The 57,671-nt window shown below is 46.5% G+C and carries 48 protein-coding genes, 1 tRNA gene and 1 pseudogene (1 of these 50 running past the window's edge); 30 read left to right on the top strand and 20 right to left on the bottom strand.

The window, feature by feature from the left end; genetic code table 11:
- From QUA90_RS21815 to QUA90_RS30505, 3 genes are all read left to right on the top strand, one after another.
- Positions 1–760 carry part of the coding region annotated (locus tag QUA90_RS21815) for a HEAT repeat domain-containing protein (protein WP_333447694.1) on the top strand (this coding region is incomplete at its 5' end). Its footprint begins 343 nt before the window's first position, so 760 of the 1,103 annotated nt are shown.
- A gap of 184 nt (positions 761–944) precedes the next feature.
- Positions 945–1,079, top strand: coding sequence for a HEAT repeat domain-containing protein (locus QUA90_RS21810; protein WP_333331401.1), 135 nt, complete (start codon positions 945–947; stop codon positions 1,077–1,079).
- On the top strand, positions 1,040–1,162 hold the full coding sequence (locus QUA90_RS30505) for a HEAT repeat domain-containing protein (protein WP_445300132.1): 123 nt from the start codon (positions 1,040–1,042) through the stop codon (positions 1,160–1,162). The genes QUA90_RS21810 and QUA90_RS30505 overlap by 40 nt, the downstream gene beginning before the upstream one ends.
- A gap of 78 nt (positions 1,163–1,240) precedes the next feature.
- Here the strand turns inward: QUA90_RS30505 and ccmS are convergent, their stop codons facing one another.
- From ccmS to QUA90_RS21785, 5 genes and pseudogenes are all read right to left on the bottom strand, one after another.
- A complete protein-coding gene (gene ccmS / locus QUA90_RS21805; protein ID WP_333331404.1) occupies positions 1,241–1,672 on the bottom strand; it encodes a beta-carboxysome assembly chaperone CcmS in 432 nt (143 codons plus the stop codon).
- 162 nt (positions 1,673–1,834) lie between these two features.
- Entirely contained in the window at positions 1,835–3,631 is a 1,797-nt protein-coding gene (locus QUA90_RS21800; RefSeq protein WP_333331407.1) for an ABC transporter ATP-binding protein, read from the bottom strand.
- Between the two features lie 102 nt (positions 3,632–3,733).
- Positions 3,734–4,041 (bottom strand): annotated as a pseudogene (locus tag QUA90_RS21795) (RtcB family protein).
- A 168-nt stretch (positions 4,042–4,209) separates the two neighbouring features.
- Positions 4,210–6,045, bottom strand: coding sequence for an APC family permease (locus QUA90_RS21790; RefSeq protein WP_333447691.1), 1,836 nt, complete (start codon positions 6,043–6,045; stop codon positions 4,210–4,212).
- A gap of 67 nt (positions 6,046–6,112) precedes the next feature.
- Positions 6,113–6,952 carry a prephenate/arogenate dehydrogenase gene (locus QUA90_RS21785; protein ID WP_333447689.1) on the bottom strand — a complete coding sequence of 280 codons (840 nt, stop codon included), beginning with the start codon at positions 6,950–6,952 and terminating at the stop codon, positions 6,113–6,115.
- 38 nt (positions 6,953–6,990) lie between these two features.
- On the opposite strand from QUA90_RS21785, the gene QUA90_RS21780 reads away from it, so the two are divergent.
- From QUA90_RS21780 to QUA90_RS21735, 10 genes are all read left to right on the top strand, one after another.
- On the top strand, positions 6,991–8,553 hold the full coding sequence (locus tag QUA90_RS21780; protein ID WP_333332466.1) for a pentapeptide repeat-containing protein: 1,563 nt from the start codon (positions 6,991–6,993) through the stop codon (positions 8,551–8,553).
- Positions 8,554–8,649: 96 nt separating this feature from the next.
- A complete protein-coding gene (locus tag QUA90_RS21775; protein WP_333081318.1) occupies positions 8,650–10,212 on the top strand; it encodes a pentapeptide repeat-containing protein in 1,563 nt (520 codons plus the stop codon).
- Between the two features lie 79 nt (positions 10,213–10,291).
- The gene (locus QUA90_RS21770; protein WP_333447687.1) at positions 10,292–11,821 is read left to right on the top strand and encodes a pentapeptide repeat-containing protein; all 1,530 of its coding nucleotides are present in this window, start codon (positions 10,292–10,294) and stop codon (positions 11,819–11,821) included.
- A 22-nt stretch (positions 11,822–11,843) separates the two neighbouring features.
- Positions 11,844–13,352, top strand: a complete 1,509-nt coding sequence (locus QUA90_RS21765; RefSeq protein WP_333389135.1) for a helicase C-terminal domain-containing protein — start codon at positions 11,844–11,846, stop codon at positions 13,350–13,352.
- A 65-nt stretch (positions 13,353–13,417) separates the two neighbouring features.
- Positions 13,418–13,630 (top strand): DUF2839 domain-containing protein, encoded by a 213-nt coding sequence (locus tag QUA90_RS21760; RefSeq protein ID WP_333063857.1) that lies wholly within the window; start codon positions 13,418–13,420, stop codon positions 13,628–13,630.
- 125 nt (positions 13,631–13,755) lie between these two features.
- A tRNA-Val gene (locus QUA90_RS21755) sits at positions 13,756–13,827 on the top strand.
- Positions 13,821–14,246 carry a hypothetical protein gene (locus tag QUA90_RS21750; protein ID WP_333447685.1) on the top strand — a complete coding sequence of 142 codons (426 nt, stop codon included), beginning with the start codon at positions 13,821–13,823 and terminating at the stop codon, positions 14,244–14,246. The genes QUA90_RS21755 and QUA90_RS21750 overlap by 7 nt, the downstream gene beginning before the upstream one ends.
- Entirely contained in the window at positions 14,243–14,647 is a 405-nt protein-coding gene (locus tag QUA90_RS21745; protein ID WP_333447684.1) for a putative toxin-antitoxin system toxin component, PIN family, read from the top strand. The genes QUA90_RS21750 and QUA90_RS21745 overlap by 4 nt, the downstream gene beginning before the upstream one ends.
- A 126-nt stretch (positions 14,648–14,773) precedes the next feature.
- Positions 14,774–15,715, top strand: coding sequence for a DNA polymerase beta superfamily protein (locus QUA90_RS21740; protein ID WP_333389137.1), 942 nt, complete (start codon positions 14,774–14,776; stop codon positions 15,713–15,715).
- 118 nt (positions 15,716–15,833) lie between these two features.
- Complete coding sequence (locus tag QUA90_RS21735) at positions 15,834–16,595, top strand: nucleotidyltransferase domain-containing protein (protein ID WP_333324894.1); 762 nt, start codon at positions 15,834–15,836, stop codon at positions 16,593–16,595.
- 184 nt (positions 16,596–16,779) lie between these two features.
- On the opposite strand, the gene QUA90_RS21730 is transcribed toward QUA90_RS21735, so the two are convergent.
- Complete coding sequence (locus QUA90_RS21730; RefSeq protein ID WP_333324896.1) at positions 16,780–17,565, bottom strand: hypothetical protein; 786 nt, start codon at positions 17,563–17,565, stop codon at positions 16,780–16,782.
- Positions 17,566–18,081: 516 nt separating this feature from the next.
- Positions 18,082–19,857: a precorrin-3B C(17)-methyltransferase gene (cobJ, locus tag QUA90_RS21725; protein ID WP_333389138.1), complete on the bottom strand. Its 1,776-nt coding sequence runs from the start codon at positions 19,855–19,857 to the stop codon at positions 18,082–18,084.
- Between the two features lie 237 nt (positions 19,858–20,094).
- Between cobJ and QUA90_RS21720 the strand changes: the two genes are divergently transcribed.
- Positions 20,095–24,003 (top strand): cobaltochelatase subunit CobN, encoded by a 3,909-nt coding sequence (locus tag QUA90_RS21720; RefSeq protein WP_333447682.1) that lies wholly within the window; start codon positions 20,095–20,097, stop codon positions 24,001–24,003.
- An 89-nt stretch (positions 24,004–24,092) separates the two neighbouring features.
- On the opposite strand, the gene QUA90_RS21715 is transcribed toward QUA90_RS21720, so the two are convergent.
- The gene (locus tag QUA90_RS21715; protein ID WP_333389140.1) at positions 24,093–24,749 is read right to left on the bottom strand and encodes a COP23 domain-containing protein; all 657 of its coding nucleotides are present in this window, start codon (positions 24,747–24,749) and stop codon (positions 24,093–24,095) included.
- A 320-nt stretch (positions 24,750–25,069) separates the two neighbouring features.
- Here QUA90_RS21715 and QUA90_RS21710 point away from each other — a divergent pair, with 320 nt between their 5' ends.
- The 3 genes from QUA90_RS21710 (at position 25,070) to QUA90_RS21700 (ending at position 29,295) form a co-directional block, all read left to right on the top strand.
- The gene (locus QUA90_RS21710; RefSeq protein WP_333447680.1) at positions 25,070–26,755 is read left to right on the top strand and encodes an NAD-binding protein; all 1,686 of its coding nucleotides are present in this window, start codon (positions 25,070–25,072) and stop codon (positions 26,753–26,755) included.
- 169 nt (positions 26,756–26,924) lie between these two features.
- Positions 26,925–28,718 (top strand): N-acetylmuramoyl-L-alanine amidase, encoded by a 1,794-nt coding sequence (locus QUA90_RS21705; protein WP_333447678.1) that lies wholly within the window; start codon positions 26,925–26,927, stop codon positions 28,716–28,718.
- A 181-nt stretch (positions 28,719–28,899) separates the two neighbouring features.
- Positions 28,900–29,295 (top strand): SH3 domain-containing protein, encoded by a 396-nt coding sequence (locus tag QUA90_RS21700; protein ID WP_333447676.1) that lies wholly within the window; start codon positions 28,900–28,902, stop codon positions 29,293–29,295.
- A gap of 239 nt (positions 29,296–29,534) precedes the next feature.
- Here the strand turns inward: QUA90_RS21700 and QUA90_RS21695 are convergent, their stop codons facing one another.
- Both QUA90_RS21695 and QUA90_RS21690 read right to left on the bottom strand, forming a co-directional pair.
- Entirely contained in the window at positions 29,535–29,969 is a 435-nt protein-coding gene (locus QUA90_RS21695; protein ID WP_333447674.1) for a Uma2 family endonuclease, read from the bottom strand.
- Positions 29,970–30,048: 79 nt separating this feature from the next.
- Entirely contained in the window at positions 30,049–31,026 is a 978-nt protein-coding gene (locus QUA90_RS21690) for a hypothetical protein (protein WP_333447672.1), read from the bottom strand.
- 63 nt (positions 31,027–31,089) lie between these two features.
- Here QUA90_RS21690 and QUA90_RS21685 point away from each other — a divergent pair, with 63 nt between their 5' ends.
- On the top strand, positions 31,090–32,307 hold the full coding sequence (locus QUA90_RS21685; RefSeq protein WP_333447670.1) for a CapA family protein: 1,218 nt from the start codon (positions 31,090–31,092) through the stop codon (positions 32,305–32,307).
- Positions 32,308–32,421: 114 nt separating this feature from the next.
- Here the strand turns inward: QUA90_RS21685 and QUA90_RS21680 are convergent, their stop codons facing one another.
- Together QUA90_RS21680 and QUA90_RS21675 are read right to left on the bottom strand one after the other, a co-directional pair.
- The gene (locus QUA90_RS21680) at positions 32,422–33,201 is read right to left on the bottom strand and encodes a calcium-binding protein (RefSeq protein ID WP_333447668.1); all 780 of its coding nucleotides are present in this window, start codon (positions 33,199–33,201) and stop codon (positions 32,422–32,424) included.
- A gap of 164 nt (positions 33,202–33,365) precedes the next feature.
- Positions 33,366–33,584, bottom strand: coding sequence for a precorrin-6A/cobalt-precorrin-6A reductase (locus QUA90_RS21675; protein WP_333447666.1), 219 nt, complete (start codon positions 33,582–33,584; stop codon positions 33,366–33,368).
- Positions 33,585–34,292: 708 nt separating this feature from the next.
- Here QUA90_RS21675 and QUA90_RS21670 point away from each other — a divergent pair.
- Complete coding sequence (locus QUA90_RS21670) at positions 34,293–34,913, top strand: prepilin-type N-terminal cleavage/methylation domain-containing protein (protein ID WP_445300130.1); 621 nt, start codon at positions 34,293–34,295, stop codon at positions 34,911–34,913.
- Positions 34,914–35,125: 212 nt separating this feature from the next.
- Here QUA90_RS21670 and QUA90_RS21665 read toward each other — a convergent pair whose 3' ends face one another.
- Positions 35,126–37,054, bottom strand: coding sequence for a penicillin-binding protein 2 (locus tag QUA90_RS21665; RefSeq protein ID WP_333324923.1), 1,929 nt, complete (start codon positions 37,052–37,054; stop codon positions 35,126–35,128).
- 292 nt (positions 37,055–37,346) lie between these two features.
- The gene (locus QUA90_RS21660) at positions 37,347–37,922 is read right to left on the bottom strand and encodes a hypothetical protein (protein WP_333324926.1); all 576 of its coding nucleotides are present in this window, start codon (positions 37,920–37,922) and stop codon (positions 37,347–37,349) included.
- 337 nt (positions 37,923–38,259) lie between these two features.
- Here QUA90_RS21660 and QUA90_RS21655 point away from each other — a divergent pair, with 337 nt between their 5' ends.
- Entirely contained in the window at positions 38,260–38,460 is a 201-nt protein-coding gene (locus QUA90_RS21655; RefSeq protein WP_333210036.1) for a serine protease, read from the top strand.
- A gap of 381 nt (positions 38,461–38,841) precedes the next feature.
- On the opposite strand, the gene QUA90_RS21650 is transcribed toward QUA90_RS21655, so the two are convergent.
- Positions 38,842–39,090, bottom strand: a complete 249-nt coding sequence (locus tag QUA90_RS21650) for a hypothetical protein (RefSeq protein ID WP_333210034.1) — start codon at positions 39,088–39,090, stop codon at positions 38,842–38,844.
- A 195-nt stretch (positions 39,091–39,285) separates the two neighbouring features.
- Here QUA90_RS21650 and QUA90_RS21645 point away from each other — a divergent pair, with 195 nt between their 5' ends.
- Both QUA90_RS21645 and glgB read left to right on the top strand, forming a co-directional pair.
- Complete coding sequence (locus QUA90_RS21645) at positions 39,286–39,444, top strand: hypothetical protein (RefSeq protein WP_333307541.1); 159 nt, start codon at positions 39,286–39,288, stop codon at positions 39,442–39,444.
- A 358-nt stretch (positions 39,445–39,802) separates the two neighbouring features.
- A complete protein-coding gene (glgB, locus tag QUA90_RS21640; protein ID WP_333210030.1) occupies positions 39,803–42,097 on the top strand; it encodes a 1,4-alpha-glucan branching enzyme in 2,295 nt (764 codons plus the stop codon).
- Between the two features lie 383 nt (positions 42,098–42,480).
- Here the strand turns inward: glgB and QUA90_RS21635 are convergent, their stop codons facing one another.
- Positions 42,481–43,398, bottom strand: coding sequence for a glycosyltransferase family 2 protein (locus QUA90_RS21635; protein WP_333210028.1), 918 nt, complete (start codon positions 43,396–43,398; stop codon positions 42,481–42,483).
- Positions 43,399–43,484: 86 nt separating this feature from the next.
- Positions 43,485–44,315 (bottom strand): hormogonium polysaccharide biosynthesis protein HpsJ, encoded by an 831-nt coding sequence (gene hpsJ-B / locus QUA90_RS21630; protein ID WP_333210026.1) that lies wholly within the window; start codon positions 44,313–44,315, stop codon positions 43,485–43,487.
- A 796-nt stretch (positions 44,316–45,111) separates the two neighbouring features.
- Here hpsJ-B and QUA90_RS21625 point away from each other — a divergent pair.
- From QUA90_RS21625 to QUA90_RS21595, 7 genes are all read left to right on the top strand, one after another.
- A complete protein-coding gene (locus QUA90_RS21625; protein ID WP_445300131.1) occupies positions 45,112–45,606 on the top strand; it encodes an adenylyltransferase/cytidyltransferase family protein in 495 nt (164 codons plus the stop codon).
- Positions 45,607–45,751: 145 nt separating this feature from the next.
- Complete coding sequence (locus tag QUA90_RS21620) at positions 45,752–46,621, top strand: STAS domain-containing protein (protein ID WP_333056896.1); 870 nt, start codon at positions 45,752–45,754, stop codon at positions 46,619–46,621.
- A gap of 55 nt (positions 46,622–46,676) precedes the next feature.
- Complete coding sequence (locus QUA90_RS21615) at positions 46,677–47,054, top strand: STAS domain-containing protein (protein ID WP_333081356.1); 378 nt, start codon at positions 46,677–46,679, stop codon at positions 47,052–47,054.
- Positions 47,055–47,318: 264 nt separating this feature from the next.
- Complete coding sequence (locus QUA90_RS21610) at positions 47,319–47,717, top strand: anti-sigma regulatory factor (RefSeq protein ID WP_333081357.1); 399 nt, start codon at positions 47,319–47,321, stop codon at positions 47,715–47,717.
- A gap of 309 nt (positions 47,718–48,026) precedes the next feature.
- The gene (locus QUA90_RS21605; RefSeq protein WP_333447660.1) at positions 48,027–49,046 is read left to right on the top strand and encodes an ATP-binding SpoIIE family protein phosphatase; all 1,020 of its coding nucleotides are present in this window, start codon (positions 48,027–48,029) and stop codon (positions 49,044–49,046) included.
- Positions 49,043–50,599 (top strand): ATP-binding protein, encoded by a 1,557-nt coding sequence (locus QUA90_RS21600; RefSeq protein WP_333447658.1) that lies wholly within the window; start codon positions 49,043–49,045, stop codon positions 50,597–50,599. The genes QUA90_RS21605 and QUA90_RS21600 overlap by 4 nt, the downstream gene beginning before the upstream one ends.
- Positions 50,600–51,194: 595 nt before the next feature.
- Complete coding sequence (locus tag QUA90_RS21595) at positions 51,195–52,667, top strand: MBOAT family protein (RefSeq protein WP_333324942.1); 1,473 nt, start codon at positions 51,195–51,197, stop codon at positions 52,665–52,667.
- Between the two features lie 349 nt (positions 52,668–53,016).
- Here the strand turns inward: QUA90_RS21595 and QUA90_RS21590 are convergent, their stop codons facing one another.
- Both QUA90_RS21590 and QUA90_RS21585 read right to left on the bottom strand, forming a co-directional pair.
- A complete protein-coding gene (locus QUA90_RS21590) occupies positions 53,017–53,841 on the bottom strand; it encodes a sulfurtransferase (protein WP_333447656.1) in 825 nt (274 codons plus the stop codon).
- Between the two features lie 26 nt (positions 53,842–53,867).
- Positions 53,868–54,833, bottom strand: a complete 966-nt coding sequence (locus QUA90_RS21585) for a hypothetical protein (protein WP_333324946.1) — start codon at positions 54,831–54,833, stop codon at positions 53,868–53,870.
- Between the two features lie 479 nt (positions 54,834–55,312).
- On the opposite strand from QUA90_RS21585, the gene glmU reads away from it, so the two are divergent.
- Entirely contained in the window at positions 55,313–56,701 is a 1,389-nt protein-coding gene (glmU, locus tag QUA90_RS21580; protein WP_333447654.1) for a bifunctional UDP-N-acetylglucosamine diphosphorylase/glucosamine-1-phosphate N-acetyltransferase GlmU, read from the top strand.
- Positions 56,702–56,875: 174 nt separating this feature from the next.
- On the opposite strand, the gene QUA90_RS21575 is transcribed toward glmU, so the two are convergent.
- On the bottom strand, positions 56,876–57,544 hold the full coding sequence (locus tag QUA90_RS21575; RefSeq protein WP_333447652.1) for a hypothetical protein: 669 nt from the start codon (positions 57,542–57,544) through the stop codon (positions 56,876–56,878).
- Between the last annotated feature and the right edge of the window lie 127 nt (positions 57,545–57,671).

Here is a 57,671-nt window from a genome sequence, read left to right as displayed (position 1 = left end):
GAATGTGGCAGATGCCTTAGGCAAAATCGGTGACAAGGCAGCCATTTCCGGATTACTTAAACTCCTTGAAGATTCAAACTCGGATGTGCGTAGGAATGTAGCATATACCTTAGGCAAAATCACTAAGCAGCACACAGAAGGAGTCGTCCCCTATCTCCCGCACCTCCTCACCTTAATTCCCTCCGAATCCGGCAAAGAAGTTCACGGCCTCATCCTTGCCATCCAAGCCACCTGCGAATACTATAACTACACGATACGTCAGTTGTCCCTAGCACCGCACCCAGCCAAACCACCCCAACCAAACGAGATCCTTGCTAACATTGACGAAACCACTCAGCAAATCTACAAAACAACAAAAGAAATGTCTGATAAACCCACCCAAGACTTCTCCAATTCTACTTTCCACGCCCCTTTCAACTTCGGAGATAACCACGGCAATCAAGCCCAAAATATCACCTTCACCGCCCAGCAATCCTCCCCTGAAGCTGCACTCAATGCAGTGGTGCAAATCATTCAGGCATTAGAAAAAAAGCATACAGAAGTGCAAGACGAGGAACAAGCACGCAATATTATTGATGCAGAATTTAAGGAAATCAAAGAGCAAAAACCCATCGAGTGGCAAAACCTAATCAACGTCAAACGGCTTTACAACGGTGGCAAAAAAGCAGCGGTAAAAGTTGGCGAACACTTCACCGAATCAAACCCCTGGGGCAAAGGACTTGTTGCCTTCATTGAAGGCGTATCCGAAGACGTGAAATAGCCAGCCAACCCAAAAGTTTGGTGAAATATTGCAACATTTTTAATAAGGCTTTCAGGGCGGGCGAGACGCCCACCCCAGAAGAAAATTTACTCTTTGTGGAACAGGCAAGATGCCTGTTCCTGACAGAGATGCAAGAGGTAAAATAAAACAGCAGTAAGCTCTATGCAAACCCGAGGCTAACAGCATGATTCAAAATCCCGCATACTATCAGATGGTGCTAGACACCTTGTGCGCCGCCCTAGAGGATGCCCGCCCCGCTGTCAGGGCGAAAGCAGCAGAATCACTGGGAAAAATAGGAGATGTCGCGCGCCCACATTAGTTAAAGCCTTCAAAGACACCTCGCCAGAAGTCCGTTCCAGCGTCATCCAAGCCCTCGGACAACTGATACTAAATGAGGCTTAAATACTCCTTTCATTTCTTAGTCCCCCTCTGCTCGGACTTCGTTTGTGTAGACGCGATTTCAAGATCCGAGTAATCTTATCATTTCATACATTCAACCATCTGCTGTTCGAGCTTAGCCAACAATGTATCAACATCTGTTGCGGCTTCCTCAAAACAAACAGGAGGTTCAGGCTTAGGTTCAAAAAGAATTAACTTAATTTGACCTTCGCCGATCGCCAAAATCGCCACTTCTGTCTCAGGTTTGTGAGCATTCAACACACCTACAACTTCCTGAATATGACTTTTTACTTGACGGTTCAACTCCTCAACCGCCTCTTTCTTACAATACACAAAACGCGCAGTTTCTGCAACATCAATTGCCAAAATCTCCTCGCTTTCCTCTCCCCTTTCCAGAAATAGCCCCCAAGCCAAAGCAGCCAATTCATTTTGATTAGCTTTCACGAATTTATCTAATTTGCGGCTCCAGCTATTTTCGTTGGGTTTGGACTCAGGGCTATCAAATAGAAACATTTTCTCTTCTTGCTTGTAGAAACTAATATTTTGCAGTCAGTTGTCAGTTAGCAGTTGGCGGTTGGCAGTTGGCTGTTGACTGTTGTCATTAGTTACCCATGCCCAATGGCCCATCCCCAATTACAAATTAGCAATTCCCAATTACCCAAAACCGCTGCGTTTCTATCTTATACCAGATTGCACACGCCAGAGCGCCGCATAAATTCCGTCCTGTTCGATCAGTTGTTCGTGCTGCCCCGATTCTACCACCAGCCCCTCTTCCATGACACAAATGCAATCGGCATTGCGGACAGTAGAAAGACGGTGGGCGATCGCAATTGTAGTGCGATTTTTGGTGATTCGTTCGAGCGATCGCTGAATTGCCGCCTCAGTCTCGTTATCCACCGCTGAAGTAGCTTCGTCAAGAATCAAAATCGGCGGATTCTTCAAAACAGCCCGCGCAATTGCAATTCGCTGCCGCTGCCCCCCCGACAATTTTTGACCGCGTTCCCCTACAATAGTGTTGTAACCGTCCGGCAATTGGGCTATAAACTCGTGCGCTTCCGCAATTTTAGCAGCATTTACTATCTCTCGATTAGTTGCCTCAAAACTGCCGTAAGCAATATTTTCTGCCACCGTACCGTGAAACAAAAACACATCTTGACTCACCAATCCGATCGCTCTCCGCAAATCTTTTAAATTCAGGTTATTTAGTTCTATACCGTCGAGATAAATATTGCCGTGCTGTACCTCGTACAGCCTCAAGATTAGTTTCACCAGCGTACTTTTTCCCGAACCAGTAGCGCCAACAATCGCAGTAGTTTTTCCCGCAGGCAGAGTCAGAGAAAAATACTGCAAAATCGGCTTTCTTTGATTGTAAGAAAAAGTAACATTTTTAAATTCCAACTCACCCTTAATCGAACTAACAGGCCGCCGAATATCACCCGTATGAATTGCGATCGGAGTATCCAACAAATTCATCACCCGATTAGTAGAAGCCATGGCGCGCTGGTATTGATCCAGAGTATCTCCCAGGCGAGTCAGCGGCCACAGCAACCGCTGGGTCAAAAACACCAAAACGCTGTAAGTTCCCACAGACAACCGGCCCGCCACCACCTCCAAACCGCCCAGAAATAGCGTTGCAATAAACCCCAAGAAAATCACAACCCGAATCAGCGGAATAAAAGCAGCCGAAAGTACGATCGCCCGTCGGTTGCTTTGGCGGTAAGCTTGGCTTTGTGCTTCGATGCGCTGAATTTCATAATCTTCGGAAGTAAAACTTTTAATAGTAGTAATTCCCATCAAATTATTCGACAGTTGTCCGTTCAGAAAACTCACCTTTTCCCGCACGTCAGCATAGAAAGGAGCAAGGCGATTTTGAAAGGCGATCGAACCCCAAATAATAAAAGGTATCGGCAGCATTGACAGCCCAGCAACACCAGGAGAGGCAGCAAAAAAAGCCGCGCCAATCACAACAACAGTGGTAATTACCTGAATCACCTCATTAGCACCGTCGTCCAAAAAACGTTCGAGTTGATTGATATCATCATTAAGAATAGAAATCAAACCGCCCGTGCTGCGTTCTTCAAAATAAGCTAATTCTAATTCCTGCAAATGGCTGTAAGCTTCCAGACGCAAATCGTGTTCAATATCCTGAGCCAAATTGCGCCACAAATAATCATAGGCATATTCAAAAACAGATTCCAAGGTCCAAACAATCAAACTCACAAAAGTAATAATTGCTAGTTGCCAAAAGACATCTTTTATGCCCCAGTCAGCGAGGATAGAATCTTGCTGTTTCACCACCACATCAACGGCAATACCGATTAATGCTGGTGGCGCTAAATCAAAGAATTTATTCAGCAGCGAACAGATACTTGCCAGCCAAGCTTTCAGGCGGTAACGGCGGCCGTACTTCAGCAGCCGCTTTAGGGGATGGACAGGTTTTAATGGATTTGGTGATGCTTGAGAATCATTCATAGGGCATGGGGAATGGGAAATAGGGCCGAGAATTAAAAATTAGTAGGGTGCTCGGCGCGCACCTTACCCTTGTTTAATTTTTAATTCTCAAATGCCCGGTTCCTAGGCTTTAAACGTTAACACTGGCTTCATTTTAGCGACTACACCAACTATTTGCGCCTCAACCTGAACGTCAATTACTGGTTGAATTGGCTTGTAAGCGGCCGGTGCTTCTTCGATTCTGCGTTCTTCGCGCCCGGTAATGCAATCTACGCCAGTTAATCCCAAAGCGCAGTCAGTTTTGTCAACACCTTTGCGACTCATATCGAAGCGCGATCGCGCTCTGCCGGCACCGTGAGAGGCCGCAAAAATCGATCGTTCCCCGAACCAACCAGCAAATAAGACGGCGCGCCCATCGAACCCGGTACAATTACAGGCTGACCAGAATGTGCGGGACAAGCGCCTTTGCCAGTTACCCAGCCGACACCTTCAGCTCAGGTAATATTGTGAGGCAAATCGTATACTAAGGGAGCTTCGACATCCCCGAAAACTTGCCAGCGCAGAAGTTCTGCTAGCAGCAAACGGTTGCCCCTCCCCACTTAAAGATAATACCTAACCGTCGTCACCACCCGACTTTTTTTAGCCCGCAAAGTCGCTTTCAAAAAGAAAGCAGTTTGATTGTGCAGCAGTCCCTCCCACCAATTTCGCGTCACAAAAGCCGGAATTATCAGCGTTAAATAAACTCCCGGTCGCTGCTCTTCAAACAAAGTCAAAAAGTGCGTCAAAGCCGAACTCACAGAACGGTAAGGCGAGTCCAGAATTTCCAAAGGAATATCTGACTGCAAATCTTTCCAAGCTAATTGTAATTTTTCTCGATCGGTCAAACCAATATCGACGTGAACTGCCACAACTTCATCAGCAATTAAACGAGCGTAATCAAGGGCCTCGAAAGTTCCCCGGTGCAATTGCCCGACTAACACCACTGCCGGATGTGTCACCGTCTTAACTCTAGGTCTGCGAAGATAAGACCTCGGTTCTATTCCCTGAATGCTCAACCGAGCCGCGACATACCGATAGTGTCGGTGAATAGCTAAAAATAGAGTGACTACGATCGGGATAGTTACTACGACAACCCAAGCTCCCAAAAGGAATTTTGTAGCGAGAATTACACCCAAAACTCCCGTTGTTGCCACTGCACCAATACCGTTCATCACAGCACTAACTTGCCAACCTTTACCTCGTTCCTTAAACCAGTGAATTACCATTCCCGATTGGGAGAGAGTAAAAGAAGTGAAAACTCCAACCGCATACAGGGGAAGCACCGCGCTCGTATTGCCTCGAAAGATGATAATTAAAAGAGCAGCGCAGAAGCTTAGCAGATTAATGCCATTAGAATAAACCAGGCGATCGCCCAACAGCGACAATTGCCTCGGCAAAAACCCGTCCCGGGCCAAAAAATAACAAAGTCGCGGAAAATCCGCATAACTCGTATTCGCCGCCAACAGCAAAATCAACAGAGTAGCTGCCTGCAAATAGTAATAAAATATACCGACACCAAAAATCTGTTTTCCCAACACAGAAAGGAGCGTTTCATGTTCTGTAGGAATCACCTGATAAATATGAGCCAAGTAACTAATTCCCAAAAACATTGCTCCCAGAATTCCCCCCATATAGCTCAAAGTCAGGCGCGCATTTTTCCATTCAGGAGGCTTAAAAGCCAACACGCCGTCTGATATGGCTTCAACTCCAGTCAGGGCTGTACAGCCCGCCGCAAAAGCCCGCGCCAGCAGAAATAATCCCAAAGGTTCCTTAGCTGGAATATTTTGTAATGTCGGCATAACATTACCTGTTGCCTGTTGGAATAAACCGCAGCCAATCAAAACAAAAATGCCAACGAGAAACGCATAGGTGGGAACCATAAATATATTTCCCGATTCCCGCAATCCCCTGAGATTGGCAAACATGATTAGGACAATAAAAACTAAGCACAGTTCAACTGTGTAGGGGTGCAGCGAGGGAACTGCTGAAGTCAAGGCCGCCACCCCAGCCGAAATACTGACAGTTACAGTTAAAATGTAATCAATCATCAGTGAAGCTGCGGCGATCAAACCAGGATAAATACCTAAATTTTCTCGGGCCACAATGTAAGCACCACCGCCGTTGGGGTACGCTTTAATTGTCTGTCGGTAAGACAGCGCCACGATCGCCAACAGTAAAATAATAATTCCCGAAATAGGCAGCGATAAACTCAAACTGCTACTCCCCGCTAGTAACAGTACCAGCAGAGTTTCTTGAGTAGCGTAGGCAACAGACGAAAGTGCATCGGAAGCCAGAACCGCTAGTCCTGTAGCGTTGCTCAACCGTTCATGAATAGATGCGCTAGTGGGGAGAGATTCACCTAGTAAAAATCGCTTGAGTCGAGAATAACTGTACATTGAAACTCAATATATAGGCATCCACAAATCATAATCTAGACGAGGACTGTTTTAAGTAATTTTTGGATCACAATTTGTAATTCTGTCTCGCTTGTTGAGTCAGCTTCAGCTTGTGTTCGAGAGCTTGCCAATTTTCCGCTTCGATATCAGTGATGAACTCGTCAAGACTGTCGCGGTAAATAGAGAGCGATCGCAACAATTCCTCTCGATTGTACTTTGCCACCATCACTCCCAGTTCGGGATTGCCACCCCCCACCCGGCTCGTGTCCCGAAAACCCGAACTCGCCAAATGTTGGGCTAAATTAACAATATCCCGATCGCCCTCTCGATCGCAGGCAGCAACCAGCGTCGCGCTCGCCATTAGCGGCAAATGAGAAATCCAAGCCACAGCTCGATCGTGCTCGATCGGCTCACATCGGTAAACTTTAGCACCCAGCAACCGCGCAATTTCCTCAACCTTATCCACCGCAAACGTCGGCGTCTGGGCAGTCGGCGTCACCACATAAGGCCGGCCCACAAACAAATCCGGTATCGCCGCCTCAATCCCGCTTTCAGCAGTCCCCGCCATCGGGTGTCCCCCCACAAAATTCGGCCACAGAGAAGACACAGCCTGCACTATGGGTGTTTTTACGGAACCGACATCGGTTACAATAGTATCAGGGGAAAGATAGGGCACCAACTCTCGGACGATCGGCTCGATCAACCCCAGTGGCGTGCAAATAAAAACCACATCGGCTGCTGCCATCAGAGACAGGTTTATGCTGGCTTCATTGACAACACCGCGAGCTTGCGCCCGATCGCAAGTCTGCTGCCGACTCGAAACCCCAAAAACATTAAACCCGCGCGATCGCAAATCCAGCCCGATCGAGCCGCCAATTAAACCTAGTCCTACAATACCGATATTCATAGCAATAAAATGGGGATATTTGATACGGTGCCGCCCCCATGACAGTCGAGGAACTCCTAAAAAAATATGCCGCCGGAGAAAGAAACTTTGCCGGAATCAACCTGACTGAGGCCAACCTCAGCGGCGTCAACTTGAGCGGAGCCAACCTCAAGGGTGCGAATCTGAGTGTAGCAAACCTAAGCGGAGCAAACCTCAGCAAAACCAACCTCACAGGTGCCAAACTCAACATCGCCAGACTCAGTGGCGCCCATCTAGGTGGCGCCGACCTCACCGACGCCGACCTCAACGTCGCTTATCTAGTGCGAGTTGACCTCAAAAAAGCCATACTCATAGGAGCCAAACTGATCAGAGCCGAGCTGATTCGAGCCGAACTCAGCGGCGCAAACCTCAGCGGCGCAAACCTCAGCGGCGCCACCCTCACCGAAGCCACCCTTCGAGGAGCCAACCTAGCTCAAGCCAACCTTCGAGGCGCTCACCTCAGCGGCGCGTGCTTGACAGAAGCCAACCTCGAACAAGCCAACCTGCAAGGAGCCGACCTCAGCCGAGCCGACCTCAGCGGCGCCGACTTGCGAGGCACAGAACTGAGACAAGCCAACCTCACTCAAGCCGTACTCAGCGGCGCCGACCTCAGCGGCGTCAATTTGCGCTGGGCCATTCTCAGCGGCTGCAATCTCCGCTGGGCCGACCTCAGCGAAGCCAAATTGAGCGGTGCCGACCTCAGCCGAGCCGACCTCTGCCACGCCAACTTGCTGAATGCCAGCTTAGTTCACGCCGACCTGACAAATGCCTATCTGATCCGCGCCGACTGGATTGGAGCCGACTTAACCGGAGCCACCTTAACCGGAGCAAAACTTCACGCAGTTTCGCGGCTGGGCATCAAAACCGAAGGCATGACCTGCAAGTGGGTTGATCTTAGCCCCAACGGCGACCACAGCCAAATTTACTGGTTGAACTCGGGAGGAACCCACGAATTTTTTCATGAAACCTTGCCCACAGTTCGGATTGTAATTGACTCGCCCTTAGACCAAGGCGCTCATTTTGCACTAGCTGCAACTTATTACCAAATTGCCCAACAATACCCGAGTTTAAGTCAGCCTCCCACGATCGAAGTCAGCTCCAGGCGCACCGTACTCGCCTTTAAAATGGACAGCGACGATAAATTATTTGCCACCGCTTACGTTGCCATCATTCCTTTTAACGACGCTGCCATAACTCAAAAAAACCTAATAGCTTTGATGAAAATGATTCAATCCCACGATGCAGGCAAACTTAACGTCAAAGAATCTAAACACGTCCAGTTATGCAGCAAAGCTCTCAACCAAGCTATCAGCAAAGTAGACCAAATCAAAATTTCCAGTTCTTTTCCAAAAATCGGTGAAAGCATCAATTTCTTTCAAATTCCAACACAGATGAGCTTAATTAATTCCCGCGATCAAAGACTCAGCGTGTATCACCACCCAGGCTTCGGCAAGCGCCTGATTAAAAAATACGAGCAAAGTAACTCACCATCGGGTAAGTTAGCTGAAAGCACAAAATTGGCTCAAGCTAATATCACTAGCATTTTGGATTTTATAAAAGGCTTCCACAATATAGATGTCTAGGCATATTGCATCAAGTTACAAAAAATGCTTATTCTAGTTTAAAGGTTGGGACAATAAAGCTTTGTTCTAGCTAAGACATCAGGGAAATTGAAAAGCATGGATGCCGAAGAACTCATCACCAAATATGCAGCAGGAGAAAGAGATTTTACTGCCATCCTCCTTTGCGAGGCAAATCTCAGCAGGATCGATCTCAGCGGGGCTAATTTCAGTGAGGCAATCTTGAGCCTCACCAACATGAGCGGCACCAATTTGTCAAACGCCAACATGAGAAAAGCCAAACTTAATGTTGCCAGACTCAGCGGTGCTAATCTCCACAAAGCCAACCTCAGCGGCGCTATCCTCAACGTGGCCAACTTGATTAGAGCCGACCTCAGCGAAGCCCAACTCGTTGAAGCTACACTGATCAGATCCGAACTGATTCGAGCAAACCTCAGCAGTGCTAACTTGACCGGTGCAAATCTCAGCGAAGCAGATTTGAGAGAAGCAACCCTCAGAGAAGCCAATCTAGAGCAAGCCGACCTCAGCGGGGCTCACCTGAGAGGCGCTTTTCTAACAGCGGCCAACTTGGAACGGGCCAACTTGCACAGAGCCGACCTCAGCAGAGCAGACTTGCGAGGAGTCAACCTCTGCAATGCCGAACTCAGACAAGCTAATCTGTCTCAGGCAAACCTTAGCGGCGCTGACTTGCGAGGCGCTAATCTCCGGTGGGCTGACCTCAGCGGGGCGAACCTGACCGGCGCTGACCTCGATGAAGCGAGATTGAGCGGGGCAAACTTGTACGGAGCAAATTTAAGCAATGTCAATCTGTTGAACGCTACTTTGGTACACGCGGATTTGACCCAAGCTAATTTGATTCACGCTGATTGGGTGGGCGCAGATTTGACGGGGGCGGCCCTGACGGGGGCAAAAATTTACGCGGTTTCTAGGTTTGATGTGAAAGCAGATGACATTACCTGCGATTGGGTTGACCTCAGTCCTAACGGCGATCGCAGCCACATTCAGCGCTTTACCCCAGAAGAATCTCAAAGGTTTTTCAATGCTACACCGCCGACAGTTCAAATTATTGTCGATCGACCCCTCGACCCGGATGCTAACTTTGTCCTTGCAGCTACCTACCGCCAAATTGCCCGTCAATACCCTGCTTTGAATCATCCTCCCAGTATCGAAGTTAATTCCAGACGCACAATCATATCATTTAAAATAGAGCAGGACGAGCAACTATTTCCCACAGCTTTCGTTGCGATTGTTCCCTTTAGTGATGCAGCATTTACTCAGAAAAATTTGATTACTTTGATCAAGATGATTCAACCCCAAAGTGGTAATAACCTGGGCGTCAGAGTTTCAAATATGGTAGTGCAATTAAACGTAGCCCTGACCAAAACAATGAGAAAAATAGGGGAAATGAAAATTCAGCCGATTCGCCTCGATCGCGAACCGATGTCAAGTTTTTTCCAATCGCCTACCCAAACTGTACTGGCTAACTCCAGCGCCGAAACTTTGATGATTCACTATCACCCAGATTTTGGCAGAAACTTGACAAATTTACCGGGAGTCAACAAAACCTCTATCAGTCCTGCAATTAAAGCCCAAAGATTTACCACGCCGCCCCTAAATACGGTCATTGAGTTTGTCAAAAGCTTTTATCAGCTCGGTGAGTAAGTATTATAAATTAATTTGATATTATTTCTATTTATGCCATATAAAAGTTAGCCGATTGCCATCTCATTCAGGTAAACAAATGGAAGCTGAAGAACTGCTCAAACGATTTGCAATCGTCAAAAGATACACTGAAGGCGACAGAGATTTCACAGGAATCAACCTGAATGAAGCTAATCTCAGCCGCATCAACCTCAGCCAATCAATTTTAAGGCGGGCTAGCTTATTTGTCACCAACCTCAGCGGTGCTAACTTGAGCGAAGCTAACTTGAGCGAAGCTAACCTGAATGTGGCTAGACTCAGCAGTACCAACCTGTCGCGGGCAATCTTAAACGGGGCTACTCTCAACGTAGCAAACTTAGTGAGAGCCGATTTAAGTGCAGCTCAATTAATCAGAGCATCTCTAATTAGAAGCGAATTAGTCCGCTGCGAACTCAGCAAAACTAACTTCAGCGGCGCTAACCTGACTGAAGCAGATTTAAGAGAGGTAAAACTGACGGAAGCTAACCTGTCCGGTGCTAACCTGTCCGGTGCAAATCTCAGGGGTGCTTCGGCTGCTTCAGCTAACTTTCAAGAAGCTAACTTACACGGCGCAGATTTGACGAAAGCAGAACTTAGCGGCGTCAATTTGAGCAATGCCGATATGAGACAAGCTTCTTTGCAACAGGTGAATCTCAGCAGTGCCAATTTGAGCGGAGCTAACCTCAAATGGGCTGATTTGACGGGAGCTAACCTCAACGGGGCAGATCTGAGCTGTGCTAAATTGAGCGGAGCTAACCTTAACGGAGCAGATTTAAGAAATACTAATTTAGGAAGTGCTAATTTCGTTCACGCTGATTTGACAGAAACAAATTTGATTAATGCCGATTGGGTGGGCGCTGATTTGAGGGGAGCAACTTTAACAGGAGCAAAACTGTATTTGGTTCCTCGATGTGGTATCATTTCAGATGATATTACTTGCCAGTGGATTGACCTCAGCCCCGCAGGCGATCGCACTCTGATTCAACAATTTAATTCGCCGTCAGAATCGATAAAATTTTTAAATCACACGCCTGGGTTAGTGCAAATTGTGGTTGATGCACTTTTAGACTACTCAGCAAACAGCACTTTAGCAACAGTTTACAGCGAAATAGCTCGGCATTACCGGGCCATGAATTTTCCTCCTAATATTGAAGTCGGCTACCGCCGCACAACTCTAACTTTTAGATTTGAGAGCGATGAGCATTTATTGCCAGCAGCTTTTTTAGCGATTCTTCCTTTTAAGGATGCTGTACAAACTCAGAGAAATATTATGGATATTGGTAAAAATATTGAAACTCAAAATTTAGATGAGAAACGAATAGTGCAGTTGCGTAAAGCATTGACTAAAGCTACAAATAAGTTAAATGAATTGATAAAATTGCTCTCTAATATATCAGGGGTTAGTCAACCAACAAAGTTTTTTGATTCACCTACCCAAACTATTTTAATTAGTTCGGGACAGGAGAGTTTGATGGTGAATTCTCACGGGAATTTTGGGAAGGGAGGTGCAAGTCATCAGCCGAGTAAATTCTGTTTGCCTCTCGGTCAAAAATTAGTTGATTTTCTGGCCAGTTTTGATTATCTTGAGTGAGAAATGTCAATTTTAAAACCCATTGATTGAGGTAGAAGTCCACAACTCATTGCTCCGCTTCCTGCGATCGAACTCCGAGCCGCACTGGCCACACCATTTAACGATGGCGCGGCTCGTGGCGCGGGCTTTGCGCTTGGGGCGCAGCGCTCTGATCCAAACGGGGCTTCCTGCTGGAGCTTACCGACAGCGGTATCGAGTCAGCTATTTGATGCCGATTTTGATGTGGCCGGAGCCTGTGATTTTAGTGGCGCCGACACCGCTGATTGAGCATTTGAGAGCAGTGGAAATTCCGCGTTTGCAAGAGTGGCTGCAAACAGAGGGGTCGATCGAGACTTATTCCGATCGTGCCACTGGACGAGGCTTGATGCTAGCAGATCCCGAGTCTTGGCTGGCGGCTCGCTTGGCGGGGAATTCGGAACTGCACAGGAATATTCCGACAATTATCGACGGTGTGGATGACTTGGAAGTTTGGACGCGCCAGCAATTGACGGCGGGTTTGCAACCGGCTGACTGGAACGATTTAATGCAATCTCAGCCTTTGGAAGCCGATGCCATCCTCCAAGGGCGGGTACTGCTAACGCGGGCTTTCTTTCAGCATCCGGCGAAACCAGAGGAGTGCTATTTGCTGGAAACGGCAGAGCAAAATATTTTGCAGGGGCTGTTTGAAAAAATCCAGCCAAACCCCCTAATTCCGGCTGCTTGGAGCAATTTTTGGCAGCGGTGGGAAACAAACGGAAAACTGCGGTGGGCGGAAATTAATCGGGAGGCTGGCTCATTTTCTCTGTACTGCGCGCCGGTGCAGGTGGGGGAGGTTTTGAGCAAAATTTGGGACGATCAGCCCGTGGTGTTGATTGGTGGGGCGGTGGATGTGGAACCGAAGGCTCCGATTTTCCGGGAAATGCTGGGACTTCCAGAATTGACGAGCGTTAAGTTTTCGCCCGATCGACAAAGCGAATTAATTCAACTGTACATTCCCAACTGGCTGCCGCTGCCAAATACGCCGGAATTTCAGGGTGTTTTAATTGAAGAAATTCGGACTTTGCTGTTGATGAGCGCGTCGGTGGCGGGTTTAACGGTGCTGATTGTTGGTGATGTACCGCTGAAGGCTCGGCTGGCGGCGATTTTGGCTTCTGAGTTCGGTTCTAGGGTGCAGGTAGAAAAAACAGATGTGGGCGAGAATGCGATTTTGGTGACTGGGTGGGAGTTTTGGCGGGAACATCAGGGGGAATTGAGAGCGCCTCATTTGCTGGCGATCGCAACTTTGCCGCTACCTTCTTTGGAGAATCCTTTGGTGACGGCGCGTGTGGCTTATTATAAGGAACGGCGCAAGGATTGGTTTCGGTTGTATTTGCTGCCGGCGGCGCTGAATGAGTTGCAGCGGGCGATCGCGCCGGTGCGAGAACGTCAAGGGGTGGTGGCGATTTTCGACAGCAGGGTGATTCACCGCAGTTACGGACAGCAGGTTTTAGCGGCTTTGAGTCCTTTTGCGAGGATTGATTATTTGGATACGACTTGGCTGACGCAGGCTTGAGATGACGTGTTGGCGTATAATTTGGTTAGGTATCCAGTTGAAATCTAATTTAGTAGACAAAGATTATGGGTGAAGCTAAGCGTCGCAAAGAGTCGATCGGCGACGAATACGGTAAAGAAGAACGCATCGTTCCCTGGCTGCCAATCACGAAAACCCAAAGCGAAGATTTTGTGAAGTGGACAAGTCGCGGAAGCTGGATGGGGATTAGTCTTTTGGTGGCTTGGTGGATTGTAGTGCGGTTTGTCGGCCCGTCGGCGGGTTGGTGGCAGGTTAACTGATGCCAGACTCGACAAATGCCTGTATTCTTGGCATTGTGTCGAGTTTAACTCGGAAACAAGCGGCTGAATTTTTCGGAAAAATTTAGTTGCGAAGTTCGACTTAGTATGGTATATTAATTATCTGCGGGCAATTAGCACAGTGGTAGCGCACTTCCTTCACACGGAAGGGGTCACTGGTTCAAATCCAGTATTGCCCATTCAAAATTTTAAGGTGACTCATTTAGGCGATCGCAGGAATAGAGGTAACTTTACGATGCAAATAATTCTGAACTCAGAACAAGAAAAGTTATTGCAACAACAGTTAGAGACAGGGAAATATACAACCCCGGATCAGGTAATTACTGATGCTTTAAAAGCTTTGTCAGAAAAACAGCATCTTAATCAACCTCGGCAAGTAGTAACGATTCTTTCAGGAAAACCTGCACAAGATTTACTTGCAGAAAAAATTAAAATCAGCCGAGAACTTAAGAATAATTATCAGCCCGATCCGCACAGACAAGCTTTAGCTGAAACTTTTAGCAACTTATGTGAAGAAACCCAGGCTTTACACGCGGAGCATCCTTTAACTGATGAAGAAATTGCCGAAGAAATTGCAGCTTATCGGAGAGGAGAATGAGAGTTGTTATAGATACTAATATTTTAGTATCTGCGGCGATTGCTGGAAGAAAACCAGCATCTGTTATTACCTGGGTTATCAATCAACCTGATTATGAATGGATAGTGTCAGAAGAAATTTTAGGAGAGTATCAGGAGGTATTAAGTAGACGAAAACTAAAATTAACAGATGATCAGAAAGAAAGATGGTTGAATTTGATTCAAGGTTCCACCCAACTCATTGATGTCTCTATAGAAATTGATTTTCCTAGAGATCAAAAAGATGCTAAGTTTATTGCTTGTGCACTCTCTGCTAATGCTGATTTTTTAATTACAGGCGATCGCGATTTTACTGAAGTTCAGAGTTTAGAAAATACGTTAACTATTTCTGTTTCTATGTTTGCACAATTGATTATGAATTAGACACTGTTCAAGAAGGCCAAAATTGCCATAGCTTGCCGGCAGGGGCCCGATCGCCCAAAGCACCACTTTATACTACACCTATGCTACACTAACATTGTAGCTCGTGCCCCCGCAGGAGGTTTTTTCATGGCAAATGCCAATATTCCTCAAAATTTCAACTTAATCCTACCCGCAGGAACCCAAATTGTCACCCGAATCGAGGTCAAAAACCCCGCCAGTGACCAATCTTGGAAACCGGGATTAGTAGGCGTCATCGTTCAATCGCCTACAGACAATTCCCACGCATATTTAGTCAAACTCCCAGACGGAACAGAAGTTAGTCTGCGGCGACACGAACTCAGTATCCGCAAGCAGTTTCAGAGCGAAGGATTGCAGTCAGGAGGAGATTTTCTTGCAGAATACAATCTCTATGATTCTGTAATTTACCGCTGCATTGTTGGTTCGAGAGCGTATGGTCTTGATAACGAGCAATCCGATACAGACAGACGCGGGATTTACCTGCCGCCTGCAATACTTCATTGGTCGCTTTACGGCATTCCAGAACAATTGGAAAACAAGGAAAATCAGGAATGCTATTGGGAACTGCAAAAGTTTCTAGTTTTGGCACTAAAAGCTAATCCAAATGTGCTAGAATGTTTGTACACGCCTTTAGTAGAAACTGTTTCTCCTGTCGCACAAGAATTGCTGGAAATTAGGGAAATCTTTCTTTCTCAATTGGTTTATCAAACTTACAATAGCTACGTTTTATCTCAATTTAAAAAAATGGAGCAAGACCTCCGCAATACCGGGGAAATTCGTTGGAAGCACGCGATGCACTTAATTCGCTTGTTGCTGTCAGGAATTACTGTCCTCAAGGAGGGGTTTGTACCCGTTCGGGTGCAGGATTATCGATCGCAACTTTTATCTATCCGCAACCAAGAAATATCCTGGGATGAGGTGAATCGCTGGCGGTTGAGTTTGCACGGTGAGTTCGATCGCGCTTTTGCTGCAACTTCCTTACCGGAACGTCCTAATTACGAGAAAGCGAACCTGTTTTTGATTAAATCTCGTAGAGGTGCGATCGGCTAAAAGGGCGGGTTTACGAGATGCTTAATTTGAGACATATATGGTTGGTAAAACCCGCCCCTACAGGTATTTGCGATTGTTTAACCGGAATTGAAATTAACATTGATAAAATGTTGAAAAAATGACAGAATACATCTCGAATCTCGCCCCAATTATCTCCGTTCAACCTTATCCGCTGCTGTTTGTTACTATCAGCGGTTCGCACTTATACGGGTTTCCTTCCGCCGATTCTGACTTCGACTTGCGGGGAGTACACATCTTACCACTACCGAAAGTAATTGGGCTGATTGCTGGAGAAGAAACCATCGAAGTTTCTGAAGTTCGGGATGGAATGCAACTCGATTTAGTAACTCACGACATCAAGAAATTTTTTGAGTTGCTGTTGAAGCGCAACGGCTACGTGCTAGAACAACTGTATTCGCCGCTAATAGTTTACACTACAAAGGAACACGAGGAATTAAAGGATCTCGCCTCAAACTGCATTACCAAGCACCACAGCCACCACTATCTCGGTTTTGCTCAAACTCAATGGAAATTGTTTGAGAAAGAACGCCCGCGTCGGGTTAAGCCGCTGCTATACGTTTACCGAGTGTTGCTAGCTGGGATTCACTTGATGCAAACGGGGGAAGTTGAGGCGAATTTGGTAAAACTTAACGAGAAGTTTCAGTTGTCGTATATTCCTGATTTGATTGCTCGCAAGCTGGCTGGGGAGGAAAAATCAGTGCTGGAAGATACAGATATAGAATTTTATCAGCAAGAGCGCGATCGGCTAATTAATATATTAGAAGATGCAAGTTTTACAAGTCATTTGCCGTCAAATCCTCATGCAAAGGTTGCTCTTAACGATTTTCTGGTAAAGGTGAGGATGTCATCTGTGAACTAAGCTGTTCCACCTCTAATTAGTCTTTTCGTGCAGCAAGCAGCCTATATATTAGTCGTTTGGTGCGCCGCCGATCACAGAATCTCCAGTCCAGGACACATCAGTACCAAAGAAAGCGGGTTTTTTATCCTGCTCAAAGGCCATAATGCAGCATTTTTGTCGTCCATCAAACCGGGTTTCAAGTGATTTACCTTGATAGGTTTCTGTTTGCGGGTTCGCTAAGGACAGGTATGCCGAGATTTTGCTCATCGGTAACTTGTGCGTTTTTTCCTGGTATGTAAATATTCCAACTTACCCCACCTATATAGGTCTTGATATATGAAATCAAGGCGTGGATAAATACAACGATGCCCACCATTTCTAATAACTCTTCAAGGGTCACTACTATCGCGTAGGATAGATCCTGCATCCCCGTTGTAGAAGCTAGGTATCCCCCTAGCAGTTCCACCCCCATTGCTCCTCCAATATAAACAGCGGATGCTGCAACAAACAATTTTCTTGTGGCAACAGGAAGGTGGAACACAAACTTACTATAGGATAATAGAAATATCGCTACCAGAAAACCGAACGGCACAACCCAAGTAAAGTAAAGAAATCCTGTGGCCTTTAGCAGGCTTCGCATCGGGTCAATCAATTTTTCGTGCAATTGACCAGCTTCGTCTATAGATATATATAAAAATATGAATGATAAAATTTTCCAGTGATGCTTGTATGGATCGCTATCCAAATTTTTCGCATAGGCGATCACACCCAGCAAGAGAGAACTAAACAGCAATGCCAAAACAGAGTAGAAGCTTGGAAGGTTCCGCTCGTAATCAACGTTGAATACCTTTGAAAAGTAGGCTGCAAACGGGGAATCCGGGAAGAAGTGCAGATTGATGTGACTTAAAGAAGATAGTACAACTAGACAGGTCACCACTCGAAGCAAAAATTGGGTTACAGCCCTAGGAGCTAAAGGGATTTGGAATTTCATGTTCTTTTAACCGTTCTCTTAAGCTTTGTTTAAGAGAATCTTATCAACAGACAAAAAAAAATCGGTCTACCCAAAGACACAGAAGACTCATCTGGGTGAAGGCCTTATTTTTGTTGTTACCGTAGGATTAAGGAATTTAGCAGACCTCGATCGCCCTTAATTTTATGGTGGCTATATAATTTTTTTTTGTTTCCTGAAATGTAAATTAGATATCTCCAAAAAAGAAGCTGAAATCCTTACTACGGTTTAGTCGATATCTAAATTCGATCGATATCTGCCAGAGAAACTCGGCTTCAGGAAGCCGAGATCCCTCAGTACCGAGGATGTCTGTAATCAAAGGTCATCACTCATTAATCGAGAGTGAAAACCCTGAGAGGAAATAAGAGGTCGATCGCGATCGAGTGATTCGCCGCCATTTGTTAACCTAGACTTCCCCCAGCAAGATCAAAAAATCTCCTTGTCAAAGTTAATTAGCTTTCAGTCAATTGCTGATTTCCGAAGTTTTTGCTGCTTTACTTATTTTTCGTACCTGCGCGGCGTGTAAACCCAAACATCTCCATATTTGCGAGGAATAATCCGAGTTTGACTCGAACCGACAATCACTAAAGTTCTCATGTCTGCATCTTCCGGCTGGAATTCGCCGAGGGTGCAAACGCGCACAGATTGACCGGGCCGGCCGAGGTTTCGCCCCAATATGACGGGGGTATTAGCATCGCGACTTTGCAACAAAATCTCGATCGCCCTTCCGAGTTGCCAAATCCGCTGTTTCGAGATGGGATTGTAAAATGCGATCGCGAAATCTGCGATCGCAGCGGCCGAAAGCCGCTGTTCTATGACCTCCCAGGGCTTGAGAATATCCGAAAGGGAAATCACGCAAAAATCGTGTCCGAGGGGTGCTCCGATCGCAGCAGCGGCCGCCTGCATGGCTGAAATGCCCGGTGCTACCCGAATATCGATGCCTTGCCATTCGGGTTTGGCGTCAAAGTCGATCGCCTCAAACACCGCTGCAGCCATCGCAAAAATACCCGGATCTCCCGACGAAACAACGGCGACAGATTTGCCGGATGCTGCTAAATCTAGGGCAAAACGCGCGCGATCGATCTCTTCGCGGTTGTCGGAATCGTGCCGCTTTTGCCCTTCCCGCAGGGTTCCAGCTAAGTCGAGATAGAACTTGTAACCCACCCAATCCGTGGCTTCGCGCAGAATTTCCTTAACCTCCGGCGACATCCAGGGCGCGCCTCCAGGGCCGGTACCGACGATCGCGAGTTTGCCGCGGCTAAATCCGATCGCGCTAGCATTTATGGGTTCGGCGGCCAGGGCGATCGCGCAATTCAGGGATAAAGTGGGATCGCATTCGATTAACTGACTGTTTGCACCTGCTGCTGTCAGGGCAATTTGTGCGGCCTTATTTTCGATGAATTCAATTGAGTCTAATTCGACAAGTTCGGAGAGATTGAAAAAGCGGACGGGGACTTTAAAATATGCTGAAACTGCTTCTAATACCGGATTTCCCATTTCATGTTTTAAGGCAAAAAATCCAGCGATTGCAGCGGCTGCCAAATTTGTTTGTGCCAGTAATTCCTGCACGCAAAACAGGGCTATTTCTGGCTGAATATTCGATAGATTCGCAAGTGCAACTGCCACAATTTGCGGATGGTAAACTAAACAATCTGGCGTCGGCGCAATTGCTTTTTCGGTGACGCGGATAGTTAATTGGGCGTCGGGGGCGATCCTCTCCGAGGGCTGCGCTAACGGCAAATTGCTCTCGGAAAGCCAGCTTGCAGCCCCTTCTAGGCGTACTTTTGCCCCCGCGAGCAAATTTGAAATAAAAGTCTTCGCATCCTCTGGATTCGCCAAATAATAGCCTTGGGGAGGACTCAGTAAGGCGGTGCGAAACCGGATATCTCCGGTGGTGGTAATTGCAGGTTGTACGCCGAGGGCTGCTGCAATCTCTCTGGCCAAATCATTAACGCCGTGCAAACCGCCCAGCAGGGGTACGACGGCGCTTCCGTCTTCGGCGACGGCTAAAACTGGCGGTTCGGCGCGTTTGTCTGACAGCAGCGGGGCGAGGGTGCGGATGATAATTCCGGCGGCGCAGATGCCGATGATTGGGGTTTCTGTGGCAAACAATTCCCGCAATGTTTCGCCGAAGTTGCTAAAGTTGATGTCTGTGTTGGAAGTGCGATCGATTAAACCGTAAATCTGGGAACCGGGAAAATGTGCGGAGATTTTTTTGGCGATCGGCAGGCTGTTTTGACCTAAGATAACTATTGCGGGAGGAATTCGATTCACGTTTGTAACTATGGCTGTGTTTGGATTGGTTTGATTATTTTAATCGCTTCTTACTTTAATAAGACATATTTGACGAACCGCGAAGCCGCGCGTAAGCGCTAGGGCGCGAAGGAAGAGAAAGAAGAGAAAGAATTGAAGCAAGAAGTTTTTCTGTTTTATTAGTGGCACAGGCATCTTGCCTGTGCATCTCTGCAATTAGTTTATCATTAAAACAAGCAAATATTCGGAGGTTTGGCTGTGAAACGCATTGTTTTAATTGCAGGGTTTGAATCTTTTAATGCTGATTTGTACCGTAAAGCTGCCGAGTTGGCTGTTTCTGGCTGTCAGGGATTGGAAGTACGGGTTTTTAGCGATCGGGCCCTCGCAGAGGAACCTGACGCTGTAGCCACCGCTCTCTCGAATGCTGATGTGTTTTTTGGGAGTTTGCTGTTTGATTACGATGCGGTAATGTGGCTGCGGGAAAGGGTGCAACATATCCCTATTCGCCTGGTTTTTGAGTCGGCTTTGGAATTGATGAGTCTTACTCAAATCGGCGCTTTTAAAATGGGCGACAAGCCGAAGGGAATGCCGAAGCCTGTTAAATTTATTCTGGATAAGTTCAGCAATGGGCGAGAAGAAGATAAGCTGGCTGGTTATATCAGCTTTTTGAAGGTTGGGCCGAAGTTATTAAAATATGTACCCGTGCAAAAAGTGCAAGATTTGCGAAACTGGCTGATTATTTATGGTTACTGGAATGCGGGCGGTGCGGATAATGTTGTCTCAATGTTTTGGATTATTGCCGAAAAGTATTTGGGGCTGAAGGTAGCAGAAATTCCGCCGCCTGTGGAAACTCCCAATATGGGTTTATTGCATCCCGATTATAATGGTTATTTTGAATCGCCTCGGCAATATTTGGATTGGTATCTCGGTAATCAAAGTGCTAGGGGCGGGCAAGATGCCCGTTCCACAAAAGAGGCTAGACATTTTGATAAAAATAGTTATAACGGGCAAAATGCCCGTTCCACAAAATTTGAGACTAATTTGTCTGAAAATTTAGACCGGATTTCTAACGGGCAAGATGCCCGTTCCACAAAATTTGAGACCAATTGGTCTCAAAAAGTGGAGGGAGGAAAATCCCCTGTTGTGGGCATCTTGCTTTACCGCAAACACGTTATCACCAAGCAGCCTTATATTCCTCAATTGATTCGCTATTTTGAAGATGCGGGAATTGTGCCTTTGCCGATTTTTATCAATGGTGTTGAAGGCCACGTGGCGGTGCGGGATTGGATGACTACTGCTGATGAAACTGGGCGCAGAAAACAAGGCAATATTGAAACTCTTTCGCTTTCTAAAGATGCTGTGGAAGTTGATGCGATTGTTTCTACTATTGGCTTTCCTTTGGTTGGCGGGCCTGCGGGTTCGATGGAGGGTGGAAGGCAGGTGGAAGTTGCTAAGCGGATTTTAACTGCTAAAAATGTACCTTATTTTGTGTCCGCACCTCTGCTGATTCAGGATATCCATTCTTGGACTCGTCAGGGGATTGGAGGTTTGCAAAGTGTGGTATTGTATGCTTTGCCTGAGTTGGATGGCGCGATCGATCCAGTGCCCCTGGGCGGTTTGGTGGGTGAGGATATTTATCTGGTTCCCGATCGCGCGAAACGCCTGACAAGTAGAATTAAAAATTGGGTGAAACTGCGGCAAACTCCGTCATCTGAAACGAAAATTGCGATTATTCTCTACGGGTTTCCTCCCGGTTACGGTGCGGCGGGTACGGCTGCTTTATTAAATGTACCGAAATCGCTGCTAAATTTCCTGCACAAACTTCAAGCAGCAGGTTATACAGTTGGAGAAATTCCGGCTGACGGGGAGGAGTTAATTCGCAGGGTTAAAGACGCGGATGAAGCTACTGGTGACGGGCAAGATGCCCGTACCACAAAAGAGACTGTTAATGTCAAAACTTTAGAAAAATGGCTGGGCTACTTGTCAACAAGCCGTATCGAAAAACAGTGGAAATCTTTAACTGGTACTGGGATTAAGACAGACGGCGATGAGTTCCAAATCGGTGGCATTCAACTGGGGAATGTTTGGATAGGTTTGCAGCCGCCGCTGGGAATTTCGGGCGATCCGATGCGCTTAATGTTCGATCGCGATTTGACACCTCACCCTCAATACGCTGCGTTTTACAAGTGGCTGCAAAATGATTTGCAAGCTGATGCTGTGGTTCACTTCGGAATGCACGGCACTGTTGAATGGTTGCCGGGATCTCCTCTCGGAAATACTGGCTATTCTTGGTCGGATATTCTGTTAGGAAGTTTGCCGAATCTTTATATCTATGCCGCCAACAATCCGTCGGAATCGATGTTAGCTAAACGGCGCGGTTACGGTGTTTTGATTTCTCACAACGTGCCGCCCTACGGCCGCGCTGGCTTGTACAAGGAATTGATGGCTTTGCGGGATTTGATTGCGGAATATCGGGAAGATCCGGCAAAGAATTATGTGCTGAAAGAGGCTATTTGTAAGAAAATTTTAGATAGCGGTTTGGAGGCTGATTGTCCGTTTGATGAGGCTCGCAAGTTGGGTATTGCTTTTAGTTTTGAAAATGTGGGAATGTTCAGTTCTGATGCTTTTAACCGCTATCTGGTGAAGCTTTACGAGTATTTGCAGGTGGTGGAATGTCGCTTGTTTTCTTCTGGTTTGCACGTTCTCGGGGAACCGCCTAATTCTGAGGAAATGACCTCTTATCTTGAGGCTTATTTTGGGGAGAGGTTATCACAAGAACAGGTAAAAGAAATTGTTTCGCAAACAAGCACAGGCAAGATGCCTGTGCCACAAGAGGGGTTTGGCGGGCTTTTTGAGGAGGGTTTGTTGGTGCGGGATTTGTTGTTGCAAACGACGGATGAGTTGACTAATCTTTTGCGGGGTTTGAATGGGGAATATATTCTGCCGGCCCCTGGTGGGGATTTGCTGCGAGATGGGGCTGGGGTGCTGCCAACGGGCAGGAATATTCACGCTTTAGACCCTTATCGGATGCCTTCTCCGGCGGCTTATGAAAGGGGGCGCGAAATTGCTCGGAAAATTATTGAGAAGCACCTTGAGGAACATGGGAATTATCCTGAGACTGTGGCGGTGATGTTGTGGGGTTTGGATGCGATTAAAACGCGGGGCGAATCTATTGGCATTTTGCTAGAATTGGTGGGGGCTGAACCTCTTAAAGAAGGTACTGGCCGCATTGTTCGCTATGAATTAAAACCGTTAGCTGATGTCGGTCATCCCCGGATTGATGTGTTGGGAAATCTTTCGGGAATTTTTCGAGATAGCTTTGTGAATATTATTGAATTGTTGGATGATTTGTTCGTGCGGGCGGCGGATGCGGATGAACCGGAATCGGAGAATTTTATTCGCAAACACGCTTTAATCTTGCAGGCAAAAGGCGTGCAGAATTATTCGGCAAGGTTGTTTTCTAATCCGGCTGGGGATTTTGGTTCTTTGGTTAACGATAGGGTTGTTGATGGTAGTTGGGAATCGGGGGATGAGTTGGGGAAAACTTGGGAAAGTCGCAATGTTTTTAGTTACGGGAGGAAGGATAAGGGGGAAGCGAGGCCGGAGGTTTTGACTCAGTTGTTGCAAGGGTGCGATCGCATAATTCAAGAAATTGATTCTGTGGAATACGGTTTGACTGATATTCAAGAGTATTATGCGAATACTGGCGGTTTGAAGAAAGCCGCAGAAAAGCAGCGCGGCAAAAAGGTTAACACGAGTTTTGTAGAAAGTTTTTCTAAGGATACAACTCCGCGCAATTTAGAAGATTTGCTGCGCTTGGAATATCGAACTAAGTTGCTAAATCCTAAGTGGGCTAACGCGATGGCAAATCAAGGTTCTGGCGGCGCTTATGAAATTTCGCAGCGGATGACGGCATTAATAGGTTGGGGCGGAACGGCTGATTTTACTGATAGTTGGGTTTACGATCAGGCGGCTGATACTTATGCTTTAGATGAAGAGATGGCGAAGAAGTTGCGGGAGGCCAATCCTGAAGCTTTTCGCAATATTGTCGGCAGAATGTTGGAGGCTAACGGGCGAGGTTTTTGGCTGCCGGATGCGGATAAGTTGCAGCAGTTGCGCGAGTTGTACGAGTTAACAGATGAGAAGATTGAAGGGGTGACAGTGTAGTGTTTTTAATATAAATATTTAGGGGCGGGCTAGAAGCCCACCCCACAATAGTTTCAAAATTTCTCAGGTGCAAGTTAGAGGCGCGGCTATTAAATACCTCGATCGCCCTGCGGTTTTGTTACAGGAACTGACGGTTTATTGTTTGGAGAATTAAAAGCTCGATCGACCATATCTCCAAAGGGAACAAACTGCGGTGCAGACGATGGAGCTCCGGTTCTGAACGTTGTAACTGGCCCGCTGCCGTCTTGGGCAAAATTAATCAATCTCGTTAAAGCATCACCGGGATTTTTAGCATTGCGCTTGTCTAGGGTGAACAGCAGATTTTGAGAGTTGCAACGCCCCTGTCCGTTCACGTAACAAACTACGGGCAAGTTATTAACAATTCCTGTTGTTAACTGCAAGTTGCTCAATCTTCCACCATTCTGGGCAACAGCTTTTGTCAATCTATTGGAAACAATTTGACAGCGCTGCCAAGGTGTATATTCGCGACCGAATTCGGTAGATTTCCACAGAATCATTGGATCTGTCGTGACATTTCCCCGCCGCGCAATTGTGACAAAATTCCGACCGGAAGTAACGCACTGAAATGTTGTTCTAGGGCTATTCCAGTTGCTCGTTGGAGCTGCTTGCACTTGGCTTGCCAAGGCGACAGTACCTGCGAAAACTAAAGCGGATGCTAATAAGGGTGCAGTCAATTTCATAATAACTCCTGCCACTAAGGCAGCTAAATTTATGTAGGAAGTCATAGTTGTAGGGACAGGGCAGTGTCCGTACCTATTCAAATTCCGCTGGTTGGCTGTCACACCCGGATATTTTTCAAATATTAAATCAGGTTAGTTGCACCTCTTGTCTGTAGGTACATGGCAGTGTGGTGTGTTTATTTCAACACTTGGAAACGTGGCTTTAGGAACACGGCACAGCCATTTCTTTGTTTCCAACACTTCGAGACTGTGGCACAAGTATCCTAGATAGTGTTTTTAGCTACATTCTTCAAAGCCAGAGCAGTCAACAATGGTAAGTAAAACTAGAAAGCACAGCTCGGAAATTGGCTGGCAAATAAATTTTTATGAAACCTCGAATCATTGTTTGCGGGTTGGGTCACACGGGACACAAGATTTTTTGTTTGTTGAGACAGCAAGGAGCGATTGTGGTTGGTATTAGCGATCGCCCAATTCGCGGCGAAACTTCTGATGTGGTTGTCGGCAATTTGCAAGCAGCTTCTACCTTGTTGGCGGCGGGCATTCAAAACGCTCACACTTTAGTAATTGCGGCAGACGATGATGCTGTAAATTTGGCAATTTTGATGCAGGCGAGGATTCTCAATCCTCAGATTCGCATCATTAACAGATTGTTTAATACTAGCTTGGGCGACAGAATTGACCACACTTTGCCCGATCACACTTCCATGAGCGTTTCATCATTGGCTGCTCCGGTTTTTGCTTTTGCGGCTCTCGGCAATCAGGCGATCGGACAGTTACGTTTGTTCGATCGCACTTGGGCGATTCACGAAGAATATATCGATGAAATACATCCTTGGAAAAATCGAAAACTGAGCGATTTGTGGGACGATCGATCGCGAATGTTGATTTATTATCTGCCAGCTGCTAACAAAACTGATTTAGTATCGGCGGTGCTTGCCGATCGGCAGTGTCAGCAGGGCGATCGGCTAATTGTTGCCACTCAGCCGACTCTCCACAGCCCCCAAAAAACTTTAACTCAAAAACTGCTAAAAACATTAACTAGCCTGCGCCGATTTCAGCAGCACAGCCAAGCAGCAGTAATTGTTGTATTGACGCTGCTGGCAATGATTGCCGTTGCTACTGCCACCTATATTTGTGTTGACGATAATATCTCAATTGTTGATTCTCTCTATTTTTCCGTAGGGATGATTACCGGAGCCGGAGGCCATGAAAAAGTGGCAGAACAAGCTCCAGAAAGCATTAAACTATTTACAATTCTCATGATGTTAGTTGGAGCCGGCATCGTCGGCATCTGCTACGCACTGCTCAACGATTATGTATTGGGAACTCGCTTTACCGAATATTGGGATGTGGCGCGAGTGCCGCAGCGCCATCATTACATTATTTGCGGGCTCGGAGGAATCGGTATCCAAATTGCTAAAGAACTGCACACTAACGGTTACGATATTGTGGCGATCGAGCAAGATCCAAACTGCCGGTTTCTGAACACGGCTCGCTCAATGAAAATTCCGGTCATTCAGGGAAGTGCTAGTTTACCCGCAACTTTGGAAGCTGCTAATGTTAAGCAAGCGGCAGCACTTTTGGCGGTAACTAGCAGCGATATGTCTAATGTCGAAATTGCCATGAGCGCTAAAGGATTAGCCCCAAAACTATCAGTTATTGTCCGCAATCAAGACCCACATTTTGCTTTAATGGTGCAGCAAGTTTTTGAGTTTGAAGGAGTTTTGAACCCGACGGAATTGGCTGCTCCTGCTTTCGCGGCAGCCGCGATTGGAGGGAGAATTTTGGGCAACGGAATGACTGCTGACAGTCTATGGGTTTGCTTGGCCACCTTGATTACGCCCAACCATCCTTTCTGTGGCCACCGTATTCAAGATGCTGCTAAGTCTGCGGATTTTGTGCCTCTTTATGCGGAAACTAAGGGTCAAACTATTCACGGCTGGGATTTGCTGAATTGTTGTCTGAGTGCGGGGGATGTTTTGTATTTGACGATGCCGGCGAATAGGTTGGAGCAACTGTGGAGAACGACCTCTGAACTAATTAAAACTTAATGGTTTGACGCGGGAATTTATATTGCCGATCGCTCAATTGCAACTACAAACCTGATAAAATGGTCTCTGTCTAGTAAATAAGACTTACGACTAATCCTCTGAAATCCGGTTTCTTAGGGCAAGTTCTAGTATAAATAATCAACAAACTCTCAATTAGTTGCGGTTTAGAATGAGAAAATTTTTAGGATTAGTTGTGTTTGGGATAATCGTGGCGATCGCCTCTGTAGCTGTCGCCGCTCAACCTTTGTTCGTCGCTTATCCTCCCGCTAACCACAAAACTACAGCAGATCGCATCTTTTTAATCGGCACAGCGCCCGCACCGGGACAAGTCTTGGTAAATGGCAACCAAATTTCGCGCACCGCATCCGGGCATTTCGCCCCGACTTTTCCGCTGCAACTCGGCGAAAATGTCTTTACATTGCGTTACGACAATCAGGAAGTCAAAATTAAGGTGACGCGCGAGTCGAATCAGCCGGTAGCCCCTGTAGGATTAGCTTTTGCTAAAGATTCCCTGACGCCAAAAGTCGATGTCGCGAGTTTGCCGGGGGAATATATTTGCTTTGGGGCGATCGCACCTGCCAATGCTCAAGTTGCAGTAAAATTGGCGGGGGTTACTATTCCTTTAAAAGCGCGATCGCAAGTCGAACTACCCGACAACAAATCTGTACTGTTAGGTGAAAACTCCCCGATCAAAAAAGGCGGCAGCGAACAGTATCAAGGCTGCGGTAAAACCCCTGAGAACGCCCTCTCATCTCAGGGAGAAACAGTTGATTTAGGCGTGCCATCGTTTGAGCTAACAATGAACGATCGAACTATCAGCCAACAGGGTACTGGCAAGATTTCTATTCTTTCTCCGGCTGACTTAGAAATAGCCGAAGTAACAGCAGATCCTGGTGTCGCCCGAACCGGAGCGAGTACAGATTTTTCTCGGATGACACCGCTGCCGAAGGGAACGCGAGCAACAATTATCGGGCGCGAGGGAGAATGGATTAGACTCGATTACGGTGCTTGGATTAAAGCAGCGGAAGTGCGAATTGTCAAGGATACAGTTCCTCCGCGATCGATTATTCGCAGCGCCAGTTCGCGTCAAGTTTCCGGCTGGACAGAGGTGTTATTTCCCTTAGAAACACCCGTCCCAGTCACCGTGCAGGAAGGAGAACGCACTTTCACTTTAACCCTGTACAATACTACCGCTCAAACTGACATTATTCGCCTCTCTGATGACCCAGTAATTTCACGTTTAGAATGGCAACAAATCGCGCCCCTGCAAGTACAATACACTTTTAATCTCAAATCTGCCCAGCAGTGGGGCTATAAATTGAGATACGAGGGCACAACTTTAGTGCTGTCTTTAAAAAACCCGCCGACGAATACAAGCATGATACCTGTCTCGCAAGCAAAGCCGCTGTCGGGAATTAAGATTCTCATCGATCCTGGACACGGTGGGCCGGAGGATGGAGGTGCGGTGAGTCCAGTGGGAATTAGGGAAAAAACAGTAGCTTTAACGGTGTCAAAATTGGTGCGAGAGGAATTGATAAATCGGGGCGCGAATGTGCTAATGACTCGGTTAGAAGATGTCGATTTGGATTTGCCACCCCGGGTGGAAATGATTCAAAAAGAAGAACCTGCGATCGCAATTTCAATTCACTACAATGCTTTGCCAGATAACGGCGACGCGATTAAGACTAAAGGCGTCGGCGCTTTCTGGTTTCACCCGCAAGCGCACAGTTTGGCAATGTTTTTGCACAATTATTTAGTTGCCAAGTTGAACCGTCCGAGCTATGGTGTATTCTGGAACAACTTAGCCATGACTCGTCCTGCCGTTGCTCCATCTGTTTTAATGGAATTGGGATTTATGATCAATCCCGAAGAGTTTGAATGGATTGTGAATCCGACAGAACAGAAGAAGTTAGCCGAGGCAATCGCCCAAGGTGTTACTGAATGGTTTGCGTCTGTCAAATAACAGTTAGTAGTAAGGACTGAATTTCTTCTCAAAAAAATCATATAGCAATTCTAAATCATTTGTGAATCTCTTACTCCCTCCCCTTGATAAGGGGAGGGTTGGGGTGGGGTAAAAAGTTTAGGACTCCTTTAGTATTGCTATAGTCAGGACTTCAGTTCAGCCAATCCAAGGAAATGAAATAATGCTAATTTTTACTCAATCAAAAGCCTTTTTTATTGCAGCCGTCGTTGCAAGTCTTAGCTTCTCACTTTACAGCTTTCCTGTTTTCGGCAAGCAGCAAAGTCTTTCTCCCGCCAAATCCGAAGCTTTAAAAAAGCAAACTCAATGCTCGTTTATTACAGGTGAAGGTGGCGCTGTTAACATTCGCAAAGGCCCAGGCAATAAATACCCGGTTGTAGCTAAACTCAAAAGAGGAGATGGAGTTAGGGCTGTCAGCAGACAAGGTAATTGGGTGAAAATTGCGGCCAGATTTTCGGGAAATCCTCCTAATGAAACTTTGACCATTCTCGACGGTTGGGTGAACAATCAATTTATTAATGGCTGTTCCGAAGACCAATTTGACAGGTGGCGACAATAGGGAATTTGGTTTGTAGTGAGGACTTACGTTCGTGAGTTTAAATAAAGAGTAAAGTCCTCATTAGCAACCAAACCTGGAGATTTTTAAAATTGGTACAAAAAAGACGATCGCCCTGATTCATTGTTGCATTCTCAACCAGCTAAACACCTGTTCGGCGGTGATGTTCAGGGGAATCATTTCGGGTACAGGAAGGACATCGCTACCTTCGCAGAATTGCGGTTGTTGGTTGGGCAAAAACGCTAAAATCGATCGTCTGGATCAACTAGCCACCCCAACTGACAATTATGTTGCAGACAGTAAATAATTTTTCTAGTTACGCGATTTGAGCTTTGCTGTGGCGACAGGATTTCGCTCGCCCAATACGGTGCAATTCGCACATCATCCACTGGTTCGCCGCTGTCATCAAATTGAATCTGTTCCCATAATAGTACCGCAATATCTGGAACAATCGATCGACCGCCAAACGTACACCGCAACTCTGGAAAAGCGTAAGCTATCTTGGGAGTTTCCGTCACCTGATTAATTTCGTTGTCAGCTTTTAATCGCAATAAGCTATGCTTTGTTTTCGGCATAGGTTTTTGGATAATATCCCCCTCAATATATTCGCTGGCAGGTTTGGTTTCTGGCAGTTTCAGAAATTCTTCAAGGGTGAGGCGCCCAGTTGCGATTGTCATAAATAAATTCCTCGATTCTACCTATCTTCACGGTAATCCCAAAACATATTTATTTTGCCTAAAAATAGTGCGATCTCGCCTAATTTTGCAGAACAATCTGCTGTTTAAATTCAAACAAATTAGGATTTGTAGGGTCATAAAAAGCCCGCAACCAATGCACGTTTGGAGAACCAAAAGTTTCAACTCTAGTAAAATTTTTCATTCTCGGTAGTTGAGTCTCATCGGTAAAATAGGGTAAAGGTTTATCGATGCGGAAATAGTGAGTATCGCCGTGGACGAATACAACCTGCCCTGGGAAATTGCCTGTTTCTGTTTCCAGAGTTGCGATAAAATCGTTGTAGCCACTTCTTCTTTTGTCCGTCGGATCGAGTTCAAATCCCGGATTTGCCTGTGCAACTAACACAATTCCTTTGCTATTGCTGCGTTTGGCTAAAGCAAAACATTCTTTGATCCACGCTAAGTTAGCTGAATTGCGATCGGCATATTCTGCATCTGCTTCGGGAGTGCGGCCAAAATTGTTATTGCTTCCCGGCATATTAATCGCCAAAAACACAACTCCATGATAAATCCAGCGAACATTTTCGCGGAATTTAGCAAACTGCGGGTTTTCGCTTTGACGGGTGAGAGTTAAGGTGCGCTTTCCTAAACTTTGATTACCGTTGCTAAATATTTCTCGCAGTTTAGCGAGTCTTTCTACTGGATCGTAACTGCCATTTTTGGAACGGTGGCAATCTGTCCATTCATTATCGCCATAGGCTAGAATAAACGGCATCTCAAAATTGTCAAATAACTGCTTGCGACTGACAAAAGTTGCATCATCGCAGACACTAGAACCGTTTTTAATGTCGCCATCGTGGACTACAAACGCGGCGGGCGATCGATTGATATCTGCAATCAAACTCGGAAATTGTGCTTCCTGTTCGGCACTGTAGGGCAAATCGCCAATCAAGGCAAATTCAAAAGGTCTATTGCTCGAAGTTTGAGCGTAAGTTAAAACACCAAAACCCGTAATTAATACAAAAACAATAAAGGCAAGAATTAGATAGTTTTTTTTCATCTATTTAGCCGTAACTAAATTAGTTATGATACCATATAAGCCGACAAATCACTCTTAAAAATCATGGATTTTCGTCGGTTGCTCTCGCTAATTGCCATGCTTTCCATCGCAGGCTGCAATATCGAAACGCCACAAACCAACACACAGCCTACAGAAAGTCGTAGCTTGCGGGGCGGGACGCCATCGCCAATTGCAGCCTCTGTTCCCTCCGAACCAAAGTCTGAGATCAAAGAAGCCAAACTAATTGCTGTCGGCGACATCATGATGCACAGTACCCAAACGCGATCGGGCTACGACGCAAAAAAGAAAACATACAATTTTGACACTTTCTTCGCACCAGTTAAAAGTATCCTATCAACAGGCGATTGGGTCATCGGAAATCTCGAAACACCTTTAGCGGGGGAAGATGCGGGCGGATATACGGGATATCCGCTATTTAACGCACCGGCTCAATTAGCGGATGCGGCTAAAAAAGCCGGATTTAATATCTTGACAACCGCGAATAATCATGCTTTAGACCGTGGAGAAAAAGGGGTAATTAGGACGATCGCCAATCTGAGCGATCGCAAAATTGCTTCCATAGGAACAGCCACATCAGCCGCCGCAGCCGATCGCATTTTTATCAGCACCAAAAACAACATTTCACTAGCCATGCTAGCCTACACCTACGGTACAAACGGCATTCCCATACCCAAAGGCAAAGATTACTTAGTTTCCCTAATAGACGAAAAAAAGATAGTCAAAGACATTGCCAAAGCCCGCAAACAAGGAGCAGATATTATCGCAATTTCCCTGCATTTTGGCAATGAATATCAGCGACAGCCAAACCCCCAACAAAAACAATTAGTGGAAAACCTATTAAAAGCTGGTGCAGACATCATTCTCGGCAGCCATCCCCACGTCGTCCAACCTTACAAAATTTTTAACTTTCCCGGAAAAAATGGTAAAAGCCGCAAAGCTGTAGCAATTTATTCAATGGGAAACTTCATTTCCGGTCAGAATAAAAAATATACAGACTTAGGCGTAATTTTGCAAGTAAATATTCGCAAAACTTTTCCCGAAAAAACCACAGAAATTACAGATGTAAAAACACATCCTACTTGGGTGCACCGCTACAGATTGAATAACAAATTAAACTACCGCGTTTTGCCCCTAGCAAAAACTGTCACCGATAAAAAAGATCCGCTATTAGCAACTTCGGAGTATCCGGTTCTCAAAAGAGATTTGCAGGATATGAATAATCATCTTAATTCTTTAAATAAACCTCAAGATAACAAGTAATCCCTCCCTTAAGCAGGGGGGGACTGGATAGGACTCTATCTAGTTTTTAGGTTTTAGGTTGGATGCTTAGTCTATTCCACCTACCACCTACCACTTCTTTTTGAGAATTGTCGCCTACACGTAAGTGAACAAACCTAGAGCGCTCTGAGTTAAAAATCTGTCCTGCAAAACGGCAATTAGTTCGTAATTTGAATTTTCTTCGCGGTAAATAGCAGTGCCAGAAATTCCCTGAATTGGAGAGCCATCTAAAAGGTAGTCAGACGCACTTCCTTGCAGTTGAATTGTGTCTGCAAAGGGCAGATAATCAGTAATTAATGCGTAGTCAGCATCGCCGCCAACATTGTAGAAAGCCTGACCGGGCGCGCCCAGAACGAAGGTATCCAATCCTGTCCCCCCAATCAGCGTATCTGCATCAATTTCCGGCGCGTAACCGTAAGCAATTATTCGGTCATTCCCGCTGCCGCCGTCTAAATAGTCGCTGCCATCGCGGCCTACGCCACTATCAGTTAGGATGTCGTTTCCATCGCCGCCGTAAAGAGAATCATTTTCCGTGCCGCCGATGAGAAAATCATCTCCAAACTCGCCGTCTAATTTATCGTTTCCGCTACCTCCAATTAGGATGTCATCCGCATACCCGCCCCGCAGTTCGTCATTACCGCTACCCCCATTTAATTGGTCGTATCCATAGCCACCGTCGAGGAAGTCATCGCCATTTTCACCAAATAGTTGGTCGTTGCCAAAACCGCCATAGAGTGTATCGTCATCTTCGCCACCGTACAGAAAGTCGTTTCCGCCCAAGCCGACTAGAGAATCATCCCCTGCTAAGCCGTATATGACATCATATTCTGGGGTGCCTTTCAAGCTGTCTGTTTCTTCAGTTCCAGTGATAACCATTGTTTTAGTTCCTGAAATTGCTAGTCGGGAGCGCAAATCGTGCTAGCGAAATTGCCATCGAGGTGGGATGGCAAAATCTAAGAGCGCGATCGCTCTCCCTTAATGAGTTATATCTACTTTAACTATTTTGAAAATTTTCGACCAGTCGCTTGTTTGAGTGACACTCATTTTAGGGAACTCAACTGCTGAATGAACCCATCAATCTCCCCTTCCACATCAGCAACTTGCTCAACATCGGGAATCTGCTGGCGCTGCACCATCACCACCGGAATTCCCAGTTCTCTAGCCGCAACAACTTTAGCATAAGTAGCAGATCCTCCGCTGTTTTTACTAACAATTATATTACTCAGGTATTTTAATAGTAATTGCCACTCGTATTTCAATGTAACAGGTCCCTTGCTAATAACAATTTACCGTTAGGTATAGGAGTATTTAGTGCAGGAGGATCGATCGCCCGCATCAAAAACCAAATAGTCACTGATCTAGGGTGTGTCAGGGAAAACGATATTACCCGAAATCGCGGTACGGCAGTGCCGTTTCCCTACAAATCTGGCGATCGTTACATCCGATCCGGTTGATTTTACCCGTTACCCGAAATTAGGACACCGCACTGCCGTTTTCCTACCATTAACCGGGGAATCGTTATATCCGATCGCGCGCGCGCCCTGGACTCCGCAAGATTCTGATGGAGTTCTTCTGTATAATTCTCACAGTGAGGACAAACTATTCTTGACGCTAAAACACGAGCGTCGAAAGTAAATTTGTCTCTCAAGTTAAGTACAAATTTCCACCTTGACTCCCGGCACGTCGGGAGCATCTCAATGAAAGTAGGCAAGCTAGAAATTGAGATTCTCCCTACATACCTTCTGGCTCTGATGCGATCGGGCGATCGACAAGATTGCTGCAGGAAAACCGCACTACCGTTTCCTGACTGCCGTTTCCTTACCCCCAGTTTTTTTTAAAGTCGCATAAATTTTCAGTAAATACCGATCTACACACTTCCCAAACCCAAAGTTAAAATATAGCCAATAAAAAAAATAGCTCTTCCTAGCTGTTTTTTTGGCAAGCTAAATATCAGGGAGTTCATCTACGTGTCAATAAATAAAACGCTTAAATGCAGAGCCACTACACCTGCTGCAGGTTTTACAATGATTGAGCTATTGATAATTCTTTTAATCATAGGAATATTTTGTGCGATCGTCGCCCCCTCTTGGCTAATGTTTATCAACAACCACCGTTTAAAGCTATCGATCGATAGAGCTTATTGGGCAATGGAACTTGCCCACAGCAACGCCAAACGATCCAAAATTTCATGGCAAGCCAGCTTCAAACAAGTAGGAGAAAATGTACAAATAGCCGTTCACCCAGCCGACATTCCCCCAGCCCAAATACCAGACAGTCAATGGAAAAACCTAGAACCGCAAATTCATATAGATCCAGATGAAACAACAGCGCTCCAAGTAAATGAAAGCAACGAGCAAAAAACAAACGGCACAATCCGGCGCGTCATGTTCAACCACAGAGGTTGCCCCGTATCTCGAAGCGACCACGATTGCACGCTAACGAGTATAAGAGCCAAAGGAACCCTAACGCTATATCATCCCAACTTAAGAAACAGCCAACGCTGCATCATCATCTCCACTCTTTTAGGACATAAACGCACCTCCAAACGACAATCAAAACCCAACGAAAATAAAAGATATTGTTACTGAGTCACTTATGTAAGGTGCGTCAGGGAAAACGATATTACCCGAAATCTGGACACGGCAGTGCCGTTTTCATACAAATTGGGCGATGCTTACATCCGATCACCCGATGAATTATGTTGGGGGTAGGGAAACGGCATTGCCGTCTCCTCCATCGCCTTGTTGTCGATAGCTATATTCGATGTCAATTTCTGACGCCACATCTCAGATATAATCAACTACTTCTTACTCGGCGCAATCTTCTCAATAGAAATCAGCGCCTCCATCACCGACTCCACAATCGGCGCCGCCACCGTACCCCCCGAAGAACCCTGATTAGGCTCATCAATCACCGCCAGCACCACATACCGAGGAGCCTCCACAGGCATTATCCCCACAAAGCTAGTAATAATCGCGTTCTTAGAATAACCCCCACCAGCATTAGCTTTTTGAGCCGTGCCTGTTTTTCCAGCAATCCGATACCCAGGAATTTGTGCAGCTTTCCCCGTACCACCATCAACCACAGTTTCCATCATTTCTAACACTTGCTTAGTAGTTTCCGGCGAAAAAACCTGCTTTGGAACCGCCCTCGGAAGCTTCCAATAAGCTTCACCTTCCCTATCAAAAAGTCCCCGCACAACGTGAGGAGTCACTAACTTGCCACCATTAGCCAAAGCGCCGTTAAGCTGCACCAACTGCATCGGAGTAATCGAAAAACCTTGCCCAAAGGCCGTAGTAGCAACTTCCACCGGAGAGTTAATAAATTGCTCTCGATTTTTAAGTTGACTGCTTACTTCAAAAGGCAAATCAGTTCCCGCAGTTTGTCCGAGTCCGAGTTTTTCTAAAGCTTGATAGTAAAGAGAAGGTTTCATGGTTCTCATGATGTGCACCATCCCCACATTACTAGAATGTTTCAAAATCTCAGTAACAGTCGAAGGGCCGCGCGCGCCTGCTCTTTGGTAATCGGAATTTTGGATAGTCCAGGGATTCATATAAATCCGACCTTCATCGTTAAACACAGTATTAGGTTTCACCGCACCCGCTTCCAGAGCGATCGCCACATTAATCGCTTTAAAAGTCGAACCAGGCTCATAAACATCAGTGACAGCCCAATTTTTATAGCGCGACAAATCGAAATTAAAATATTGATTCGGGTCATAAGAAGGTTCCGCCACAACTGACAGCAATTCCCCGTTACGGGCATCCATCACAATCACTGTGCCCCGCTTCGCATCGTGTTGCTTCATTTTTTCCTTGAGGGCACTTCGGGCAGCCCGCTGCAAGCGACTGTCGATCGTCAATTGCAATTTCAAGTCATCAAGCTGTACAAATCCCGCCGTCAGCCGATCGGGAACCCAATTCCCATTGCTCGACCTGCTAAACTGAATCGACGGCATCGATCGTTCCAACAAATTCTGCTGGCTGTATTCCACCCCGGCTTGTCCCTTCCGTTCCCCGTCCACATAACCGAGGATATCCGCCGCCAATTCCTGCTGCGGGTAAAAACGCTGCTGCTGCCGCAGCAACTCCAAGCCATCGACCAGACTCTCTTTAATTTGCATCCCAGCGACGCGATCGGCAACCTCTTGAGGCAGAGACTCCGCAATTGTAATACCGCTTTCAGCAAGATTAAACCTGCGTATCAGTTCAGTTTCCGACGTAGTGCCCGGAGTCAGTTCGATCGCCAGCATCGGAGCCAATTTAGCAGCAATTTCCGCCTTCGAGTGGTTAAACAACTTCGGGTGAGCGTAGAGCGTGTACACCTGTCTGTCGATCGCCAAAACATTTCCTGCGCGGTCAATTATCGGGCGTCTCGGTACAAAGGGCTTCGTTTTGAGAGTTTGCTGCTGCTCGGCCTGTTTACGCAGCGCCGGAGCTCGCGTCACCTGCAAATAAAACAAATTCACGGCCAGCCCCAGCCCCCCCAGCATCAACACCGCCCACACCGCCCACAAACGGAACTTGCTGCGCTTTAAACGCTCCACCGGTCGCCCCCAAGATGCAGCTGTCTGTTGTGGCGATCGGCCGAAACTGCCGGAATATCTAGGCTTTGCTGGTTTTTCCCACCCAGTACGCGCGGCGAAGCTATCCCGTAGGGAATCGCCCGCCTGTTTTTTGCGTTTAAAATTCGGCGATCTGTAGCGGTCAAAACGGGGGTCGTAGCTCATGGCATTAAAAATTCAATAGCAAGTTAGAGCGTTTTAGAATTTAGAATTTATAACTTAAATCTTAAAAGATAAAATTCACGACTTGGGAATGAGCATTCCCTATCAGGGTTTGGATCACCTACAGTTGCATTCTATTTTTTGAAGTGGTCTTAATTATTTTTAATCTGTAACTTACGGTGGGAAGCAGAAAATCGATCGCGACTTGCAAAAAAGTCAACAAGGAAATTAGATCCTCCAATTCTCAAGCCCTCGGACACTCAGGCCCTCGGGCGCTCTCCGCTTTGACACAGGTTTAATAGCCCAGCGGTGTTTCCACACCGGCTCGACTCTTGAGAGCGGGCTCAGAATTTGGTGCCGCAACGGGCGATCGAGTTTCAGGGGCCGGCTGCAAGAAAATCGTGTCCCCAGGATTCTGTGGAACCAAACCGGTTTCGGAATTTTGGGCTTCTTTAGCAAGTTGGTGTTTCAAGACTTCGCTAGAAGCACTCAATTGCTGTTCCCGGAGGCGCAGAGTTTCCAGTTTTTGATACTCCTGACTCCAGCGCTGCTCGCCGTAAACTGTCAAGCCGTAGAGACTCAGAGCACCGCCCAAAAGCATAAGCGCTACCACTGAGGAGGCGCGCTGTGCCTGCAGGAGCGATCGTAACCACACTGGCTGCTGCTGGCGATTGGGCAACACTTTCAGCACTGATGCCGACGATCGAGTCTGAGCCTGTTCATCTGCTGGCGAGTAGTTGGGCAATACCGGCCCTGTCTTCGCCCGCCTAGCTTTGGCAATAGAAGTAACTTTGCTTTTGGCAGCGCCAGCAGCGGGCTTGCGGGTCGATCGGGAGCGGGGAGAATCGGGGGATCTGATAGCAGCGGTCATAGAGTTCACCAATACGTAAAATGGGGTAGCTTCAGCTTGATTGAGGTTAAAAGTTTTTTGTCTCCGAGATCGCCAGTGGTGGCTATCTGCGTTCGATCGGCTATCCTTACCAAGGATACCTCACAAGCCAACCAACCCATCCTACCACTGGTCTCTTTGACTTCAGGATTTGCCAAAAAAAAGAAATCTTTGCTGGTTAGCGATAATCTATGTGAAATTTATTAATAAATGCAGTATTGTAATCAACGAGCGAATCGTTGAGCTATTCGTGCCAGCATTGTTTCTCAAGTACACTATTCCCTTCCTTGCGATGGGTTTTCAATGTTAAGGAGTTTTTATGAACAAGGGATTAATTCGTTTGACTTTGGTAGTGGGCTTGGCAGCCGCCCTCGGCGCCTGCGGAGGTGAGACCACCAGCCCCACCAGCCCTTCTCCGGGCGGACCTGGCACTACTACTACTACTCCTCCTGCTGCTTCTTCTCCATCTCCAAAGGCCACTCCCACTACTAGCCCTGCCCCTACTCCTAAAAAGCCCTAACAAGGGCTCTGTCCGAGTCGGTGCCCAACGAGCCTAGCCTCGGGGTGAAAAATGGTTCGCTCCTCGCATTTTTTCATCTCATCGGTCTAGGTCTCAAGTTGGGTGGTAGTGATTGTCTGATGCTTTTACTACTAAAGTTCAGTACGTCCCGTTACCGCAGCAAAGTCCGCTGATTCGCTGCGTTACAAAAACATTCCCTTTCAACTAGAAAATTTGACCAATAATTTCTTGATGGTACCCGCCACGTGATTTATCCGTGGAATCAATCCCAAATCCAAAATCCTTGCATCCTCAAGCCCCCGGATTTATCCGTGGTGTCAAACTCAAATCTCAAATCTCAAATCTCAAATCGAATGACTCCCGGCCTGCAGGTCTTGAAACTCAAACCTGTGACAGGATGTTTGAGGACATTGCCACTGCTGCCTCAACTGAATATCCACCGGAGGCAAGCGAGATTCGACGCAAATTTTGCACTCTATCCAGTCTCCCTTGCCTTCCCCGCAACTGTTCCCACAGACGAGAGGAAAGCAAGCAGAGACTTGGATTCTCGTCGAAAACTGGCTCGATGACAGCATCGGCATTGCTACTCGATTTGTTGACTACGAGTTTCGCGTCTGTGCGGTCCAGCACATCGAGCCGTCTGTTTTGAGCAAGTTTAGTGATTCAATTGGCGCCGCACCAGTTCGGTATTAACCCTGCCTCGGCAAAACTCGCTCCAGTTGCGCCTCAGTGCTGCTTTAAACCTATTGCACCGTCGCTGGTAGGATGGTGCTAGTTTGGTAGGCAATTCCTTAAGGATGGCAGATATTGCTTGCTGCTGTCGCCATGCTCAGTGCTTTAGCTTTGATTCCTCAATACCGAGTTAAGCATCCTTGGCTGTTTGAGCGTATTGCCCAAATTCACGGACTTTGTGGGGAAACCCAGCCTCCAGAATCTGAAAGTCGCTCGATCAGGCTATCCTCCCTACCTGAAAATTCCAGGTAAACTATTAACTGCTGTCCCACACTTACAGGATTGACCCTCCTGCCGCGGCAAATCAACAATAGTTTGAAAATTTTTCGTATCACATATTAAATAATAAGTCAAGGATATTTCAGAAAAATATAAATTTTTCAATTTGTTTTAATATTTCTATACTTAGATGTTAGCAGCAAAACCCCAGCTCTGCCGCCGGCAAGGCAACAGCCTGCCGTGTGTGCAAGGGCGCGCGCTGGAGCTGCAGCAGTCAAGATCATGCTAATCAGTGGTAGGATCAGCGATCAAAAATGTATCCAAATGTAAAGTGCAGCGCCGCTCTAGGTTTTGAAAGCCATTTAGTTAAAAGATTGAGGTAAGTAGTTTTATGCCCGCGACCGTCCCCTTTGAACAGATTGACCGAATTGTTTGGAATCAGCACCACGATCCATTTGAAGTGCTAGGCCCTCACGCGATCGAAGAAAATGGCAAAAAAGTCTGGGTCGTCCGAGCTTATCTGCCGAATGCGGATGCGGTATCCGTAGTTTTGCCGGAGGCCAGGGCCGAATACCCGATGAAATCAGAACATCACCCTCACTTTTTTGAATGTACGATCGACACCCCAGAACTAGCAAACTATCAATTGCGGGTCAAAGAAGGGGAACATGAGCGCTTCATCTACGATCCCTACGCCTTTCGATCACCCAAACTCACAGAATTCGACCAGCACCTATTCTCAGAAGGCAATCACCACCGCATTTATGAAAAACTCGGGGCGCACCTCACCGAAGTAGGCGGCATCACAGGAGTATATTTTGCCGTTTGGGCTCCGAATGCCCGCAACGTCTCTGTTTTAGGAGATTTTAACTATTGGGACGGCCGCAAACATCAAATGCGGAAGTCGCAAAACGGCATCTGGGAATTATTTATTCCGGGACTATCCGTGGGAACTTCCTACAAATACGAAGTGAAAAACCAAGACGGACATCCCTACGAAAAGTCCGATCCTTACGGTTTCCAGCAAGAAGTGCGGCCTAAAACAGCATCAATTGTCACCGACTTAGACACCTACACTTGGCACGACAGCGCTTGGATCGAAAAGCGGCGGCACACAGACCCACTGACGCAGCCGATTTCGGTTTACGAATGCCACATCGGTTCTTGGCTGCACGCGGCTACTGACGAACCCGCCGTGCTACCAAATGGGGAAATACAACCCGCCGTGCAGGTTTCGGAACTCAATCCTGGGGCGCGCTTTCTGACTTACCGGGAATTAGCCGATCGGCTGATACCCTACGTCAAAGATTTGGGATTCACTCACATCGAAATGCTGCCCATCGCCGAACATCCTTTCGACGGTTCTTGGGGCTATCAAGTCACCGGTTATTTTGCCCCAACCTCCCGCTACGGCACACCTGAAGATTTCATGTATTTTGTTGACCAGTGTCACGCCAACGGTATTGGCGTACTGGTGGACTGGGTACCAGGACATTTTCCCAAAGACGGCCACGGCTTGGCTTTCTTTGACGGAACTCACTTGTACGAACACGCCGACTCCCGCAAGGGCGAACACAAAGAGTGGGGAACCCTAGTATTTAACTACGGCCGCAACGAAGTGCGGAATTTCCTAGTATCAAACGCTCTGTTCTGGTTTGACAAGTACCACATCGACGGGATTCGCGTAGATGCCGTAGCCTCGATGCTTTATTTGGATTACTGTCGCGAACCTGGAGAATGGCTGACCAACCAGTACGGGGGCAGGGAAAATATCGAGGCGGCAGATTTTCTGCGTCAGGCGAATCACGTCATTTTTAGCTATTTCCCAGGTGCGTTGTCGATCGCCGAAGAATCTACCTCTTGGCCGATGGTATCTTGGCCGACCTATGTAGGGGGTTTGGGTTTCAACCTGAAGTGGAACATGGGTTGGATGCACGATATGCTCGACTATTACCACATGGACCCGTGGTTCCGCCAGTTCCACCAGAACAACATAACTTTCAGTATGTGGTACAACCACAGCGAGAATTTCATGCTGGCTTTGTCCCACGATGAGGTAGTCCACGGCAAAGCCCACATCATCGGGAAAATGCCAGGGGACGAATGGCAAAAGTTTGCAAACGTGCGGTGTTTGTTTACTTTTATGTTTGCTCATCCCGGAAAGAAAACGATCTTTATGGGGATGGAGTTCGGCCAGTGGCAAGAGTGGAACGTTTGGGGGGATTTGGAGTGGCGTTTGCTGCAATTCGAGCCGCACCAAAAGTTGAAGCTGTTTTTTAAAGATTTGAACAATTTGTACCGCAGCGAAACGGCACTTTACAGTCAAGATTTTGCTGAGGATGGGTTTGAGTGGATTGATTGCAGTGACAACCGACACAGTGTCGTGGCATTTGTGCGCCGAGAGAAGGATGGCGACGAGTTTGTGGTGACGGTGTGCAATTTTACGCCGCAGCCGCACTCTCACTATCGCGTAGGAGTGCCGGAACCAGGTTTCTATACGGAGTTGTTTAACAGCGACGCGCGGGAATACGGCGGTAGCAATATGGGGAATTTGGGGGGCAAGTGGACTGAGGAGTGGTGGTTCCACAACAGTGCTTATTCGATCGACTTGTGTTTGCCACCTTTGGGGGTCTTGATCTTAAAGCTCGATCGGGCAAAAACAACAGCAAAATCTCAACAGTTTTAAGTTGTGAGTCTGAGAGTTTTGAGTTAGGAAGAATCAAAACTTTATTAAACCTAAAACTTTGAAGCTATTCCGAAACCCGGTTTCTCCAAGAAACCGGTTTTTTTTTGTTTTGTTGTTGTGGCGAAAGAAGGAAGTTCTGCAACGGATTGGCTTTCTTCGGATGTAACGGATGTAATACTAATTCCCAATTACTGATTACCAGTTACCCATTACCAATTACCAGAAAGAATTGGTTTAAAGCCCCAAGCCTGATCGGGAGAAATTAAAAGAAGACTACTCATTACTCCAATCCTCGGACTTCCAGGTAGAGGTCGCCCCGCGTGCGGTCAACTGTCAACTGTCAACTGTCAACTGTCAACTGTCAACTGAACCATTACCAATTTTTAATTTCGAGTATCGGAAGCGCCAAGATTATAAGAAACTTTTGACTGCTCAACTGTTACTACTTCCGAAAGAGATTGTTCTGCAGCTACCTCTAACTTTGGCAGTGGTAGATGCTTCATTTCCCAAACTTTTAGCAAAATTAGATATTCATAAAAAGCTTGCAGCGTGCACCAAGCCAATCCCGCTTGGCCGTCAAGAAATCCGCCCAGTAAAATATACATATAGAAAAAGCGCACCACAGGCCGCAAAGGCAAGCGCAAAGAAAAATCTTTCAAAGCGCGGCGCCTTTCCACCTCCGACGCGCCAAACAATAAACCCCACCAATTTACTTGACCTGCTTCTAATTGGCGGAGAGTTTCAGCCGCCTCGTCAGTCGAGTAGCGGTTGTGCTTTTCAATCCAGCGGGAAAGACCTTTGCTGCAAGTATAGTGAGGGTAAGTTTCCTTCAAAAAGTGAGTAGGACCGTTGCAGACTTCGCGTTCAGTGTGACCGTAGTCAGTAAACCACACTCGGTCTTTGCGAAAGAGGCGCATTTGATAGCGCGGATATTGAGTGCTGCGGCGAATCCAGCGTTCCATAAATATTACTTTTTCAGCTACGTAATAGCCGATATATTCTTGACTTTCGATCGCCTTTAAGCATTCAGCAAACAGTGCAGGCGTCATCCGCTCGTCAGCTTCGAGGATGTAAACCCATTCGTACTTGCACGGGACTTCTTGGAGCATCCAAGTCCGCTGGCGTCCGTGAGTTTCAAAGGGGTGCTGCACTGTTTGCACGGCATAGTTCTGAACAATCTCAAGGGTGCGATCGGTGCTGAAAGAATCAACTACAATGATATCGTCACAAAGCAGTGCCGATTCAATGCAAGCGGCGATATCAATCTCTTCGTTGTAAGTCAGAATATAAATTGAGAACATTCCCAGCTTTCAGTAAGGGCAAACTATTTGGTAAACAAACTATTTCTCAGGGATGTCTCGACCAGCGCGATCCCTGCCAGCGCTGGTCAATTTTTGCGGCGGCCGAACCGCAGAATTCCCATACTTCTCAATCCCGTCCAACCGACAGTAATGTAGCCGATCGCTAACAGCAAACTGGTGATTCCCGTCTGCAAACTCGAATTTCTCGATCGAGTTCTTAACTCTTTCTCTTTTTGTTGCTTGCGGGTGCGAATCTCGTTGCGAGCTTGAGTGGGAAGTGATTGAGCTTGCTGTTCCAGGAACTTGTCGAGGGCTTTCGGGTCATTTTTCGACTCCTCAAGCACAGCTTTCAATTCCTTGGGAACCTCTGGACTCTTGAGTGCTTGTTGCAGCTTCCCGTCGTCTTGCAGCAGCGCCCCTATCTGGCTGCGACGCTGGCTTTTGAGCTGTTCTACCTGAGCTTTAAATTGAGGGCTTTTAAGTTGTGCCTCAAGTTGACCTTCCGCTTGTCCCGCTTCTTGATCGACTTGAGTCAGAGCATCCTTGAGTTCCAAACGAGTATTGTTGAGGTGAACGGGAACCAGAGATAGGTAAACTAGACCTAACAAGCTGGAAATCAACAGGGCCCAGAATCGCAAGTCCAGCCAAACATTGCGTCGCTCAATAGAGACTCCACTGCTGCTGTCCACCCAAAAGCCAGTCATCAGGAGGGCGATACCGATCAAAGGAATAATGCCCTTGTCAACTATCTGAGTTGCTGCAGTCAACTGCCAGCCTCGATTGAGAAGGTCTGAAGTTTCTCCCGGCAGCGACAGAACAATGCAGTCAAGCAAAGCAGAGAGAATCAAGATAATCCCCACTACTTTGAGAGTTCGAGCAGCTACTGAAGAAAATTGACGGCTATTACTTGCTTTCATAATTCGTGTTAGATAATTCTACACCCTTAGATTCAAAGGGGTAGTTGAGTGGATTTTGTTGAACGAGTTTAGCTATTTTCCACCAAAATAGCTGCTTCGAGTACCGAACTCGACTTTCCTCTGGGTTTTCACAGGCTGCGGTTACGACCCAAAAGGTCGAGTTTTTGCACAGCTATATAGAGTTGGACACAGAAGGCTGTGCGCTTCTGGGTTGGCTGTAAAGCTTGGTCAAGATTGCGCCCAGACACGGCAGCAAGCAACTGCTGGCTTCTTCTATAGTCTGACGAATCCAGCGTAAAGATGAGTTCTGCACGCTTGGGTTCGGTGCTTTTAACTAGCTTTCGCTCGCGCGGCGGTGTCAGAAATAATAGACACAGGAGGAGCGCGTTTCGTTGGGTTTCACCCCCTAGGGCTCTCACACCCCGATCGCCTGCCCGATGCGGGGGAACTAAATCCCTTGTCTTATAGTAATTGATATAAGAGAGGGCGGGAATAAATAATTGTTTACCAACCTTTTTAACATCCAATTACCAACAGCACGATACGGCAGTCACAAATACACGAATAGCGGTTTTTTACTTGGAAATTCTGTTTGCCATATCAGCTTCGTCGCCGGTAATTTTTACTTCTATATTCTTGCTTAATAGTCACAGATTACTAATGCCTATTTAGTCATTTACAGCTATTAATTATTGCCAGGTTGAAGGATTTATTGTTCAATATTAAAAGTGCAAGAATTCAGATTTTTTGGTAGGATAATTTTGCTCGCTGTTCAAATTTGGTGGTAATGACTGCAATGATTTCTAATGTTTACACGTTGAAAGAACTTGAAAGATCGCTCGCATCCGATCCGGACAAGTGGCGTCCGCTCGTGTTTACTAACGGGTGCTTCGATATCCTGCACTGCGGTCACGTCCGCTATTTGCAGGCAGCAAAAAATTTGGGGCGATCGCTCGTGGTGGGCTTGAATAGCGACGCCAGCGTGCAAGCTATCAAACCCCAGCAGCCGGGATTGCCACCCCGCCCGATCGTACCGGAAAATCAGCGAGCCGAAGTGTTGGCCGCCCTCAAACCAGTAGACGCCGTAATAATTTTTGCCGAGATTACAGCAATTAAACTGATAAATATCCTGAAGCCTGATATATACGTTAAAGGAGGCGACTATCAAGTCGAAACTCTGCCAGAAGCACCGGCTGTTATCGCCGGAGGTGGCAAGATTTCCTTAATCGAAATAGAAGTTCCGAGTTCTACGAGTGCGATCGTCAAACGCATTTTACAATTAGGTACTTAACCCTCGATCGAAAACAGCAAACAGTGAGCTAAACTCAGAAGTTGCCCCATCATCAAAAAACACGCTTGGTGCGCGCGTGCGAAGCTATCCCGTAGGGAATCGCTCGTACAACTTCATTCCAATTGCTAAGCAGGAGATAATTTTAATGGAACTCACAAGCAATAACACGATCGCGGAAATCCTACAAAGACACAAAGCAGAGTTACTAGCAGACTGGCTCAAAGAACTGCAAAATACCGGGCTGCGGCGGGACGACTTGATGAGAGCCAAAGAATTGCGCTCCGAGTGTCAAGAGTTCCTGCAATTGCTCCACATTGCAGTGGGGCACGGTAACTTTAGCGACATCCAGACACCCGAATGGGAAAATATGCGGGTGTTGCTAGCAGAAGTTTCGCGATCGCGCGTTCAGAGAGGCTTTACTCCCTCAGAGATAGCGAGTTTCATTTTATGCTTCAAAAAGCCATTGTTCGATCGGCTTTGTCATGAACTGACACAAAACCGCGACGCACTTGTCGAACAACTTTGGCTTTCCACCAGTTTATTAGACCAGCTAGGCCTTTGGGTGACAGAAATTTTTCTCAAAGCTCGCGAAGAAGTAATCGAACGCCAGCAGCAAGAAATGCTCGAATTGTCAACACCCGTAGTCAAACTTTGGCAAGGCATTCTCGCTTTACCCATGATCGGGACTCTCGACAGTGCCCGCACTCAAATAGTAATGGAAACTCTGTTGCAGGAAATCATGGAAACCGGCTCAGAATTTGCAATTTTAGACATTACAGGCGTGCCGACTGTTGACACTTTAGTTGCTCAACATTTATTAAAAACTGTCGCCGCCGCCCGTTTAATGGGTACTGAGTGCATCATCAGTGGCATTCGTCCGCAAATAGCTCAAACCATAGTTCATTTGGGAGTTGACTTGCAGGATATTCTCACAAAAGCTACTTTAGCAGATGCTTTTAAGGTCGCGTTGCAGCGCCAAGGTTTAACTATAAAAAATCTTAAAGAGGAAAGATAAACATATTGCATTCTGACAGGTAAACCCAAGTAAAATTTAACGAATAGGTGAATTTGTGGAACGAATACCGATTCTTCAAATGGGAGAATTTTTGCTAGTAACAATTCAGGTAGATATGCACGATCGCTTAGCAATGACGCTGCAAGATGACCTGACGAACCGCATCGTCAAAACAGGTGTTAAAGGTGTGTTAATAGAAATTTCTTCTCTCGAAATTGTTGATTCTTTTATCGGTCGTATTATCAACAATATCGCTAGTATGTCGCGAATTTTAGATGCGGAAACAGTTGTGGTCGGGATGCAGCCAGCGGTTGCTATTACGCTCGTTGAGTTGGGCCTTTCCCTGACAGGAGTTCGCACAGCTTTAAGCGTTGAAAAGGGCATGATTTTGTTGAGAAAATCCTTGGGCTTGTCTCTTGACGAGCAAGCGTAAGCAGTCGATTAATTGTCCCCTGACTGAGGCACAGGCAGTCAAGAAACCTAGTTTGTTTGTAGATACCTTGTTGACAAACTGAAGATTTCTTAGGAGAGGGCTTACGCGCTCAAGGGGGTTAAATCAAGGGTTTGAGATTCCTGCACTATGTTCTCTTTTGAGAGAAAATCGTAGTAAGTGCGTAAGTCCTATTAGGAGAAACTAAGTTGATGAGCGTAAGTCCTATATTTTGGGGAGAAGTTCTATTTTGGTACAGTAGCCGCCATGTCAAAACGTGAGACACTAGAAATCCGATCGTCATCCGATATAGTCCACGTCCGACAGCAAGTGCGAACTTGGGCTGTAGCAATGGGATTCGGTTTATTAGACCAAACTAAAATCGTTACCGCAGCCAGCGAACTCGCCCGCAATACTGTAGAGTACGGCAAAGGGGGAACTGTAACTCTTGAAACGCTCGAATTAGGAACGCGCAAAGGGCTACGACTGATATTTGAAGACAAGGGGCCGGGAATTCCAGACATCGAATTGGCTATGACTGACGGTTATACTTCTAATCAGGGTTTGGGTTTGGGGCTCAGTGGTTCTAAACGGTTGATGCACGAATTTGAGATTGTTTCCAAAGTGGGTAAGGGGACTAAAATTGCGATCGTCCGCTGGCGGTGAACCAGTAATAGGATTTGAGAGTTGAGATTTTTGATTAAACCATTGGGAATGACCCAAAGTATCCAGGATACAAGCCCCCGGATGAATCCGTGGGGTTAATGCTTCAATTCTAAAATCTAAAATCTAAAATCTAAAATCTAAAATCGATTGAGTGAGGACGATCGGGGTTTGGAGCTTGCGTATAGTTGTATTATTTTTTTAATTGGTATAAATAGCAACCAGCAAAGCCAAGAAGTGATTCTTGGCATCCCACAGCATACCCGGAGAGGGTTGGCGTAGGGAGGATTTCATTATGAGAACTGATAAAAAATGATAGATGCCGTAGCCCTGCCCGTTACAGAAGAAAGTCAAGTCGGAGAAGCGCGGCGAATCGCAGTCGCCCTGGCGGCCGAAGTCGGATTTAACGAGACCGATCGCGGTAAAGTGGCAATTGTTACCACCGAAGCCGCAAAAAACCTGGTCAAGCACGCCCGCGAAGGAGAAATTTTGCTGCGAACATTCAAAACAGTGGCAGGATATAGCATTGAAATAGTAGCGCTAGACCGGGGGCAGGGCATGGCAAATGTCGCGCTGTGTCTGCGGGACGGTTTTTCTACAGCGGGAAGCCCTGGAACGGGACTGGGGGCAATTCAACGCCTCTCTACTTTGTTTGATATTCATTCTGTACCAAAACAGGGGACAGCCTTATTAGCGCGGCTGGAACCGACCCAAAATAGCCGGGAAGCATCCCAAAACAGCAATTATTTGGAATTTGGGGTCGTCCACTTGCCAAAAGTAGGAGAGCAAATTTGCGGCGATTCATGGGCGGCAGAAAATCACCTTGACAAAAACCTGATCTTAGTTGCAGACGGGCTTGGCTACGGGGATTTGGCCCAGGAAGCGTCTCGCGAAGCAGTGCGGGTATTTGAGGAAAACGCCAAACTTGGGCCGAAAGCAATTTTAGAGAAGGCGCACGCTGCTTTAAAAAATACCAGAGGAGCGGCGGCGGCGATCGCCCAAATCGATCGTACTCAACAAACAATTTGTTTTGCCGGAATTGGCAACATCAGCGGTGTAGTTGTCACAGATAACCAAAGCCGCAGCATGGTTTCCTACAACGGCACAGTTGGACATATGATGCGAAAAGTAGCAGAATTTGTCTATCCTTGGTCGCAGCAGTCCCTACTCATCATGCACTCCGACGGTTTGGCGGCGCAGTGGAATTTAAACCGCTACCCGGGTTTAGCCTCCAGACATCCTGCTTTAATCGCAGCCGTGCTCTACCGGGACTTCAAACGCACTCGCGATGACATGACAGTTATAGTAGCCAAGATGAGAGAAGCAGCGTGAGTTACCCAATCCTGACGACGGAAGTCCGTTTTGAACAAGACATCGTACAAGTACGCCAAAGAGCTCGCCAAATTGCTAAAGGGCTGGGATTCGATTCCCAAGTACAAACCCGCATCGCCACAGCAGTTTCCGAAATTGCCCGCAATGCTTTCAAATATGCAGGCGGTGGCAAAGTAGAATTCATTGTGGAAGGGGAATCGCCCCAAATTTTTCGGACTCGGATTTCCGACACGGGGCCGGGAATTGCTGATTTAGCGGCTGTGTTAAGCCCCAATTTTCGATCGCAAACCGGCGCGGGACTTGGTTTAGCAGCAGCGAAACGCTTGATGGACGAAGTGCAAATCGACTCGGCGCCCGATCGCGGAACGGCTGTACAATTAATTAAACAGTTTTCCAAAAATATGCCGGCGCTGAGTGCGATCGAACTCAATCAATTAGTTGACAAACTAGCGCGCCAAATTCCCGAAGATCCCTACGCTGAAATTCAGCAGCAAAATCAAGAATTACTACGCACTTTAGACGAACTCCGCCAGCGTCAAGAAGAACTCGTACAATTAAATCAACAACTAGAAGATACCAATCGCGGAGTCCTAGCACTTTACGCTGAATTGAACGACAAAGCCGAATCTCTCCGCCGCGCCAGCGAACTCAAAACCAGCTTTCTCTCCAATATGAGCCACGAGTTTCGCACTCCGCTAACGGCAATTCTGAGCCTTTCCGAAATATTGTTACATCGCCTAGACGGAGAACTTTCCGCCGAACAGGAAAAGCAAGTAAATTACATTCATAAATCTGCCGAGTCTCTCGCAGAACTTGTCAACGACTCGTTAGATTTAGCCAAAGTGGAAGCCGGAAAACTAACTGTTCGCGTGGCTGATTTTGAAGTCGAAGATTTGTTCAGCGCCCTGCGAGGAATGATGCGCCCCCTGCTTCCCCAAAACTCTGCCGTGTCTATAATTTTTGAAGATCCTCTCGAACTTCCAATCCTCACAACCGACGAGGGCAAAGTTTCTCAGATTTTGCGAAATCTGATTTCTAATGCCCTCAAATTTACCGAAGCAGGGGAAGTTCGAGTTGCTGCGGAAATAGGAGAGGAGGGAACAGTTACTTTTTCAGTAGCAGATACGGGCATCGGCATTCCCCCAGCCGACCAAAGGCAGATTTTTGAAGAATTTGTCCAACTCGAAAACCCCTTGCAGAAGCGCGTCAAAGGCACGGGATTGGGATTGTCTCTGTGCAAAAAACTGGCGGAATTTCTGGGGGGAAGCATTGAAATCACAAGTTCACCCGGAGTGGGTTCGACTTTTTTTGTTACACTGCCGATTCTGTATCCTGGAGAGGAAGAAAACCCTTTGGAAATATCTGCTGCTAAGGCAGATGAAATATCGCTGGCGATCGCAAATTCTCGTAGCTTGAGGGGTTCCGGGCCATCGCCAGCGGCGGATTCAGCAGCCAAAGTTTTGAATGGGGAGGATGAAGATAGTTTTTCGGTATTTGCTGAAAAACTTGCCACCAATTCATTGTACTGCGATATAGGTCGCCAACGGTGGTGAAGGTTGGGTGCGGCTGCTCTTTGAGCAACCGCCAGCAATTTTTATCGACATTATGATACTGACTCTGACCGAATTTGAGGTTTTGGAAGGGTTGAAGTGCGATCGAACTACTTGTCAAATATCTGCTATCGTGATGAATTCAAAACATTTTGGGTTACATCACTTTTTTGCTGTACGGGATGCTAGGCCTGCACGGTGAAACATATTATTCCGATGCAAAGGGAAACGATATCAGGCATTGTAGCTTTTGAGGACTGAAGTCGGATGCTGCGAACGTAATTATATTTTTTTCACCGAATTTTATATGGTTCGTAAGAGAGTTAATTTATAGCAGGCAATATTTATTTAATTTGCAACAGAATTTAACCTTTGTGCTGTAAAATGTAGCAGTTCTCAGTTGCCGACCATATAGTAGGGACTTACCGAGGGTCTGTTTTCGTGTCGGCGATCGGCTAAAATCCCTGATAAATCTCGTTCTTAGCAAAGTCTCGATTAATAAAAATAATGCCACAGTAGGCCCGCGATCCAAACCCATACAAAATAAGCCATTCCCAATTCTAAAATCTAAAATCTAAAATCTAAAATCTAAAATGGTATGACTTTCATCTCCCTTCAATATGCCCTGTTTCTGTTAGTTTTGTTCGCGGCTTACTGGTTGGTTCCGGTGCGGTGGTGGCGGCTGTTTATCATGCTGGCGGGTAGTTTAATTTTTTACGCTTCGCTGCAAATTTGGTACATTCCTCTGCTGTTAGTCGGGGCTTTGTTTAATTACTGCTTGGCGATGGCGATTGGGGAACCTCTGGATTGGCGGATTGCTAATGAATCTTGGAACCGCCGCCGTTTGTTGCTGCTGTGGATAGGTATCTGCCTGAATGTGTTGCTGCTTCTGGGCTTTAAGTATGTGCCTTTTTTATTGAGTTCGATCGGCACTTTGTTCAATTGGCCTGTAGCTATCGACGGGGCTGACTGGGTAAAAAGTCACGTCATCGCACCCCTGGGATTGAGTTTCTTTTGCTTTGAGTGCATTGCTTATTTGATTGACGTGTACCGAGGCGCGCCTGCTGCTACTTCGCTGCTGCACTTTGCTGCTTACAAGTTGTTTTTTCCCAAGCTGATTTCCGGCCCGATTACTCGGTATCACAACTTGATCTATCAACTGAAAACCCAGCAATTTCCGACGCCCGATCGCATTTCTGAGGGACTTTGGACGATCGCCTTTGGTGCAGTAAAAAAAGGTCTTTTCGCAGATAACTTAGGAATCTATGTCGATTTAAGCTTTACCAACTTGCAGCGGGCGGGTAGCGAGGATTTGTGGCTAGCTATTTTTGCTTACGGGCTGCAACTTTATCTCGATTTTAGTGGCTATGTCGACATGGCGCGCGGTACTGCTTTGCTGCTGGGTTGGTATTTGCCGCCAAATTTTGATTTTCCTTATTTTAGTGCCAGCATAGCTGATTTTTGGCGACGCTGGCACATGACTTTAGGGGATTGGCTACGCAATTATTTGTATTTTCCTTTGGGCGGTTCGCGAGTCGGTTTGTGGCGCACTTGTCTGAATTTGTCTATTGTCATGTTAATTGCAGGAATTTGGCACGGGGCAGCTTGGGGATTTATTGTGTGGGGGGGTTTACACGGTTTAGCTTTGGCGGTTCACAGGCTGACTGATGTGCTGTTTAAGCGGTTGCGGATCGAGTTTTTGTGGGAAAATCCGATCGGTATTGCGATCGGTTGGCTGTTGACTCAGGCGATGGTTTTTGGTAGTTGGATATTTTTCCGTCTTCCAGATTTAAAGGATTCTGGATGGGCGATTTCGCATTTGTGGGGACACGCTGCTGACGTGCAGTTTGCTGAGAAAGTTTATGGCGAAGCTTTGGGTTTGGAAAGAGTGCATTTAACTTGGATGTTGGCAGCTTTGGCGGCGGCGATGTTGGGGAATTATGCGTTGAGTCGGGGTTTGAAATTAGAGTTAAATTGGCCGCTGAAATTGGTGTTAGTGCCGCTTTGTTTGTATGCCGTTTGGGTGTTGGCTCCCGAAGGGGGTTTACCTTATATTTATTTTGATTTTTAGGGTATTATTTAATTCGCCGTAAGGTGCAGCGCACCCTACAACTACATTGAGGTGCGCGGAAGTGATTCCCAGCTACCTATTGGTGTCAACTTAAGGTTTTAGTTCGCCAGTCCTCCCGCTCACCCAACAGTCCGCCAGGGAATGAATTCCCTGTCTCATAGCTAAAGTCCTCTCAAAGAGGACTGAAGAACTGATTAGTCTTCAAAGCGAGGAATTTCGCTTTGAGGAAGGGGTTTCAACCGCTGCCGGACTGAGGATTTAACGTTAAGTGGACATCAATTCCTGCTACCCTAAAACTCACAGTCAACAGTCAACAGTCAACAGTCAACAATCCTCTCGCTCCTACACCCTACAACTGATAAGAACACCAGTCGCTCCAGCTACCGACATAAAGTTTAGCATCGGGAATTCCGGCGATTTCTAAAGACAGTAAATTAACGCAAGCCGTCACCCCGGAACCGCAATAAACAATAATTTCTTCGGCTTTTTCTAATTCCGTCCAGCGCTGTTTTTGTTCGGATGCCGATCGCACTTTTCCAGTTTCATCCGTCACCCCTTGCCAAGGATAGTTAACCGCACCCGGAATGTGACCTGCAATGGGGTCGATCGGCTCCCGCAAACCTTGATATCTCTCGCTTTCTCGCGAATCAACCAAAACCTTTCCCGGCAAGTCTTTACGCTCTTTCACAGCCTCAATATCTACCGCCAAATCCGGCTGCAAGTGAGCAACGAATTTACCCTCGCGGGCTTCTGGCAAAGTATTTGTTACTGGATAGCCCGCCGCTTTCCATGCGCTGAAACCGCCGTCTAACAAAGCGACTTTGCTGTGTCCCATATATCGCAGCAGCCACCACAAACGAGCCGCAAAAGCCAGCCGCGAATCGTCATAGGCGACGACTAAAGTTTCTGCTGAATTAATACCGATAGCGCTCAATTTATCAGCTAATTCTTCAATATTTGGCAGCGGATGTCTACCGCCGTGTTTGTCCACTGAACTCGCGAGATCGCGGTTTAAATCTAAATAGAAAGCTCCCGGAATGTGACTTTCTTGATATTGTTTTTGTCCCAATTCAGGGTCGGCAAGGGAAAACCGACAGTCAATAATTACAACTTGCGGATTGTCGGTATTGGTGGCTAACCATTCAGGAGAAACGATTAAAGTATTGTCAGTCATAATTTTTCACATCTATCTTTTAACATTTATCTGGAAGGACTTTTTTTATCTGGTTCTGCTTTGTCGGTACGAGATTTTTTAGCATTAGCTTTCTCCGAAGCTCTTTTTTCAGAATTGGATTTTTTAGGAGTTGCTTTTTCCGAAGGTGATTTTTCGACGGGTGCGGGAGTTGGAGTTAGCAGAGGGGGAGTTACGGCTGCTTCTTGAGCGTAAAGCAGATATTTCTGATACTCGATTACTTTTGATTGAGCTAGTTGATGGTTGGGGCTAGAAACTGGTACTCTTCTCATTAATGAGACGGCTTCTTGCCAACGATCGATAACTGTAGTCCAATCGGCCTTGGTTTTTGCCGATCGCCCTAACTCTGCTGCTTTGAGTGCGCTGTTAACGGCTTCTCGAAAAGTATCAGGTGCAGCATCCGGTGCAGTTGCTAAATTTGCTGTTTCATCGGGATTATTCCCCGCAGTTGCTGCTGGCTGGTTCAAAATTTTACCGACAAACGCCACCACCGCGATCGCCAACATACCCGTTACTAGCCCCACTACAATGAAAGTCGATCGCAGTCGGTTCTCAAATGCAGCAAGTTCCGACGGTTTTTCCTCCTCAATATTGTTCTCCATGTCTGTGCGATCGTCCATATTAACAACAGCAGTATTTGGTACAGATCCTACAAAGCTCTGGGGTTCAAAAGTGCTGTTGTCCAAACTAAACTCTTGACTCCAAGCAGCAGCAATCTGACCGCTTTCTCTGCCCTCAACCTTCACTTTGCGAATCGAATCAGGCTGCAAATTCGTCAGCTCGGTGCGAACAAAATCAACTAAGGTATTTTCTATGGGTACTTGCTCGGCCTCAAGAATTACATCCAAACAGTCGCCGTCGAGATTCGCGGAGGCTGTGATGCCTTCAGATTGCAACTGGCTGTTTAGCCAAGATGCGATCGCAGTGGCGAGATTTCCCTGCTTGGCAAGTTCCTGAAAATTAAGCTCTGTCATAGCTGGACACCTGATAATGCAGAAGGTAGAAGGCAGAAGGAATGAAAAAGTCAGAAATAGTTTTTTTAAAGTTGAAAACACCCTAACTGAAATTCAACAAATAGTATAATGTATCGTGGCAAATCCCAGCCCAAAGACGCAAATTATCACTCTCGCTCCCCCTCCCAGCCCTTGAGAAAAGACTCGCAGTCCTTACTCCCAAACCAACTCAGGTTTTTAGTGAGGAATGCAAGTCGTCTGGCTCAGCCGCCAAATACTGCTGCTGCAACCAGGTTTTTGATACCGGGCGCGCCAGTCCAGATATTGCAAGCATCACCCCTAACACCAGCATCCGCCTGGAAAAATCCTCGCTCGCGCGGATGCGAGATGGGAAATTTTAGATGAAAAATTTGTGCGATCTCATTACCATCGGCGGACAGCGGGTGATATCATCAGTTAGTCAATATTCAAGTTTTTATAGCAAATAACTCGATCGCACAATGGTAGCAATAGCAATTTTAGCGGCTGGACGCGGCACGCGCATGAAATCTGACTTGCCTAAAGTTCTACACGAATTAGGCGGTCGATCGCTAGTTGAGCGAGTCCTCCAAAGTTGTCAAGAAATTCAAATTACGAGGCGACTTGTCATCGTCGGTTATCGAGGTGAACTCGTTAAAGAATCCCTGATTCGAGGTCAAGAAAGATCAGGAAAAAATCTTCAATCTCCTCCCCTAGAATTTGTAGAACAAACCGAACAATTGGGAACAGGTCATGCCATTCAACAATTGCTGCCTCACTTAGAGGGATTTCAAGGAGACTTGCTGGTATTAAATGGGGATGTACCTTTGCTGAGGGCAGAAACTCTCAAACAATTGATGGTAATTCACAAACAGCACCAAAACTCTGCTACTTTATTGACAGCTAATTTGCCTAATCCTCAAGGGTACGGCCGAGTATTTACCGACAGTCAAAACTTAGTCCAGCAAATTGTCGAAGACCGCGACTGCACACAAGCTCAAAAGCAAAATCACCGAATTAATGCAGGTGTTTACTGTTTCCACTGGCCGGATTTAGAGAAAATTTTGCCAGAATTGAAGGCAGACAATGACCAAAAAGAATATTACCTAACTGACACGGTAAATTTCCTCAATCCGGTAATGGCGGTCGATGTGGAAGATTATCAAGAAATATTGGGAATTAACGATCGCAAACATTTAGCTACAGCTTGCGATATTTTGCAAACGCGGGTAAAGGACAAGTGGATGACGGCGGGAGTGACGCTGCTAGATCCCAACAGCATTACGATCGACGATACCGTAGAGTTGCAGCCGGATGTGGTAATTGAACCGCAAACTCACTTGCGGGGAAATACTTCGATCGCCTCTGGGAGTCGTATCGGCCCCGGCAGCTTGATCGAAAACAGTCAGATTGCAGAAAATGTGACTGTGCTTTATTCGGTAGTTTCTGACAGTATGGTTGCTGAAAATTCCCGCATTGGCCCTTACGCCCACTTGCGGGGACACGCAGAAATTGGGGCGAACTGCCGCGTCGGCAATTTTGTAGAATTGAAAAATACTCAAATCGGCGATCGAACTAATGTAGCTCACTTGTCTTATTTAGGCGACGCGACTTTGGGAGAAAAAGTCAACATCGGTGCTGGGACAATTACGGCGAATTATGACGGAAAAAACAAGCACAAAACTCAAATAGGCGATCGAAGTAAAACTGGTTCTAACAGCGTGCTGGTTGCACCGATAACTGTGGGGGAAGATGTTACTGTAGCGGCGGGTTCTGTGGTGACAGAAGATGTGCCGAATGATTGTTTAGTAATTGCCCGTTCCCGGCAAGTTGTCAAACCAGGTTGGAAGTTGAAAGAACCTAAAAAGTGAACAATGGTTCACTTTTTAGATGATCAGTTTCCACCCAATCGCGAGTTTCGCACTGGATACCAAAGAAACCGGGTTTTTATACCGGAAGCGATGGCAATCTAGAAGAGATTTTGGTGAAAAACCCGGTTTCTGCGTAAGTCCGCCACCTTGAGAAATCGGGTTGATCGCGATCGGCTATTTTTGGTTATTTTGCTGGTGCAGATAGTTGTTAATCGCTTTAGCGATTTTTGCTTGCTGGTATGGGTTCATCGTGCGGGGTAGGGAGATGCGAGAGCCTCCACAAACTAACAGTCTGATTTCGTACCAAGTGTCATTATCCCGATCTTTTGTTCGATCGACTTCCACGCCATAAATCTCGCACAGAGAGTATTCCGTTACTTTACGTGCCAACAAACCCCGCTGTTTAACAGTCAAGGTGTTTAAAGTTCCATCGAAGCTGTAGATTTCATTATTTCTCAAGACGATCACTCCGATTCCTGCGAGCAAAAATATGCCTCCTGTCCATCCCAACCAGCGATCATCTTGGCTTAAGCGCAGCAATCGATTTTTTGCATTTTTAACAAAAAAATTGATGTCAGAAGCCACAGCGTTTTGGGTTCCCCAATTAGTGGAGTTAGCAGTGAAAGGAACATTGCCAACAGAAGTCAAAAGTACAACTCTGGTTTTATAGCCGCATCTTTCAACTTTAGCTCCCCGCAAAGAATCCAGCTCAATTTCTTTGATGTTCGATCCCAGTAAATTCGATCGCACAATCTGGCACTTTCCTTGTTTTGCCTGCAATCGCTGGCAGCTCAGACTTGCTGCATGATAGTCAAAAGTCAGCGATATCAGTCCCAATGTCATGAATAAACAACTAGGGAACCAAAAATCAAATATGCTTTGAGTCTGAATAATTAGGGTTTGCTGAATAATTGATCGCAGACCACTAGCAGGAGCGATCGATATATTCAAGGTGAGTTAAATATAAGTT

Source organism: Microcoleus sp. D3_18_C4 (assembly GCF_036702355.1).
GTDB lineage: Bacteria > Cyanobacteriota > Cyanobacteriia > Cyanobacteriales > Microcoleaceae > Microcoleus.
This window is presented reverse-complemented; position numbering and strand designations above follow the sequence as displayed.

Excerpts from the sequence above, each read along its gene's own strand:
- QUA90_RS21655 (WP_333210036.1), top strand. The coding sequence starts at position 38,260 with ATGAACAAGGGATTAATTCGTTTGACTTTGGTAGTGGGCTTGGCAGCC.
- ccmS (WP_333331404.1), bottom strand. The coding sequence starts at position 1,672 with ATGTTTCTATTTGATAGCCCTGAGTCCAAACCCAACGAAAATAGCTGG.
- QUA90_RS21800 (WP_333331407.1), bottom strand. The coding sequence starts at position 3,631 with ATGAATGATTCTCAAGCATCACCAAATCCATTAAAACCTGTCCATCCC.
- QUA90_RS21785 (WP_333447689.1), bottom strand. The coding sequence starts at position 6,952 with ATGAATATCGGTATTGTAGGACTAGGTTTAATTGGCGGCTCGATCGGG.
- QUA90_RS21760 (WP_333063857.1), top strand. The coding sequence starts at position 13,418 with ATGGGTGAAGCTAAGCGTCGCAAAGAGTCGATCGGCGACGAATACGGT.
- QUA90_RS21715 (WP_333389140.1), bottom strand. The coding sequence starts at position 24,749 with ATGACTTCCTACATAAATTTAGCTGCCTTAGTGGCAGGAGTTATTATG.
- glmU (WP_333447654.1), top strand. The coding sequence starts at position 55,313 with ATGGTAGCAATAGCAATTTTAGCGGCTGGACGCGGCACGCGCATGAAA.
- QUA90_RS21625 (WP_445300131.1), top strand. The coding sequence starts at position 45,112 with ATGATTTCTAATGTTTACACGTTGAAAGAACTTGAAAGATCGCTCGCA.
- QUA90_RS21690 (WP_333447672.1), bottom strand. The coding sequence starts at position 31,026 with ATGAAAAAAAACTATCTAATTCTTGCCTTTATTGTTTTTGTATTAATT.
- QUA90_RS21745 (WP_333447684.1), top strand. The coding sequence starts at position 14,243 with ATGAGAGTTGTTATAGATACTAATATTTTAGTATCTGCGGCGATTGCT.
- QUA90_RS21635 (WP_333210028.1), bottom strand. The coding sequence starts at position 43,398 with ATGTTCTCAATTTATATTCTGACTTACAACGAAGAGATTGATATCGCC.
- QUA90_RS21705 (WP_333447678.1), top strand. The coding sequence starts at position 26,925 with ATGAGAAAATTTTTAGGATTAGTTGTGTTTGGGATAATCGTGGCGATC.
- QUA90_RS21595 (WP_333324942.1), top strand. The coding sequence starts at position 51,195 with ATGACTTTCATCTCCCTTCAATATGCCCTGTTTCTGTTAGTTTTGTTC.
- QUA90_RS21790 (WP_333447691.1), bottom strand. The coding sequence starts at position 6,045 with ATGTACAGTTATTCTCGACTCAAGCGATTTTTACTAGGTGAATCTCTC.
- QUA90_RS21585 (WP_333324946.1), bottom strand. The coding sequence starts at position 54,833 with ATGACAGAGCTTAATTTTCAGGAACTTGCCAAGCAGGGAAATCTCGCC.
- QUA90_RS21645 (WP_333307541.1), top strand. The coding sequence starts at position 39,286 with ATGCTCAGTGCTTTAGCTTTGATTCCTCAATACCGAGTTAAGCATCCT.
- QUA90_RS21660 (WP_333324926.1), bottom strand. The coding sequence starts at position 37,922 with ATGACCGCTGCTATCAGATCCCCCGATTCTCCCCGCTCCCGATCGACC.
- QUA90_RS21810 (WP_333331401.1), top strand. The coding sequence starts at position 945 with ATGATTCAAAATCCCGCATACTATCAGATGGTGCTAGACACCTTGTGC.
- QUA90_RS21695 (WP_333447674.1), bottom strand. The coding sequence starts at position 29,969 with ATGACAATCGCAACTGGGCGCCTCACCCTTGAAGAATTTCTGAAACTG.
- QUA90_RS21605 (WP_333447660.1), top strand. The coding sequence starts at position 48,027 with ATGATAGATGCCGTAGCCCTGCCCGTTACAGAAGAAAGTCAAGTCGGA.
- QUA90_RS21685 (WP_333447670.1), top strand. The coding sequence starts at position 31,090 with ATGGATTTTCGTCGGTTGCTCTCGCTAATTGCCATGCTTTCCATCGCA.
- QUA90_RS21680 (WP_333447668.1), bottom strand. The coding sequence starts at position 33,201 with ATGGTTATCACTGGAACTGAAGAAACAGACAGCTTGAAAGGCACCCCA.
- QUA90_RS21740 (WP_333389137.1), top strand. The coding sequence starts at position 14,774 with ATGGCAAATGCCAATATTCCTCAAAATTTCAACTTAATCCTACCCGCA.
- QUA90_RS21590 (WP_333447656.1), bottom strand. The coding sequence starts at position 53,841 with ATGACTGACAATACTTTAATCGTTTCTCCTGAATGGTTAGCCACCAAT.
- hpsJ-B (WP_333210026.1), bottom strand. The coding sequence starts at position 44,315 with ATGAAAGCAAGTAATAGCCGTCAATTTTCTTCAGTAGCTGCTCGAACT.
- QUA90_RS21770 (WP_333447687.1), top strand. The coding sequence starts at position 10,292 with ATGGAAGCTGAAGAACTGCTCAAACGATTTGCAATCGTCAAAAGATAC.
- QUA90_RS21610 (WP_333081357.1), top strand. The coding sequence starts at position 47,319 with ATGTCAAAACGTGAGACACTAGAAATCCGATCGTCATCCGATATAGTC.
- QUA90_RS21780 (WP_333332466.1), top strand. The coding sequence starts at position 6,991 with ATGACAGTCGAGGAACTCCTAAAAAAATATGCCGCCGGAGAAAGAAAC.
- QUA90_RS21730 (WP_333324896.1), bottom strand. The coding sequence starts at position 17,565 with ATGAAATTCCAAATCCCTTTAGCTCCTAGGGCTGTAACCCAATTTTTG.
- QUA90_RS21700 (WP_333447676.1), top strand. The coding sequence starts at position 28,900 with ATGCTAATTTTTACTCAATCAAAAGCCTTTTTTATTGCAGCCGTCGTT.
- QUA90_RS21775 (WP_333081318.1), top strand. The coding sequence starts at position 8,650 with ATGGATGCCGAAGAACTCATCACCAAATATGCAGCAGGAGAAAGAGAT.
- QUA90_RS21735 (WP_333324894.1), top strand. The coding sequence starts at position 15,834 with ATGACAGAATACATCTCGAATCTCGCCCCAATTATCTCCGTTCAACCT.
- QUA90_RS21665 (WP_333324923.1), bottom strand. The coding sequence starts at position 37,054 with ATGAGCTACGACCCCCGTTTTGACCGCTACAGATCGCCGAATTTTAAA.
- QUA90_RS21710 (WP_333447680.1), top strand. The coding sequence starts at position 25,070 with ATGAAACCTCGAATCATTGTTTGCGGGTTGGGTCACACGGGACACAAG.
- QUA90_RS21575 (WP_333447652.1), bottom strand. The coding sequence starts at position 57,544 with ATGACATTGGGACTGATATCGCTGACTTTTGACTATCATGCAGCAAGT.
- QUA90_RS21620 (WP_333056896.1), top strand. The coding sequence starts at position 45,752 with ATGGAACTCACAAGCAATAACACGATCGCGGAAATCCTACAAAGACAC.
- glgB (WP_333210030.1), top strand. The coding sequence starts at position 39,803 with ATGCCCGCGACCGTCCCCTTTGAACAGATTGACCGAATTGTTTGGAAT.